Origin of the sequence: Streptomyces sp. NPDC056738, from assembly GCF_042790435.1 — a bacterium.
Lineage (GTDB): Bacteria > Actinomycetota > Actinomycetes > Streptomycetales > Streptomycetaceae > Streptomyces.
Map to the genome: position 1 here is coordinate 843,792 of NZ_JBHTZF010000001.1, position 49,822 is coordinate 893,613.

Sequence of the window (49,822 nt, forward strand, 5' to 3'; positions counted from 1 at the left end):
GCCGCGTTCAGTGGGTCGGCAGCACGCACACGGCGTCCAGTCCCAGCACATGGTTGAGCCGGCCGAACGCCAGCCAGGAGCCGACACTCATGGTCAGCTCCACGATCTCCCGCTGGCTGTACGAGGCCGTCATCCGGGTCCAGAAGTCCTCGTCGAGACCGTGGTGATCCAGGGCGTACCGCTCCGCGTACTCGGCGGCCAGCCGCGTCCGGTCGTCGAAGGCATCGGTGGTACGCCACTGGGTCACCGCGTCGGCGAACTCCTCCTCGACCTTCAGCCCGTCGCGCTCCGTGCGCCAGTCGAGGCAGAACAGACACCCGTTGATCTGCGCGATGCGCAGCCGGGCGGCCTCGAACTCGCGCAGGCCCAGGGTCGTGTGCTCGTACACCGACAGGGAGAAGTTGGCGGCGGCCATGCCGATGCCGGGCACCATCTCGCCCCAGACGTAGCCGATCGGTTCCTGTCCTTCGGGAATGTCGACGCGCAGCGTCATGGGTCACTTCCTTCCGAGCCGGCCGACTGCGGGACGCAGCGGGACGTCGAGTGCGTCGTAGAGTCCTGGTTCCGCGTCCACCAGCCAGTCGATGGCACCGACGAGGCGGCCGACCGCGGTGGCGTTCCCGCCCGCGGACCGGTTCTCGCCCTCGTCGGTGGCCGCGACGGTGACCTCGATGCGCGGGCGGCCCTCGATGATCACCCGGTGGGCGCCGTCCCCGTCGGGCGGCGAGGGCCAGTCCGGTGCGCAGGAGGCGTGGATGCGGGTGATGTGCTCGATGACGATCCGGGGCTCTCCCCCGACGATCCCCCGCACCTCGAAGCGGACCGCGCCCTGGGTGCCGGCCGCGAACTCGCCCATGGTGCGGGTGCTCACGGTGCCGGTCAGCGGGCGGCGCTCCAACGTCTCGGTGATGTCGTCGAGTTCGACGCCCAGAGCCCGCGCCATGAGCCGTATCTGGCCGCCCCACACCATCGTCGGGATCGACGGGGCGAGCATGAGCGGCTCGTAGTCCATCGGCTGCCCCATGCCGACCAGGTACCGAACGGACTCCTCCTGTTCGTACGTGGAGTAGTCGAAGATCTCCTGGCAACGGATGGCGTCGATCGTGGTGCCCAGACCGCTGATCAGCAGGGGCAGGACGTCGTTGCCCCAGCCGGGATCGACTCCGGAGACGAACAGGGAGCCGCCCCCGTCGGCGACGGCGGCGAGCACGGGGTCCCGGAACTCGGGCGGGGCGCTGCGCTGGTCGTAGAGCGGATAGAGGGCGGGCGTGACGACCACCGCACCGGCCCGGATCGCCCTGGCGATGTCGGCGAGGGCCTCGTCGGGGCGGATGTCGCCGGTGGCCGCGTAGACGACGGCTCCGGGCCCCGAGGCCAGGACCGCGTCGATGTCGTCGCTCGCCGCGACACCGAGGCCGTGGCCGAGTCCGGCGAGCTCGCCCGCGTCACGGCCGACCTTGCCGGGATCGTGGACGAGCACGGCCGCGAGTTTCAGTTTCGGGTGGGCCTCGACGGCGCGGATGGCCGCGCGGCCGACGTTGCCGGTACCCCAGACCACCGTGGAAATCATGCGGCGGAGGGTAGCGAGACGGCCGCGAGGTTCCTATAGCCGCGACCGGGGAGAATTCCGGGCGACGACGCGAACTGTGGGACAGGCCCTAGTCTCGAAACATGGCCAAGTACTTCGACGTTCACCCGGACAACCCGCAGCGGCGCGTCATCACCCAGGTGGTGGAGATCGTCCGCAGCGGCGGGCTGATCGTCTACCCGACGGACTCCTGCTTCGCTCTCGGCTGCGCGCTCGGCAACCGGGACGGCATCGACCGCATCCGCTCGATCCGCCAGCTCGACGAGCGCCACCACTTCACGCTGATGTGCGAGGACTTCGCGCAGCTCGGACACTTCGTGCGGATCGACAACGCGGTCTTCCGCACGGTCAAGGCGGCCACACCCGGCCGCTACACCTTCATCCTCCCGGCGACGAAGGAGGCCCCGCGCCGGCTGCTGCACCCGAAGAAGAAGACCGTCGGGGTGCGGATCCCCGATCACGCGGTCGCCCAGGCGATCCTGGCCGAGCTCGGCGAGCCGCTGCTGTCGAGCACCCTGCTCCTGCCGGAGGAGGACAAGCCGCTGACCCAGGGCTGGGAGATCAAGGACCGCCTCGACCACGTGGTGGACGCCGTCATCGACTCCGGCGACTGCGGCACCGAGCCGACGACGGTGGTCGACTTCTCCGGCGCGGAGCCCGAGCTCGTACGCCTCGGAGCGGGCGACCCCTCCCGGTTCGAGTAGGCCGGGGAAACGGAACGCGACGTGGGTCGTCCTCACGGAGGACCCACGTCGCGGCCGATGCGGAGATGTCAGGTGTCGCTGGTCAGCTCGTCGTCACGGCAGTGTCGTCCACGACGAAGCTCGTCTGGAGCGAGGAGTCCTCGACACCGCTGAACTTGAGGCTCACCGTGGTGCCGGCGAACGAGGACAGGTCGAACGTCTTCTGCGTGTAGCCGGTGGCCTTGTTCAGGTTGGAGTAGGTCGCCAGCGTGGTCGAACCGGCAGTGACCGTCAGCTTGTCGTACTGCGAGCTGGTGGTGGTCTCCGCGGTGTCGATGTGCAGCCAGAAGGTGAACGAGGCCTTGCAGCCGCTGGGGATGGTCACCGACTGGGAGAGCGTGTCGGTGTGGGTGGAGCCGTAGCCGTCCAGCCAGGCCTTGTACGAACCGCCGTGGGCCGCCTCACCGGAGTCGGTGGTGATGACTCCGCTGCTCGCGGTCCAGGTGGTGGCACCGGACTCGAAGCCGGGGTTGCCGAGCAACTGCGTCGAGGTGCAGGTGCCGCCGCCACCGGAGGAGCTGACGGTCCAGGTGAAGGACGCGGTGCCGGTCGCCCCGGTGCTGTCCGTGACGGTCACCGTGGTGCTGTAGGTGCCGGCGGTGGTCGGGGTCCCGGTGATCGCGCCGGTGGAGCTGTTGATCGACAGCCCGGTGGGCAGACCGCCGGCGGAGTACGTCAGGGCGCCGCTGTTGGTGCTGCTGGCCGCGATCTGCAGGCTCACCGCGGTGCCCACGGTGGAGGACTGGCTGCCCGGGTTGGTGACGGTCACACCGCTGGTCGGCGGGGTGACGTGACCGCCGACGGCGATGCCCGCGAAGGCGTTCGCCACACCCGCGTACTGGGTGGAGCTCGCGCCGTACAGCGCGGTCGCGGCGTTCAGCGCGGCGGTGCGGGCGCCCGCGTAGTTGGTGGTCGACGTCATGTACGTCGTCAGCGCCTTGTACCAGATCTGCAGCGCGGCGGCGCGGCCGATGCCCGCGACGGCGACACCGTCGGAGGTCGAGCTGTTGTACGTGACGCCGTTGATGGTCTTGGAGCCGCTGCCCTCGGAGAGCAGGTAGAACATGTGGTTCGCCGGGCCCGAGGAGTAGTGGACGTCCAGGTTGCCGACGCCGGAGTACCAGGAGTCGGCGGAGGAACCGTCCTTGGACGGCTTGTCCATGTAACGCAGCGGGGTGCCGTCGCCGTTGATGTTGATCTTCTCGCCGATGAGGTAGTCGCCCACGTCGGTCGAGTTGTTGGCATAGAACTCCACGCCGGTGCCGAAGATGTCGGAGGTGGCCTCGTTGAGGCCGCCGGACTCACCGGTGTAGTTCAGGCCCGCGGTGTTGGAGGTGACGCCGTGGCTCATCTCGTGGCCCGCGACGTCGAGCGAGGTCAGCGCGTGGGTGCTGCTGGTGCCGTCGCCGTAGGTCATGCAGAAGCAGCTGTCGTCCCAGAAGGCGTTGACGTACGCCGTGCTGTAGTGGACGCGCGAGTAGGCGGCGACACCGTTGTTCTTGATGCCGCTGCGCCCGAAGGTGTTCTTGTAGAAGTCCCAGGTCATCTGGGCGCCGTAGGCGGCGTCCGCGCCGGCGGTCTGGGTGTTGGAACCCGCGCCGGTGCCCCAGACGTCGTCGGCGTCGGTCATCAGCGTGCCGGTGCCGGACGTGCCGTTGTTCAGCGAGTACGTCTTGTGGCCACCGCGGGTGGAGTCCGTGAGCTGGTACGTCGACCCCGACAGCGTGGTGTTGAGGGTGACCGTGCCGCTGTACTGGGTGTTGCCGGTGCCGGTCTGGATGCCCTCGTACCGGGTGATCTCCTTGCCGGTGGTGGCATCCGTGATGACGTGCAGCTTGCTCGGCGTGCCGTCGTCCTGGACACCGGTGACCACGGTCTCCCAGGCGAGCCGGGGGGTGCCGGCGCCGGCCCAGATCACCTTGCGGGCGCTGTCCGTGGCGGGCTTCTCGGCCTTCAGCGCCTTGGCCGTCTTCAGGGCCTGGGCTCCGGCGGTCGCCTTGGTGACGGCCGGGGTGGTGCTCGCGACCTTGATGGTGTGCTTGTTGGCGAAGGTCGTGCTCACCGTGCCGGTGGCCTGCGAGGCCGGCGGGGTGTGGACCACGAGGTCGCCGCCGAGCACCGGGAGACCGGCGTAGGTGCGCTCGTAACGGGTGTGCAGGGTGCCGTCGTTGTCCTTGACGACGTCCTTGACGACCAGCTTCTCCTTCGAGCCGAGACCGAGCGTGCCGGCGGTCGCGGTGGTCTGCTTCGATGCCTTCGTCAGCAGCGCCAGGTGCTGGGCCGGGGTGAGCTTTGCCTCAAGTCCCCCCGTGCGGAGGGGGGTTGTGTGGGGGGCGGGCTTGGCGACTGCCGGGACCGTCTGCACACCGACGGCCAGGAACGCGGCGGTGGCCACCAGGGCCCCGGCCGCAGTCGCCTGACGGGGGAAACGTCTCACTCGTACTCCTACGCCTTCGGCCGCGGTCGGCGGCCGGTGACAGACCGGACAGACGGGATGTGCTGTCCGGGAAGCGCTGAGCAGGGCGCGCGGGAACGCGGCTGTGGGCGGGCCATGGACGACCTGTCCCACAGGTGTGGGAAGGATTGCACTTTTGACCTAGCCATGACATGGCGTTGCCGGCGATCGAGGGTTATCCCTACGCCCCCGCGCCGAAACCCCCGCCGACCACGGCTTCTGACGGATCGGCAGCTCGCGCCAGGTGGTGACAGCCTTGGCGCCTCACCCGGCCGGGCCGGGCGGAAACCGCGTCAGGGCCGGCCCGCTCCCGGCACCTCGACGCGGACGGCGAGGACCCGGCCGGAGCCGGGCTCAACGAGCGCGGACTCCGTCATGCCGCGCCAGGCGGCGGCCACGACGAACAGCGTCCTCCTGTCCTGGCCGCCCAGTACGCAGGCGAAGCCACCCCGGTCGAGGTCCACCCGGTCCAGTACGGCGCCTCCCTCGGCGACGCGCACACAGCACCGGCCCGGCACGTCGGCGTACCAGACGGCGTCGGCCGCGTCGCAACAGATGCCGTCCGGGGTGCCCTCCCCCAGGTCGGCCCACACCCGGCGGCCCGACAGCGCGCCGTCCGGGCCGATGTCGAAGGCGAGCAGGGCGTGCCGGTAGGAGTCGGCGACGATCAGGGTCGAGCCGTCGGGGGTCACGGCCATCCCGTTGGGGAACGCGATGTCGTCCGCCACCTCGCGCACCGAACCGTCCGGGGTGACCAGCGAGACCGAGCCCGGCGCGAAGGCCTCGCCCGCCATCGGGTCGAACCCCGCCCTGTTGACGTAGGTGTTCCCGCGTTCGTCGACCACGATGTCGTTCCAGCCTTGCCGGCCCAGGTCCGCGTACGTGGCCAGGGAGCCGTCGGGCTCCCGCCGGAGCAGCAGGCCCTCCGCCGAGGAGACGATCAGCAGGCCCTGGTCGGGGTGCCGGTCGGTGCACAGCGGCAGCGACGCCACCCGCGCGACCACCTCGACGCGACCGTCGGCCGGATCGAGGGCGAGGACCTCGCCCGCGGTCCAGTCGGAGAAGTACAGCCGGCCGCCGTGCCAGCGCGGCGACTCGACCAGCCCACGTCCGTCGAGCAGCGTCCGGATCCCGTCCATCATCGTCACAGCCTTCGCTCAGCACCGGCCCGGCACCGGTGTCCCACTTCCAGAACGAACGGGCACCGGCCGGATCGACAGATCGGGGCCGGCGGCGGGCGCGGGGAGGCCGCGCCGCTCGGCGGGCCGCGATGATCGTCACATCGTTTAATGACGGAGTCGGAGGAGTCGTCTGCGAGCAGGAGCTGCCCATGTCGGCGACACAAGCCCCTTCAGCCGGCGGGCCCAGCAGGCCCGGGGTGCTGCAGCGGCTGGGCGAGTGGTGCGCCCGCCATTTCGTGATCGTCATCGTGGCGTGGCTCGTCGCGCTCGGTGTGCTCCAAGGGCTCAACCACTCGTTCGGCGGACAGTACTCGGACAACTTCCAACTGCCGGGGGTGCAGTCCACCGAGGGACTGGACGTCCTCAAGGAGCACGACCCGGCGGCGGGCGGCTACAGCAGCCAGATCGTGCTGCGCGACACCCAGAAGCCGCTGACCGACCTCAGCTCCCAGATGAGCCAGACCGTCAGCTCCCTGGAGAAGCTCCCGCACGTGCTGTCGGCGCAGAACCCGCTGCCGCCGCCCGGCTCCCAGCCGCCCTCGGGCCAGTCCCAGCAGCCGAACGTCGGGCCGCTGTCCAGCGACGGGAAGACCGGCTACATCACGGTCCGTTTCGACGTGCAGCCCTCGACCCTCGGCGACGACTACCTCCACGGCGTCGACAGCGCCGTCCAGCCGCTGCGGTCCGCGGGAGTCGACGTCGAGTACGGCGGGCCCCTGGGCGAACTGGCCCGGCCCGCGGCGAACGACAAGATCAGCGAACTGATCGGGTTCGGGGTGGCGATCGTCGTCCTGCTCGTCGGGTTCGGCAGCGTCATCGGGGCGGTTCTGCCGCTGGTGACCGCCCTGGTCAGCGTCGTGGGCGGGCTGGCCATCCTCGGCCTGCTGGCCGCCGCGACCTCCTTCGCGACGGTGTCACCGACGCTCGCCACCATGATCGGCCTGGGCGTCGGTATCGACTACGCCCTGTTCCTGAGCACCCGGCACCGGCAGAACCTCATCAACGGGCTCGACCCGGTGCGGGCGGCGGGCCGCGCCACCACCACCAGCGGGCGGGCGGTCCTGGTCTCGGGCTGCACCGTCATCATCGCCCTGGCAGGCCTGTCGGTCTCCGGCGTCTCGTTCATCAGCAAACTCGGCCTCGCGGCGGCCGTCACGGTCGTCTCGGCGGTGGCCGGCGCGCTGACGCTCGTACCCGCCCTGCTCGGGCTCATCGGCAAGCGCATCGACCGCTACCACGTGCGCACGCCGATCGCGGAGACGAACGCCGAACCCGGCGCGCCCGTCACCGGCACCTGGCACCGCTACGCGCTGCGCGTCGAGCGGCGCCCCTGGCAGTTCCTGACCGGCGGCCTGCTCACGGTCCTCATCCTGGCCATCCCCGTGTTCACGATCCAGCTCGGGCACATCGGTGACGGTGCCGACCCCACGTCCTTCACCGACAGGCGGGCGTTCGACATCATGTCGGACTCCTTCGGGCCCGGCTCCAACGGCCCGCTGACGGTCGTCATCGACCAGACGGACGTGCCGTCGGACAAGCGTTCCGCGCTGGCGTCACAGGCGCAGAAAACGGTCAGCGGGGTCTCGGGGGCGGCCGTGGTCACCCCGCTGACGGCCACGCAGGACGGGGACGTGCTGGTGGGCACCGTCTACTCCAAGGTGTCCCCGCAGAACAAGGACACCACGAACCTGACGAACCGCCTGGTCGACGACACCCTGCCGAAGGCCGTGTCCGGGTACGACGCCAAGGGCTACGTCACGGGCACGACGGCGGCCCAGGTCGACTTCCGCAACATCGTCGCGAGCCGGCTGCCCCTCATCATCCTCGTGGTGGTCGCGCTGGCCTTCATCATCATCCTGATCGTCTTCCGCGGACTGCTCGTCGCGCTCAAGGCGGCGATCCTCAACGTGCTCTCCATCGCCGCCTCGTACGGTGTCGTCGTGGCCGTCTTCCAGTGGGGCTGGGGCGGCCCGGCGCTCGGGGTCTCGGGCAAGGTGCCCATCGAGAGCTATGTCCCGATGATGATGTTCGCGATCATCTTCGGGCTCAGCATGGACTACGAGATCTTCCTGCTGTCGCGGGTCCACGAGTTCTGGCTGCGCACCGGGGACGCGAAGGCGAGTGTCGCGCACGCCCTGGAGATCACCGCGCGCGTGATCACCTGTGCCGCGCTGATCATGATGAGCGTCTTCGCCGCGTTCATCCTGAGCGACAACATCGTCGTCAAGATGCTCGGCCTCGGCCTGGCCGTGAGCGTGCTGATCGACGCGACGGTCGTACGACTCCTGATGGTCCCGGCCGTGATGACGCTGCTCGGCGCCCGCGCCTGGTGGACACCGCGCTGGCTGGACCGGATGCTCCCGCACATCGACCCCGAGGGCGACGACGTCGCGGTTCCGGCTCCCGGCGGCCCTCCCGCCGGCGGCTGAGGACCGCGCCGCGCCGGCCGGCGGCCGAGAACCCGGCCGCGCCGGCGGGCGGCTCGATCCCCTACGCGCCCCGCGGACGCGGGGCGCGCGCCGGTTCCCCACCCGCCGCGGGGCGGTCCCGATCCCGCCCCGCCCCGCCCCGCCCCGCGGCCGAGGAAATCCGAGTGCCCCGGACGGCAGTCGTCCCTAGCATGACCGGATGCCCCGCATCGAACGCCTCCGCCCCGGCCACGCGGCCGCGCTGCTCGCCTTCGAGCGGGAGAACCGCGCGTACTTCGCCGCCACGATCCCCGACCGCGGCGACGCCTTCTTCGACCGGTTCGACACCCTCCTGGGCGAGCGGCTGGCCGAACAGGCCACGGGCCTCGCCCAGTTCCACCTCGTGGTGGACGATGCCGGCGCGGTGCTCGCCCGCGTCAACCTGATCGACCTGGAGCACGGTTCGGCCGACCTCGGCTACCGCGTCGCCGAGCGGGCCACGGGGCGGGGACTCGCCACGGCCGCCGTACGCGAGATGTGCGCCCTGGCCGCGAGCGCGTACGGCCTGAGCGCCCTGCGCGCCCGCACGACCGCCGACAACGGGGCGTCCCGGACGGTCCTGGCCCGCAACGGATTCCTCGTCACGGGCGAGGTCGAGCTGAACGGACGTCCGGGACTTCGCTTCTCACGGGAGCTCGCCGAAGCCGGACCCACCGGCCCCGCCGGGTTCCCGGCCGCCGGGGCCGTGCTCGGGGCCGGTCGCGCGGCCCGTCAGGACAGTGGTTCGGCGGCCGGGTTGATCGGCGACTGATAGGCGCCGCTGGCCAGCATGCGGACCTCACCGGCCGGGCTGATCTCGGCGCGGAGGATGCCGGTGTGATCGCTGTACACCGGGTTGCCGCCCGGTCCCTTGGCGGTCGTCCGCTCGACGACCACCTCGTCCGTCACCATGCGGGCGTCCGGTCCGGGATGGGTGAAGGTCAGCCGGTAGCGGTCCACAGTCTTCATCAAAGCCCTCCGCGCCGAAGCGACAAATTCAGGTAATAGGGACTATGTCTCCATCATGCGTCCCCACACGCACGCGCCGCTTCGCCGGCGCCCTGCCGCCCGCCGGCCGACGGCACGCCTCACGGGGCACTCGATCACGGTGTGTGACGCCCCTCGCCACGGGACGCCGGGCAGTGTAGACATAGCTCATGGTCGGACTATTGGGTCGAACCCGGGCTCAGTCGACCCGCCGCCCCAGTACAGCGCGCCCCGAGCGCGGGCGACACGACGGCAAGCACGGGAACGGCCCGTCCAGCGGGCTACGCTCCGCCATCGGCGGGCGCAGTGTCGCCGGACAGGTGTTCGTCCTGCAAGTGGTGATCGTGCTGCTCCTGGTCGTCGCCGCGGTGGTCGCACTGGTACTCCAGGTGCGGCATGACACGACGCAGGAGGCCCGCAACCGCTCGCTCGCCGTCGCGGAGACCTTCGCCAACGCGCCCGGCACCCGCGCCGCCCTCGCCGCCCCCGACCCCACGGCCGTGCTGCAGCCCCGCGCCGAGGCCGCCCGCAAGGCGTCGAACGTGGACTTCATCGTCGTGATGAACACGGACGCGATCCGCTACACCCACCCCAAGCCCGACCGGATCGGCAAGAAGTTCATCGGGACCACCGCACCGGTCCTGGCGGGCCACTCCGTCGTCGAGCAGGTCAACGGGACGCTCGGACCGCTGGTGCAGGCCACCGTCCCCGTCGAGGCGCCCGGCGGAGAGGTCGTCGGCATGGTGTCCGCCGGCATCACCACGAAGAACGTGGGCGGCGCCGCCGACCATCAGCTCCCGCTCCTGCTGGGCGCCGCCGCCGCCGCGCTCGCCCTGGCGACCGCGAGCACCGCGCTGGTGAGCCGACGCCTGCTGCGCCAGACGCACGGCCTCGGCCCGTACGAGATGACCCGGATGTACGAGCACCACGACGCCGTGCTGCACTCCGTCCGGGAAGGAGTGATCATCGTCGGCGCGGAGGGGCAGTTGCTCCTGGCCAACGACGAGGCGAACCGCCTGCTCGACCTGCCCCCGGACGCCGAGGGACAGCACGTCCAGCGGCTCGGCCTCGACGCGGGCACCGCCGAACTGCTGGCCTCCGGCCGCGTCGCCACCGACGAGGTCCATCTCGTCGGGGACCAGCTCCTGGCCGTCAACCAGCGGCCCACCCATCTGCGGGGCGGACCGGCCGGCAGCGTCGCCACCCTCCGCGACTCCACGGAACTGCGCGCGCTCTCCGGCCGGGCCGAGATCGCCCGCGAACGGCTCAAACTCCTCTACGACGCCGGCGTGCGCATCGGCACGAGCCTGGACGTCACCAGGACGGCCGAGGAACTGACGGCGGTCGCGGTCCCCCGGTTCGCGGACTTCGTGACCGTCGACCTGGCCGACGCGGTGCTGAACGGACAGGAGCCGGACGCGGGCACCGGGCTGCGCCGCACCGCCGCGGGCGGCATCCGCGAGGACGCCCCGCTCTATCCGGTCGGCGAGCACATCGGCTTCGTACCGTCGACCCCGCAGGCCCACAGCCTGCGCACCGGAGAGGCCGTGGTCGAGCCCGATCTCGGCGGTGCCCCGGGCTGGCTGGCCCAGGACCCGCGGCGCACCGCACGCGTCGTCGACTACGGAATCCACTCCCTCATCACCGTCCCCCTGCGCGTCGGCCCGCTGGTGATGGGCGTGGTCAACTTCTGGCGCTCCGAGAAGCCCGACCCCTTCGACGCGGACGATCTCGCCCTCGCCGAGGAACTGGTCGCCCGCGCCGCGGTCTCCATCGACAACGCGCGCCGCTACACGCGCGAGCACACGATGGCCGTGACCCTCCAGCGCAGCCTCCTGCCGCGCACCCTGCCCCACCAGAGCGCCCTCGACCTCGCCTACCGCTATCTGCCGGCCCAGGCCGGGGTCGGCGGCGACTGGTTCGACGTGCTGCCGCTGCCCGGGGCCCGGGTCGCGGTCGTCGTCGGCGACGTGGTCGGCCACGGGCTGCTGGCCGCCGCGACGATGGGCCGGCTGCGTACGGCGGTCCACAACTTCTCCGCCCTCGACCTGCCGCCCGACGAACTCCTCGGACTGCTGGACGAGCTGGTCGGCCGGATCGACCAGGACGAGCTCCCCGAGGACAGCAGAGCCGCCGTCACGGGCGCCACCTGCGTGTACGCGGTGTACGACCCGACGACGCGGCGCTGTACCGTCGCCCGCGCCGGACACCCGCCGCCCGCGGTCATCCACCCGGACGGCAGCGTCGAGTTCCCCGACGTGCCGGCCGGGCCGCCGCTCGGCCTGGGCGGTCTCCCGTTCGAGACGGCCGAGCTGGAACTGGCGGAGGGCAGCCGGCTCGTGCTGTACACCGACGGTCTGGTCGAGGACCGGAAACGGGACATCGACGTCGGGCTCGACATGCTGCGCACGGCGCTGACGGGAGCCGACCGCTCGCCGGAGGACACCTGCCAGCGAGCCCTGGACGCCCTGCTGCCGGACCGGCCGAGCGACGACATCGCCCTGATCGTGGCGCGTACCAACGCCCTCGATCCCGACCGGATCGCCTCCTGGGAGGTGCCGTCCGAACCGGCCGCCGTGGGCGGGATGCGTGCCTCGGTCAGCCGGCAACTGGCGCACTGGGGCCTCGACGAGCTGGCGTTCACCACGGAGCTGATCCTCAGCGAGCTGGTGACCAACGCGATCCGCTACGGCAACGGGCCGATCAGGGTCCGCATGCTGCTGGACCGGGCGCTGATCTGCGAGGTCTTCGACGGCAGCAACACCTCGCCCCACCTGCGGTACGCGGCGACGACGGACGAGGGCGGACGGGGCCTGTTCCTGGTCGCCCAGCTCACCGACCGCTGGGGAACGCGGTACACGCCGGAGGGCAAGGTCATCTGGGCGGAGCAGCCGCTGCCCTGAGGATTCCGCGCCCTGAGGATTCCGCCGGGTCCGGATCGGCCGGGGCGGACCTGGATCAGCCGGGGGCGGACGGTCCGCCGTCCCGGGTGTCCGACTCCCCCGCCGGGGTCGCTCCGGCCGAGGCACCCTCTCCGTCGCCGGCCCCGTCCCCGGGCGTCATCGCGGCGGCCCCTCCCTGGAGCCGCTCCAGGTCGGACGGGCGCACCTGGATGACGAGCACGGCGACCAGCGCGGCGACGACCGCGAAGGCGGCGGCGGCGACGAACGCTCCCGAGATGCCCGACGTCAGCACCTGGCTGCTCCAGGGCGCCGGAAGCTGTCCCGTCCTGCGGAACTGCAGTTGCTGCGCCGGGGTCGCGGTCTGCAGGAACTTCGCGACCTGGTCGGTGGCCTCGTTGCGGCTCGCCGTGCCGAAGACCGTGACCAGTACGGACAGACCGAGGGAACCGCCGACCTGCTGGGTGGCGTTGAGGATGCCGGAGGCGGCGCCCGTCTCCTTGGGCTCGACTCCCGACACCGCCATCAGCGTCAGCGAGACGAACTGCAGACCCATGCCGAAGCCGAACACCAGGGTGGGTCCGAGGATGCTGCCGAGGTAGGTGCTGTTGACGTCGGTCAGCGTCAGCCAGCCGAGGCCCAGCGCGGCCAGGATCGCGCCGACGGCCATGAAGGGTTTGGGACCCCATCGGGGCAGGAAGTTGGACGCCACGCCCGCGCCGATCGCGATGATCACACTCACCGGCAGGAAGGCGAAGCCGGCCTTGAGCGGGCTGAAGCCGAGGATGTTCTGCACGAAGAGGGTGAGGAAGAAGAACATCCCGAAGATGGCGGCGGACAGGCTGAGCATCATCGCGTAGACGCCCGAGCGGTTGCGGTCGCGGAACATCCACAGGGGCGTGATGGGCTGTCTCGACCGGCGTTCGACGGCGATGAAAGAGATCAGGAACACGAGCGCGGCGCCGAAGGCCCCGAGGGTGAGGGGATCGCTCCAGCCCTCCTCCGAGGCCCGGATGAAGCCGTAGACCAGCAACACCATGCCGAGGGTGGAGGTGAGGGCGCCGAGGAGGTCGAAGTGGCCCGGATGCCGCTCGGATTCCCTGATGTAGCGGGGTGTCGCGAGCACGATCAGCAGACCGATGGGGACGTTCACGAAGAACACCCAGCGCCAGTCGAGCCACTCGACCAGGATGCCTCCCGCGAGCAGCCCGATCGCGCTGCCGCCCGCGGATACGGCGGCGAACACGCCGAACGCCCGGTTGCGCTCGGGGCCTTCACGGAAGGTGGTGGTGATCAGCGACAGGGCCGTGGGCGAGGCGATGGCACCGCCGACACCCTGCAGAGCGCGGGCCGCGAGCAACTGCCAGGAGTCCTGGGAGAGTCCGCCGAGCAGCGACGCGAACACGAAGAGCAGCACGCCGAAGATGAACATCCGGCGTCTGCCGAGGATGTCGCCGGAGCGTCCGCCGAGCAGCAGCAGACCACCGAAGGTCAGCGTGTAGGCGTTGATCACCCAGGACAGGTTCTCGGTCGAGAAGCCGAGCGAGGTCTGGATGTGCGGCAGCGCGATGTTCACGATGGTGATGTCGAGGACCACCATGAGCTGACACGAGGCGATGACGAGGAGTGCGATACCGCTGCCTCGTCCCCGCTGCGGGGATTCGGCAGACTCGGAGGATGTCACGTGATCGGCCGTCATCGGGGAAGGCCCTGCATCTCGGGTCGGCGGTGAACATGGTTGCTCACTCCATCGACGTTAAGCCTGCCCGCCCGGCCTCACCAATCGATCAACGACCGGCCCCCGGATCGCCGTCCTCCCTGGCCGGCGGCCTCGGCGGCGACGACGCGAACAGGGCACCGAGGGGTGCGGCGGAGTCGATACGACGTGGTCGAGCGGCCGGTGCGCGGGGATGCCGGGCAACAGGCCGCACGGAGCGTCGACTTGGCGGCCGAGCGGTTCGACCGGGCCGACGGCTCCGCCGGATGCCGGGCTGATACGGAGCCAGACCCCTTGCGCGAGCGCCGTGCCGGACGCGACGCGGCCGCTCGCCGGGCCGCGTATCCGGGTGCGGTGCGCCGTCGCGCGTGTGAGCCTGCCGGTGTGGATGTCCAGGCGGGCGAGGCGGAACCCGGAAGCGCAGGCCGGTCGGCGCCGGCGGCTGTGCTGATCGCGACGTGCGTCTCGACCCTGGTCGTCAACGCGAACACCTCGGCGGTGAGCATCCTGCTGCCGGCGATCAGCGACGACACCGGGGCGTCGCTGGACGTCCTGCAGTGGGCGGTCACCGGGTATTCGCTGGTGGGAGCCGCGGTGATCGTCACCTCGGGGGCACTCGGCGACGTGTTCGGACGACGTCTGGTCTTTCTCGGCGGCCTGGCGCTGTTCATCGCCTCGTGCGTGCTCATCGCGCTGTCCGGCAGCGGTGGCGGGGTGATCGCGGGCCGGGCGATCCAGGGGGCGGCGGGGGCGACGATCCTGGCCTGCGGGATGAGCCTGTTGTCCGTGTCCACCTCGGGAGAGGGACAGGTGCGGGCGGTGACGCTCTGGGGTGGTGCTTCAGCGGTGGGCGCCGCGGCCGGGCCGTTGCTCGGCGGCCTGCTGGTGGACGGCACGGGATGGCAGGGCTTGTTCTGGATCGATGCCGGCATCGCGCTGGCCTGCGTGCCGGTCACCCTGAAGGGTGTCGCCGAATCCCGCGATCCGGATCGCAGCCGCTCGATCGACTTCGCGGGAACCGTCCTGATCGCCGTCGCGCTCGCCCCGGCACTGCTCGCACTCAGCGAGGGGGCCACCTGGGGCTGGACTTCGGCCGCGGTGCTCGGATGCTTCGCGCTGGCGGCGGTGTCGTGCGTGGCGTTCGTCGCGGTGGAGCGGCGGGTCGAGGCGCCGCTGGTCGACCTGCGGCTGCTGAGGAATCGCGTCCTGATCGGGGCGACGGTCGGGATCCTGCTGAGCGCGGGTGTCATCAACGGTCTGATGTACCTGGTCAGTCTCTACTTCCAGAACCCCGCCACGCTCGCGCTGAGCCCTTTCGAGGCGGGCCTGGCCACGCTGCCCGCGACGGTCGGTCTGATCGCGGTCACGCCGCTCGTGCCCCGGATGGTCCAGCGGCTGGGCGTCGGTCCCGTGATCGCCGTCGGCTTCGCGGCGGCGACGGCCGGGTGCGCACTGCTGTCCTTCGTCGAGGGCGACTGGCGGTACGCGGCCTTCGTCCTGCCGCTCGTGCTCCTGGCCGCGGGCCTGGGGCTCGTCAACGGTCCGGCGAGCTCGGCGTCGACCTCGTCGGTGTCCGCCGACGACGTCGGTGCCGCGTCGGGCATCTCGAACATGGCGCGCTACATCGGCGCCGCCGCGTTCACGGCGGCGGTGGCGACGGTCAACGCGACGGTGGGCGAGTCCCGGCGGTCGGGAGGGGACGGGGCGGCGGACGCGTTGGCGGCGGGCCTGTCCAGCGCGTGCGCGCTGCTCGCGATCGCGTCCGGGGTGGGCCTGCTCCTGTCGGTTCTGGCGATCCGTGCCCGCCGGCGCCGGGTCGGACCGGGCGCCTACGGCGCGGCCGCGGCGTCGCACGCGCTCACCGTCCCCGTCGAGGACCGGTGAGCGCGCGAACGTCCGAGGCCACCTCGCCGACATGGAGGAAGCCCGTAGGGTGCCACCCATGGTTACCGCGAAGGTCCGTGAGTGGCGTGACGAGGAAGGGTGGGGCGTGCTCGACTCCCCCGAGACTCCCGGCGGCTGTTTCGGCCATTACTCCGACATCCAGGCACCCGGCTTCCGCACGCTGTCGCCCGGCCAGGAGGTGGAGCTCGTGTGGGAGGCCCCCGGCTTCAAGCAGGACGGGTACGACTACCGCGCGGTGAGCATCGTGCCCCGGTCCGCCTGACTCCCGTGAGTCGACGTCGGCCGGGCCGGGACCGTCGCGGTCACCTGGCCAGGCACTCCAGCAGCGACGACGCCGACAGGACGCCCGAGGGCCGCAGCTACGGCCGATGTACCTCAAGACCGTTCTCTCAGGCCGAGACCGAGAGGTGACGCCGCCTCAGATCCTCAGATGGTCGGGGTGTCGTCAACAATCGGCCTGTGAATCTCGACGACCGGCTTCCACCCGTCGGAGAACTCGATGAAGTCCGCGCGGGTGGGGTAGGTGTCGATCGCGCGACGGTCACGCTTGGGGCTGTCGCTTCCCTTGCGCCCCCGGGGAATCTGCTCCTCGAAGATGTCGACCTTCACGTCGGGGACCTCCTTGAGGCCCTGGCGCCAGATCTGCACGATGTCGGCGCCGAACGCCTGCCGAGCCGCGGCGTAAAGGGCCGTGAGGGCCCCCTTGTCCCCACCGGGGACGAAAAGTGCCAGGTCCAGCACGACACCGGCGGACTGGAGAACCTCAATGGTCACCGAGCTGTTCTCGTCGGCCAAGTAGATTCCGGGTTCATTCTCGTCGTCGGGAAGGCAGGAGACCTCTTCCTGGAATACGGTTCGCGCCGTGATCGAGCCGCCCTCGAAATGCTCACCGGACTTGGTCAGAAAAGCAGGGACATAGCAGTCGGGAAGCTTGAGTTCTGCCGTATCGGCGGAAATGAAGAGCCTGTCCTTCACGCCGAGCTTCGTCACCTCTTCCAGCGAGAGGCGGCGAGCGGCAATCTTCTCCGTGTTCACGATTTCCCTTTCAGGTTGCACTGTCCCTCCGAACCAGGACGCTACCACGAAACCCCGAGGTCAACTGCCCAGCAATCTCTGGGTAAATGACCTCCGACGACCTGCACGGGAGGATACCGAAGCGAGTGCCACTCGGCCGGGAACTCGCATCCGCCAGGCAGTAACCCTCGTCATCGCGTTGGGGATCAACCGGCCGTTGCATTGGGGCGCGTCGGGTAGCGCGGAGGAACCAAAAGAGAGTTTATGGAAGATATCACCCAAATCGGCTTCGGGGAGGTGGCGGCGAGGTAAGGCGATCCATTCGTCGTGCATCTCGAAGAGCGCAGCGGAAACCGACCGGCGTAGTCGGCTGACGCCGGATTGCTGACGACTGGCCGACGCGGGCGTGGTGTTGCAAAGGGCCCGGGGACTGCAAGACAGCTTGCGATCCACCTGACCCGGCCGTTGCTGACGGCCTCGGCCGGCGCCCCCTGGGCGGGAGCCCGGATCGCCGTCTCACCTGGCCAGGCGGCCCAGCAGTGACGACGCCGACAGGACGCCGAGGGCCGCGGCCACGGCCAGGACGCCGTAGTCGAGCGGCAGGTGCGCGGGGGTGCCGAGCAACAGGCCGCGCAGGGCGTCGACTTGGTAGCTGAGCGGGTTGACCAGACTGACGGCCTGGAGCCAGCCGGGCATGACCGCCACCGGGTAGAGGGCGTTGGAGCCGAAGAACAGCGGCATGGTGATGGCCTGTCCGATGCCCATCAGCCGGTCCCGGGTGAGCACGATGCCCGCGATCGTCATCGACAGGCAGGAGAAGAACGCCGAACCGAGCACGACGGCGACGGCCACTCCGAACAGCCGCAGCGGGTTCCAGGTCATCGCCACCCCGAGCAGCGCGGCGATGACGACGACCACCACGGCCTGGATCAGCGCCTTCACCCCGGCCGCGAACGCCTTGCCGGTGATGAGCGCGGAGCGGGGTGTGGGCGTGACCAGGAGTTTGGTGAGGATCCCCGCGTCCCGCTCCCAGATGATCATGATGCCGTAGAAGATGGCGATGAACATGGCGGACTGGGCGATGATGCCGGGCGCCAGATAGTCCAGGTAGGGGATTCCGCCGGTCGGGATCGCGTGGATCCGGGTGAAGGTCTCGCCGAAGATCAGCAGCCACAGGGCCGGCTGGATCGCCCGGGTGTACAGCTCGGTGCGGTCGTGGCGGAGTTTCTGGAGCTCCACCGCGCACATCGCGGCGACCCGGGCGGGCAGCACGCGCCAGCCCGTACGCGCCCGCGGCGGGGTCACGAGCAGGTCGAGGTTCCCGGGGCGGACGCGTTCAGCCGACGCGGGAAGCGGTACGGCGGGTGCTTCGGACATCGCTGAAGTCTCCTGATCGGTCGTCGAGTCCACTGCCGGCGACGTCGCGGAAGACGTCTTCGAGCGTGGGAGGTTCGGCGTCGCCGGTGATGCCGCGGCGCTCGCCGAGGCCCGCCCTGAGCTGCCGCGGGGTGCCGAGCGCGCGGACACGTCCGCGGTGCATCAGCGCGACGCGGTCGCAGTACTGGTCGGCCTCGTCCATGTAGTGGGTCGTCACGAGGACGGTCATCCCGGTGGCGGCCCGTACGGCGTTGATGTGCTCCCACACGCTGGTACGGGCGATCGGGTCGAGGCCGATGGTCGGCTCGTCCAGGATCAGCAGGCGCGGTGCGCTGACCAGCGCCTGGGCGAGTTCGAGGCGGCGGACCATGCCCCCGGAGTACGTCTTGGCGAGCCGGTCGGCCACGTCGGCGAGGCCGACCGCTTCGAGCGCCTGGGCGACACGGGCCGCCCGTTCACGCCGGGACACGTCGAAGACGCGGGCGAACAGGGAGACGTTCTCACGCCCGGTGAGTCCGGAGTCGGCGGACAGTTGCTGCGGGACGTAGCCCAACAGGCGTCGTACGGCCATGCGTTCACGGGTGGCGTCGTGCCCGAAGACACGGACCTTCCCGGCCGGGACCGGCAGCAGGGTGGTGATGCACCGGAGCGCCGTCGTCTTGCCGGCGCCGTTCGGCCCGAGCAGTCCGAACACCTCACCGTCACGGACGGCGAGGTCGAGACCGTCGACGGCGGTCATCTCGCCGAAGGCGTAGACGAGTCCGGCACAGGACACGGCGTCCGGGGCCGGTCCCTCGCCGGCCTCGGCGTCGACCGCGGTCGCCGGGAGCGGTGTCCGGGCCGCTCCGGTCAGGTCGCCGACCGGGTCCGCCTCGTCGCGAGGGGGCTCCGGGTCCGCCGGCTGTGCGGATTCCGCGTGTCCGCTCCTGTGCCGTCTCATGTCTCCTCGGCCTCCTCGTGCAGGTTCGCCGCCAGTTTGCGCAGGGCCGGAAGGGCGGCCTCCAGCGCGGCGCGATCGGCCGCGTCGAGGCGCTCCACCTGTGTGCGGACGAGCACCGCGCGCCGCTGCCGCCAGTCGCGCAGCCGGGCGTCGGCCGCCGGTGTGGACAGCAGCCGGGCGGCGCGCCGGTCGGCCGGGTCCGTCTCGCGGATCAGATAGCCGTCCGCGACCAGCCTGTTGACCAGCGTGGAGACCGAATTGCCCGCCAGGTAGAGCTCTTTGGCCGCCTCCGACACCCCTATGCCGGGCCGGTCGACGACCAGCCGCAGCAGATCGACCTCGGCGCCGCGCAGGCTCGGTCCGGCCGTGCCGCGGCGCAGTCGCCGTCTGATCAGCCGCTGCAGCCCGGCCAGGGCGTCCGCCAAGGTCTCGGGGAAACTCTCCGACTCCGACTTCACTCTCCGAGATTACCTCTGTGTCAGAGGTAATTCGGGAAAGGGAGGGTCAAGACCCCGACCCGGGCCCCGGCCCCGGCCCCGGCCCCGGCCCCGGCCCCGGCGGCGAACTCCCGAGGGTGTGCGCCGATGCGATTCCGGCGGCGAAAACCGAAGGTGTGCACCTCGATCCGGGGGGTAACCGTTGACCTGCTCGCCGGCGTACCCCAGCGCCGGGTGGATCCGACGGGTCGAAGTTCCCATGTGGAGGTAACCGTGCCGGCCGAAGAGGCTCCTGTGTCCATCGAGGCGACCGTGTACGGCGAAGGAATCGCGCTGGTCACCGTCGCCGGGGAACTGGACGTGGAGACAGCCCCCGAACTGCACCACCGCCTGGCCGACCAGATACGCGGCGGCCGGCGGCACGTGCTGCTCGACCTGTCCGCCGTCCCGTTCATGGACTCCTCGGGCATCAACGCCCTGCTCAAGGCGCACGACGCCGCCGGACGTGCGGGAGGGGGCCTGCGCCTCGTGTCCCCGGCCCCGGCCGTCCAGCGCGTCCTGGATCTCACGGGCGTCAGCCTCGCCATACCGTCGGTGAAGGACGTGGACGCCGCGCTGGTGCAGATCGGGGAGGGGACGGCCCGGCACTAGGGCCTACCGGGCGGGACCTGGGGGGCGGGACCTGAGGCGTGTCAGGCGTCGCCGGGCCCGCGCTCCGGGCGGACGACGCGACTTCACGGACAGGCCCTAGGCCGTGCGGGCCTCCGTGGTGCCGGCCTCGTGAAGTTGCGTCGCCGCGGCCGCGCAGAAGGCCGCCAGCCCCTCCGCGAGCGCCGCCCGCCCGGCGGCCGGCATCTGCGCGAGGACCGCTTCCAGCACCTCCTCCCGCCGTGCGCGCAGCTCGGCGAGGAAGGTCCGGCCCTGGGGGCTCAGGAACAGCCGCAGCTCGCGGCGGCTGGTGGCGCTCGGTGCCCGTTCGACGAACCCCACGGCCTGAAGCCGGTCGCAGAGTCTGCTGGTCGAGGGGGCGGTGGAGCCGAGCGCGTCGGCCAGGGTCCGCAGGTTGATGCCCTCGTCGTGTTCCAGGATGAACAGCACCCGCAACTGGGAGGCGGAGACCGGGGCCGTCGAGGCCCGGCCCCAGAGGATCTCCAGCAGCTCGGACGACTCGGCGGTCACGCGAGCCACCTCACTGCGGTGCGGACGCGGGCCTGAGGAAGTCACCGTCCAACTCTCGCAGTCTTCTGGGGCACTGTCAGCTCGTCGGTCCGACATCAGGAACCAAATGGTGGATATCAACACTGAAGAGATGGGCATGCCGGAGATCATGAACAGATTCGTGGCCGCGGAGCGTGCCGTGCGCACCGCGGCACCCCACAAGCTGCTGGACGCCGTCCGCGAGGTGCTGTGCGCTCACTACGCGGCCGATTCCGTCGAGCTCTTCATGGCCGACTACGGGCTCACCGTGCTGCAGCCCGTCTCGGTGCTTCCGCACACCCTGGAACCCATCCCCGTGCACACCAGCCCCGAGGGCCGGGCCTTCGGCGCCCAGGAACCCTTCACCGAGGAACCGGACGGCGGGCTCGTACGGGCACATCTCCCGGTGACGGTGCGCGGTGACCGGCTCGGCGTCCTGTCGGTCGTCCTGCCCTCCGCCGCCTGCGACGCGCGGACGCTCGCCGAGCTCGCGGACGTCGCGGAGGTCCTCGGTCACGAGGTGCTCGTGGCCGAACGCGACACCGACCTGTATCTCCAGGCGCGCCGCAAGGACCGGCTGACCCTGGCCGCGGAGATGCAGTGGCAACTGCTGCCCGGCCGCTCCTGCTCCCGGCGCGAGTACGAACTCGGCGCCCAGCTCGAACCGGCGTACGCGATCTTCGGCGACAACTTCGACTGGTCGGCCGACGCCGAACGGCTGTCCCTCTACGTCACGAACGGGATGGGCGAGGGCATCGAGGCGTCGCTGCTCACCAATCTCGGCATCAACGCCCTGCGCAACGCGCGCCGGGCCGGCATCCCGCTCCAGGACCAGGCGGCCCTGGCCGACCAGGCGATCTACGCCCAGTACCGCGGTGAGCGCTATCTGTCCGTGCTCATGCTCGACTTCGAGCTGTCCACCGGCCGGATGCGGGTCATCGACGCGGGTTCGCCCCAGATGCTGCGGCTGCGCGGCCGGACCGTCGAACGTGTCGACTTCGAGGCCCAGTTGCCCCTCGGCATGTTCGAGGAGACCGACTACCTCGTGCAGGAGTTCCGGGTGGAGCCCGGGGACCGGCTCCTCTTCGTCAGCGACGGCGTCCACGCGGTCGCGGGGCCGGGCGGGGAGAAGTACGGGGAGAAGGCCCTGGCGATGGCGATCAACTCCACCCGGCTGCTGCCCGCGCCGGAGGTGCCCCGCGCCGTCCTGAGGGAACTGACCGGCCACCGGGGCAGGCCCGGACCGGAGGACGACGCACTCGTGGTCTGCCTCGACTGGCACGGCCCGGCGGCCGCCGAGGGCTGAGTGCCGGGGAACCCGACGGTTCGGGGGCCTGCGCCAGGGGCTGAAGAGCCCGAGGGTTCGGGGCCTGCGCCAGGGGCTGAAGAGCCCGACGGTTCGGGGGCCTGCGCCAGAGGCTGAAGAGCCCGAGGTTCGGGGGCCGGGTGCCGAGTGCCGGCGAACCCGGCTGTTCGGGCGGCCGGGCGCCGCACGGGGCCCCGGCCTCGCGGCAGTCGTCAGAAGCTCACGACCGCGAGGACCGTCTTCCCGTCGGGGCGGGACAGCACGGTCAGTTCGGAGGACAGCCGGCGCACCAGCGGCCAGCCGAAGCCGCCCTGTCCGGTCAGGTCGAGGCGCCTGGGCCGCGGCGGCTCGGGATCGTCGTCGGAGACCGAGATGCGCACCCCGTCGCCCGTGTCGCTCAGGTCCAGGCTGCACAGCCGGCCGCGCGCGTGCCGCACCACGTTGGTCACGAGCTCCGAGACCACGAGCAGGACGGCCTCGGCGGCCTCGCGCGGTACGGAGCGCGGCAGGCCGCCCAGGAACGTGCGGACCATCCCTCGGGCGTGCACGGCGGCCTGCGGATCCCTGTCCAGCCTCGCGCCGAGACCGGGACCGAGTTCGCAGGACGGTTCGACGGTGGTCATGCCTTCGCCTCCTTGCCACACTTCCCGCCCGTTCGCCGCGCGGCGGCGCCACTCCGTGCGGATCGAAGTGCCGGGCGGGCTGTCTCCCCTTCTTCCCGGACCTTCGCGGCGCATGTCACGGGTACCCCCACCTTCACACCGCACCCACAGGCGCCCCGCCGCGCCGGGATTCCACCGGCGGCCGGAATCCCGGGTCGGGGGGACTGCGGCCGCGGATCGGGGGCACTAGGCACGCGTCCCCGACGCCCACGGGCGGTTCGGTGACTCGCTCCCGTGGCGGTCGCAAGGGGCCGGGCGACCCCGAGACCGCCACGGTCGAGCGGCTGGGGTGGTGACCCTCGCCGGGAAGGGGCCGGCAGGGCCACCACCCCAGCACTGCTCCACGCCCGCCCGGGGCGACGAAGAGGGACGCGGTACGCGTCATGGACAGGCGGATGCGCCACGGACAACAGGAGACGGCGGATGTCCCAGACCATCGCGGCACGAGCAGCGGGTGACGGAACGGTGGACCCCGCGGACGTCGAGCGCCGCAAACAGCGGTTCCGCAGACGTCTGGAACGGCTGATCGGCATCGCCGCCACCGAGGGGAACGAGCTGGTCCCCCTGCGCAACGGCGACCGTATCTTCGCCGCCATGCTCGACGCGGTCCGCTCCGCCGAGCACACCATCGACATGATGACCTTCGTCTATTGGCGCGGGCAGATCGCCCGCGACTTCGCCGCCGCGCTGGCCGACCGGGCGCGGGCGGGTGTCAGGGTCCGGCTCCTGCTGGACGGCTTCGGCGCGAAGCGGATCGAGGGGGACCTGCTGCGGTCCATGTCCGCCGCCGGCGTGCAGGTCGCGTGGTTCCGCAAGCCGCTGTGGCTCTCCCCCCTGAAGCAGAACCACCGCTGTCACCGCAAGGCACTCGTCGTGGACGAGCACACGGCCTTCACCGGCGGCGTGGGCATCGCCGAGGAGTGGTGCGGGGACGCCCGCGGTCCCGCCGAGTGGCGGGACACCCACGTCAAGGTGCGGGGCCCGGCCGTGGACGGCATCGCCGCGGCCTTCGCGCAGAACTGGGCGGAGTGCCACGACGAGCTCTTCGACGACCGGGACCGCTTCACCGGGCACGGCCAGCCGGGTACCGCGACCGTGCAGGTGGTACGGGGCTCCGCCAGCTTCGGCTGGCAGGACATGCAGACCCTCATCCGGGTGATGCTCACCTCGGCCGAGGAACGCTTCCGGCTCGCGACCGCCTACTTCGCCCCGGACACCTACTTCGTGGACCTGCTGTGCGCGACGGCCCGGCGCGGTGTCCGGGTGGAGATCCTGCTGCCCGGTCCGTACACCGACCAGCGGGCCTGTCAGCTCGCCGGCCAGAACCACTACGGCGCGCTGCTGGCCGCCGGCGTCGAGATACGCCAGTACCAGCCGACCATGCTCCACACCAAGATCATGACGGTGGACGGGGTCGCCTCCCTCATCGGCAGCACCAACTTCAACCGCCGCTCGATGGAGCACGACGAGGAGGTCATGCTGGCCGTCCTCGACGAGGCGTTCACCGCGACCCTCGACCGGGACTTCGACGAGGACCGCCAGAACGCCGTGGGCATCGAACCGAAGCGCTGGGGGCACAGGTCGCCGGTGCAGCGCCTCAAGGAGCTGGCCGTCGTCCCCCTGCGCCGCTTCCTCTGAGCCCTGCCGGACCCGGCCTGGGCCTGACCGGGGCAACCGGACCCGCCCCCCGACCGGGTCCGACCGGGCCCTAAGAGGACAGCACCGAGGCCGTCAGCGGGGGCGTTCGCCCGTCTCGCAGACCTTGCGGGCGATGTCCCGCAGTTTGATGTTGTGGTCCTGGGAGGCCTTCTTCAGCACCGCGAAGGCCTCCTCCTCGCCGAGGCCGTGCCGCTCCATCAGGATGCCCATCGCCTCGCCGATCTCGTGGCGGGTCTCCAGGGCGTCACCGAGCTGCTGGTGCGTACGGGCCGAGGACAGGGCGACCGCGGCGTGCGAGGCCAGCACCCAGCCGGCCCGCTGAGCCGACTCGTCGAACATGTTCGGCCGGCGCGAGTACAGGTTGAGGGCGCCGAGCGCGTCGTCGTCCGTGAACAGCAGGAAGCCCATCATGCTGCCCATGCCGAGCTTCCTCAGCTCGGGTGCGAAGCGGGACCACTTCTCGTGCGGCCGGCGCAGGTCCTCGATGGCGTAGAGCTGCTCCCGCTCGGTCACCGCGTCGAAGCACGGGCCTTCCTGGAGGTCCTGCTGGATCCGGTCCGCCCGGCGCACGACGTCGCCGGTCGCGGCCAGCGCCTTGACCTCACCGCGGCGGACGGTCAGGATGCCGCCCTCGTCGCAGCCGTTGATCAGCACCTTGGCGTGCTCCACGATCCGGTCCAGGGTCGCCTGCACCGTGTCCTGCGCCAGCAGGTCCCGTGCCATGTCCGCCAGGGCAACGGCAAACTTCTCCCAGACCTCGCCGGACTCCTGCGCCATGGGCCATCCGTTCATCATCGAGAAGGTCGAAGCGAAACCAGCCGTCACCCGGGATCCCATTTTGCCACCCCGGTACGCGGCCGCCGCGGCGGCCGACGCGTGCCGCCGCTCCAGTATCCACGGGATCTTTGCACGACTCCCCTGTTTCATCAGGCGGATCAAGGGTGACCCGACAGGGGACCGGATTCCGGAGAAGGCGCTCGATTCGATCAGGAGGTTCCCCATGGAGAACTGGCGCGAAGGCGCGTCTTGCCGCACCGTCGACCCCGATCTGTTCTTCCCCATCGGGAGCACCGGCCCCGCGGTGCTCCAGATCCAGGAGGCGAAGGCGGTCTGCGCGGGCTGCCCGGTCCGTGAGGAGTGCCTGCGCTGGGCCCTGGACACGGGCCAGACCGTCGGTGTCTGGGGTGGTACGAGCGAGGCGGAACGGCGCGCGCTGGCACGTCGCCGCTCGCGTCGGCGCTCCCAGAACACCTCCGCGTAGACGCACACCTCCGCGTGGACAGCAGAAGGGGCAGCACCGGGCCGCACCACAGGGCCGGGTTCGGAGCAGGCGACCGGTTCGCGACGCGGCGAGAGGCATCTCCGCCGGCGCGAACCGAACGAAGGACACGATGGAGATCGATCCGAGCCGGAACAGGAAGTCGTCGTACGCGGAACTGGGACCGCTCACCAGCGCGTTCGGCGGGGAGCTGCGCAACGTGACCGACGCGCGGCTGGCCGCGGACGGCTATCTGCGCGCCCTCGCGCGGGCCACGCCGCCCTCGGAGGCCGAGCACTGGGACGACATCCTGCTGGTGGTCACCGAACTCGCGGCGAACACCATCCAGTACGCTCCCGGCCCCTTCGAGCTCCAGATGCGCCCCACCATCGGCGGTGTGCACGTGACGGTCCACGACACCAGCACCACCCCGCCCGCGCCGCGCCGCTTCCGCCCGTCCCAGGGCGGGGGCGGCATCGGCTGGCATCTGGTCCACGCGCTCTGCGACCAGGTGAGTGTGATCGTGCGGCCCGACGGCAAGGACGTCCACGCGTTCCTGCCCTGGTGAGGGACCGGCGCCCGCGGCAGCGGGTGCCGGAGCGGAGGTGTCGTCCGGCGCGAGGGGGGCACCCGGGTCCGGTGAAGGAAGCTGTTCCGTCGCACGATCGAGGTGGAGCGTTGAGCCCAGAGCCGGAACTGTCCGAGCCGGAACCGTCCGAGCGGGAGCACGCCGTGTGGGACCGGGTGCGCCGTACCGCCACCGGGATGAACCATCACCGGGCGAAGGCGGCCCTCGACGACGCGAAGGAGGCGGCCGAGGACGCCGCGTCCGGCGACGCCGCGGCATCCGACGCGCGGACGGAGGTGGAGGAGTGGGAGCGGATCACCGACGCCCTCGCCGACCACGCCGGGGAGTACGACCCCGGCACGGACCCCTTCGTCCAGGGCCAGCTGACCGCCCGTTCCCATCGCGCCCGGGCGTCCGTGCGACGCGGCTGAGCACTGTTCACCCACGATGTCAGTCCCGTACGGAACAATGCTGGTCAGCCGGAACAACACCACATCCGTGTCCGTACCGTGTGATCCCGTCCGTCCGTCGAAAGGCCGCCCGCACATGACGCCGACCCCGCACCTCCGTGCCGTGCCGCGAGCGCCGATCGGAGGCCGGTGACCATGCTGCGGCCGCTGCCCCGTACACGATCCCCGCTCAGCCCCGAAGGCGCCGAGATCCTGCGGCTGATCACCCAGCGGCGGTTCCCCGTCCGCCTCACGGTGCACGCGAACGGCCGCCGTCGGTACGGCTACTGGCTCCCCTTCGACCCCGCGACCGGGCGCGGCGGTTGCTACGTGGCGCTGCCCACGGGCGAGTGCGACGCGCTGCACGCGGCGGGCCGGATCGTGCTGGGCGACCCGCTCGCCGACCCCGCGAAGACCACGTACACGGTGCAGGCCCCGACACGTACGACCGCCACGAGGCGGAGCGACGCCACCGCGCGGAGCGAGGCACCGGAGCGGACCGAGGGAGTCAGGCGGAGCGGGGTCAAGGACGCGGGCGCCTTTCGACATGCCCTGACGGCCTGACGCGCGGTCCTGCCCCGCCACCAGGACTCACTGCCCTGCCCGGCCACTCCCACTCCGGGCTCACCGGCCTGCCTGGTCACTCACTCCCACTCCGCCTCACCGGCCTGCCATGCCCCTCCGGCTCACCGACCGCCCGGCCCCTGCGGCTCCGACCGCGCCGCAACTCCGGCCGAACACGCCGTTCAGCGCCGGTCGGCGACACCGTTCAGGCCCGTGCGCCGACGGACAGCGGCACCTCGGCCGTGATGCGCTTGCCTCCGGTCCGCAGGTTCGCGATCACGACGTCACTGGCCAGCGCGCAGACGATCATCCAGCCACGGCCGCCGACCGGCATCCGGCCGATGTCGTCGAACTGATCGCGCGCCACGGGCAGTTGATCGCTCCGGTCGCTCACGGACAGCCGCACCGCCCGCTCGGTCGATATCACCTCGAACCCGGTGACCCCGCCTCCGTGGAGCATCGCGTTGGTGACCAGTTCGGAGGCGACGAGCAGGGCGTCGCCGATGGCGTCCTCGTCGTGCGGGGTGAGGCCGCCGGGCCGGCCCGCGAGGGCGTACCTGACCGCCTGCCGCACGTCGGCGGGACTGCCGGGGGCCGTCGAGACCACCTGTCGGGCACCGGCCACCGTCGCGGTGGCGGACCTCTGATCGTGCCGGCACATCCTTCGTTTCCTCCGTTCCCGGCCGAAATCCCGCAGGGCCCGTCGTGCACACGCACGGCGGGCCCTGCGGCGGGTCACTTCTACAGCTCACCGTGAATGGCGTCCCCAAACCTGGACGTTCGCGCATCCACCGGACGTCGCGGCGCCGGCCCCTCGCTCCCCCGGCCGGGCGGCGGCCCGCGATCGCCACCCGATGCCCAGGCGGCTGTCACGTCCCGCCTGTACCGCGGGCACTTACCCTGCAGTAATATCCGCGGGCAGGCCCCCCTAGGAGGAACCGTGCCACGGCCCGAACGATCGCCCTTGCTGCTCGCAGGCCTTCTGGCCACCGCGGGCGTCGCCCACTTCGCCGCACCACGGCAGTTCGACGCCATCGTCCCGCGCGCGCTGCCGGGAGCCCCACGGACCTGGACGTACGTGAGCGGCGCCGCCGAACTCGCCCTGGCGGCCGGGGTGGCACTCCCCCGGACACGCCGGGTCGCCGCGCTCGCCACCGCCGCGTTCTTCGTCGGCGTCTTCCCCGCCAACGTCAAGATGGCCGCCGACTGGCGCGGGCGCCCCGCGCCGCTGAGGGCCGCGGCTCTCGCCCGGCTCCCGCTCCAGGTGCCGCTCGTACTGTGGGCGCGCGGAGTCGCCCGGTCCGGAAAGGGACAGTCATGACATCTCAGGTGAACGTCGGCGACCAGGTCGAGGACTTCACGCTGCCGGACGAGACCGGTGCGATGCGGAGCCTGTCCGAACTGCTCGCCGAGGGGCCGGTGGTGCTCTTCTTCTATCCCGCGGCCCTCACCGCCGGCTGCACCGCCGAGGCCTGCCACTTCCGCGATCTGGCCACCGAGTTCACGTCCGCCGGCGCGCGCCCGGTGGGGATCAGCGGTGACGCGGTCGACCGGCAGCAGGAGTTCGCCGACCGTCACACGCTCGGCTTCCCGCTGCTGTCCGACGTCGACGGAACCGTGCGGGAGCGGTTCGGGGTGAAGCGGGGCTTCTCGCTGGCCCCGACCAAGCGGGTCACCTTCGTCATCGCGGCCGACCGGACCGTCCTGGAGGTCGTCCGCAGCGAACTGCGCATGAGCGCCCACGCGGACCGCGCTCTCGCCGCGCTGCGCGAGCACAAGGGCTGAGAGGTCCGGGGCGCGACCGCGCCCGGTCCCGAACGGAGTGAACGGGGCCCGCCCCTATGCGGATGGAGGGCGGGCCCCGTTCACTGTGCCCCATTCTCGGCACGGGCCGTGTCCGCCGACAGGGAGTGCGACCCGGTGAGGTGGAGGACACCGGACACACCCCGTGCGCGCCGCGCGCCTCCCGTGTGCGCCCCCTATCGCGCGAACACCCGCCCTCCCCCGGCCGCTGGCCGCCACCGCCCGCGAGGCGGCCTGTCGGGTGCCCGGCCGAGCGGTCATGCTGGAGCCGACGAGCCGGACACCACGCATCACGGAGGCCCCATGACGGATCAGGTCACATCCCTCGAAGTGAAGCCGGCGGCGGGACACATCGGTGCCGAGATCACGGGGGTCGACCTGGCGGAGCCGCAGACGGAGGAGACCGTGGCCGCGATCAGAGCGGCCCTCCTGCGCTGGAAGGTGCTCTTCTTCCGGGGCCAGCGCCTCGATCACGCCTCGCACCTCGCCTTCGCGCGCCGGTTCGGAACCCCGGTCCGCCTCCGGTCCCGGGGCAGTGTGTCCCCCGGGGAGTTCCCGGAGGTCGAGACGACGGCCGACCGTCTCGAACTGGGCGGGCGCTACGGGATGGAGCACGAGGAGTGGCTGCGCAGGCGCCGTCACTCGCTGCTGCGCGGGTGGCACTGCGATCACGGCGCCCGGGTCGATCCCCCGGCCGCCACGATGCTGCGCGCCGAGACCGTGCCCCCGTACGGCGGCGACACGACCTGGTCGAACCTGGCCGCCGCCTACGCGGGCCTGTCGGCTCCCGTGCGCTCCTTCGTCGACACCCTGCGCGCCGAGCACCGGCTCGGGGTGGGCTACCAGAGCCGGCCCGGCGACGACGCGTACGTCCGACATCTGCTGGACCGTCAGATCGCCACCGAGCATCCGCTGGTGCGGGTGCACCCGGAGACGGGCGAGCGGGTCCTGTTCGTCAACGGCTACTACGTCGAGCAGATCCTCCAGGTGTCCCGGCCGGAGAGCCGGGCGCTGCTCGACATGCTGCTGGAGCAGGCGACCCGGCCCGAGTACACGGTCCGCTTCCGGTGGGAGCCGGGCAGTGTCGCCTTCTGGGACAACCGGGCGACCATCCATCTGGCGCCGAGCGACACCGCCCACCTCGACCACCCGCGGGTCATGCACCGGGTGATGCTGGCCGGTGATGTCCCGAGGGGGGTGGACGGTGTGCCGTCGACGCCGATCGTGGGCAGCGAACCCGGCCGCTGGTGACCCCGGGCCGGGACGGGGGTGGAGCGCGGAGGGACCGCCGCCGTCAGAAGACGCCCTGCCCGGGGACCAGGATCCCGCGCGGGTCGTACGTGTGCCGGGCGGAGGCCAGCCGCCGGTAGGCGGGGCCGAAGTGCTCGCGCCAGTCGGCCGCGTCGAAGGGGACCGAGCCGACCGGGTAGTGCGTGCCGCCGGCCGCGTGGACGGTCTCGTAGGCGGACCGGTTGGCCGCCAGCAGCCGGTCGACGGTCGCGGTGTCCTCGGGCGGGGTCGTGCGCAGGACGGCCAGGAGATAGGAGACCGGGTCGTCGGCGGTGCGCAGGAGCGGGGTGTGCAGGTTCTCGCGCAGCACCGGGTACAGCAGGACGACGCCGGGCCCGAGGTCGGCCGGGGTGAGGTCCGCCAGCAGGGACTCGGCCAGCGTCGCCGCCGAGCGGCCCGGCAGCAGCAGGTTCAGCCAGGGGTGGGCGAAGGCCCACAGTCCGGCCTCCTTGAGGGCGGCGACCGAGGCCGCGAGCCGGTCGAGGAAGTCGTAGTAGCCGAGGTCGCTCGCCTGGACGCCCGCGGGGTCGTGCCGCAGTCCGCGCAGCAGCACGGTGTCGTCGGGGGCGGGGCCGGCGGGCGGACCGTAGGCGACCGCTTCGAGGACGTATCCGTTGAAGGCCCCGTCGGCGTCGGAGGTCACCTGGCCCTCGACGTAGTCGAATCGGCCCTCCTCGACGAGCCGGCGCTGGTCGTCGAGGAACGTGCGCAGGTCGTCGTACGGCAGGAGGTAGTGCCGTACGGTCTCGGGCGCGGGGACCAGGCGCAGCGTGGCGCCGACGATGATCGCGCACTGGCCGAGTCCGGCGCGCACGGCGTCGAACAGGTCGCGGTGGCGGGTCGGGGAGCAGCGGACGAGTTCGCCCGCGCCGGTGACGACCTGGAGTTCGGTCACGTTGTCGACCTGGGCGCCCCGCTGGTGCGTCTGGCCTCCGATGCCGCCGACCGACAGGGTTCCGCCGACGGAGAGTTCGAGATAGTCGGTGAAGGTGGGCGGGGTGAGTCCGTGGGCGAGGGTGGCCTGGGCGACCTGGCTCCAGCGGGCTCCCGCGCCGACGGTGACCGTCCTGCTGCGCGGTCCCACCGGACCGATGGAGGCGAGCGGTGTGGTCTCGATGATCAGGCCGCCGTCGACCTGAGCCTGTCCCTGGGTGGCGTGGCCCTGGCCGCGGGGTGCGACGGAGATGCCGTGCTTGCCGCAGAAGCGGACCATGGCGACGATGTCACGGACCGAGCCGGGTCGCAGGACCGCGGCGGGACGCCGGTGGACGATGTGGCCGTAGTCGTCGGCGTCCGCGGTGAGCGAGGCGTCGTCGGTGTGCACGCTGCCGTCCAGCGGCGGGAGGCCCGCGAACGGCCGGCGGGTGGTGTCGGTCGTGCCGGCCGCCCAGCTCCGGGTGAAGGGATCGAACCCGACGACCGCGGCGCCGGAGGCGGCGAGGCCCTTGATTGCGGTACGTCGCGAGGGTGTCCGGGGCATGCGCTCCTCCTGGGGCGGCCGCGTCAAAAGATCAACTGGGCCAGAGTGTAAGGGACTTGAGGGACATCCGGGCCGGTTGATACAAACGCGGACCAGTGTGCGTCCGCCCCGGGGACACCGCCGCTCCCGGGGAAGCGGTCGCGCCCCCGTCCGGGGAAACGGCAGCGTCCGCCGCCCCGGACGGGACGGCGGACGCGGTGGACCGAGGACGGACGACGGTCAGCCGGCCGAGGAGGCACCCTTCGGCTCGTCACCCTCGACGTCGACCGGAGTGCGGTACCCCTGGAGTTCCAGCGGGCCGTTCGCCTTCGCGGCGCCGCTCTCGGAGTTCTGTCCGCCCAGGTTCTGGCGGACCGAGTCGAGGATGGTCAGCCCCTGGGCGACCAGGCCGGCCGCTATCTCGCCGAGACCGTCGGCGCCGTTGAGGACGTTGACGTTCGCGCCCGCGAGACCGCCGGCCGCTTCCTTGACGATCAGGGGCAGTTGGTCGATCAGCATCCGGTCGAGCGCGACCCGGTCGTGCGAGGCGGCCGCCTCGGCCTGGATCTTCATGCGCTCGGCGTCGGCGATGGCGAGCACCTTGATCCGCTCGGCCTCGGCCTCGGCCGGCTTGACGACCTCGGCGACGAGCTGCTGCTGACGCAACTGGGCGGCGCGCTGCGCGAGTTCGGTCTGCGCGGCGAGGACCTCCTGCTGGGCGTGGGCCTGGGCGAGGGGACCCGCCTGGGCGGCCATCGCCTGCGCGCGGTCCACCTCGGCCGAGTACTCCGCCTGCACGATGGCCGTCTGCCGGGCGTACTCGGCCTGGTTACGGGCCGCGACCTGCTGCGCCTCGACGGAGGCCTGCGTGGCCTGCGCCTGGGCGATCTGGGCCTGGCGCTGGATGGCCGCCTTGTGCGGCGCGGACATCGCGTCGATGTATCCGGTGTCGCCGTCGTCGATCGACTGGATCTGGAGCGAGTCGACGATGAGGCCGATCTTCGCCATCTCCAGCTTCGAGGTGTCGAGGACCTCGGCGGCGAGCTTCTGCCGCTCGGTGACGATCTCCTCGACCGTCATCGAGCCGATGATGGACCGCAGATGGCCCGCGAAGATCCGGCCCGTCAGGATCGACATCTGGTCCTGGTCGGACAGGAACCGCTGCCCCGCGTTGATGATGCTCTCGGTGTCGTTGCCGACCTTGAACGCGATCACGGCGCGGACGTGCAGCGAGATGCCCTGCTTCGTGACACAGGTCTCGGTGACCTCCGCCTCGCACATGGACAGGGTCAGAAAGCGGGTCTTGCGGAAGACGGGAAGGACGAACTTGCCGTGCCCCGTCACCACTCGGAACGGCGCGCCCCCCAGTCCCCGCCTGCCGCCCGAGATCAACATCGCCTCGTCGGGAGCGGGTACGCGATAACCGAACATGCTTCTCCTTCTCAAGCTCCGCCGACGGCATCGCCGTCGAGCGCGTCCAGTGGATCGGCCCACGTGATGACGTCGACCTCACGGCATCCTCTGGACTCGATCACCAGCACGGTCGCCCCTTTCGGCAGGGGCTCCCGAGACCAGGCATGGAAGGTCTCGGATCCGCCTCTCACGCGCACGAGGACCTCGCCGGGTCCGGCGGACCCCCGGGTGCCGATGAGCAGTTCCCCCGTGCAGCCGATCACAGCCTCGTCCTGCACCATGTACGGCCACCCCCCATCACTCTGAATCTGCCTCTGACCTTAGACCCAGCCCTTTCCGGGCGCGTACGCCCCCCGTCGGTCGACGGCACGGCCGGGTGTACGCGCCCGGGCTTCCTCTGAAGTGTGGGCTCAACTCCTGGTGAAGCGATAGGTCTTGCTGTCGGTCAGCACGCAGAATCCCGGGGACACCACGATCACGCGCAGGGTGGAGCTGCGGCGGTCGTAGTCGATGCCCTCCACCTCGAAGGTGCCCGAGCAGGAGCTGCGCAGCGGGAGCTGACGCAGCGCGGTGACGTGTCCGGAGACGTCGGCCGAGCCGGGCTCGGCGGACAGGTCGATCTGGAGCAGCGGTTTGGTCGTCCCGAAGAGCGTTCCGGCGGGGTCGTCGGACGAACAGAGCAGCCGGGTCGCCGTGACGAAGTCGCAGCCCTGTACGTCGCGTACGGCGTGGTCGAGGTTGACGGTCGATGCCTGCGGAAGGTCGGCCGAGGGTGTGGTGGCCGGGTTGACGCCGGGGGTCGGGAACACCAGGAGCCGGGTCATCGTGCCGTACTCGCCGGACACCATCCACGTGCCGCTCGGCGCGATGGCGACGAAGGAGTTGTTCAGCGCCTCTCCGGCGCTCAGCTTGTGCACGTATTCCGACCAGGCGCCGCCCGGTGCCTGCACGCGGAACATCTTCGCGCCGCCGGAGTCGGACTGGTAGGGCTCGACGTAGTGGCCGTCGTACGAGGCGTCCGGGTCGCCGACGTGGTTCCAGCCCCGGCTGCTCACGCTCACGGGGATCGTGCCGATGCCCGTGTAGTGGTTCGGGCTGCCGGCCGGGACCTCGACGGAGGTCAGGCCCTGGCTCTCGGTCAGCGGGTCGGCGCGGTCCGAGCCCACCTCGTTCCAGGTGTCGGCGGCGGAGGCGGGCGCAACGGTCGCCACGGAGAGGACGGCGGCGGTGGTGAGGGTGACGAGGCCGGCCAGGACCGCGTGACAACGTTGCCGTGCGGGCATGCGCATGAAGGGGGCTCCTCGATGGGGGGTGTCCGGTCGGCGCACAGTCTGGCCCGCCATGATGGTCATGTACAGACCAATACATGGACGACGGACGACACCCCCCGGTCCACGCGCCGCCGACCTCCCCCTCACCCGGGGGCGACTCCCCCCTCGGCGGGCACGGCTCCCCGCCCCCGGACACGGCCGAGCCCGGCGGCTCACTCGGGAGGAAGTGTGCCGCCGGGCTCGGGCCGGACAGCGGGTCAGGGCAGCGAGAGCCCGGACCCGCGGACGCCGACCGTCAGCTGTTGGAGCAGCTGTTGGCCGCCGCCGGGTTCAGCAGAGCCAGCACGTTGACCGTGTTGCCACAGAGGTTGACCGGGATGTTTACCGGGATCTGGATGACGTTGCCGGACAGGACTCCAGGACTGTTCGCCGCGGCACCGACCACCGGTCCGGGGTCGGCGGCGGCGGTCCCGGCGGTGGCCAGCAGGGCGACGCTGGCGAGTCCGGCGGCGGCCATCAGACGAATACGCATTCCAAGCTCCGTTCATTCGCAGTGGTGCGAGCTCCTCCACCATCACCTCCGCGAACAAAACCCGACATTCCAGCGCAGCCGAACGGGGGTTCGCCCCGCACGGCACCCGTGGATCAAGCCCGGCTCACGGCGTGTCGCGCGGGGCGTACGGAATGCCCGTAGCGTGAATACAGATCCGGTGGAACAGGGAGAGACCATGCCGATGAGCCAGTCCGACACGTCCACACCCTCCGAAGACAGGGCGACCCCCGACGCACTGCTGCACACCGGGACCGAGGGCCCGGTGACGGCCGAGGACCTGGTTCTCGCCGCGGGTCGCGACATCACACCGCAGAGCCTCGCCTGGGCCGAGCGAAAGCTCCAGGACGAAGGCTCCGCGGCGGTCGACAAGTTGCTGCCCTAGGGGGCCACCCTCGGACGACCCGTGGACCCGCTCGGCCGGCTCCGATGCGGCGGAGCCGGCCGAGGTCCTGCCGAGGCGAGGGCGGGTCAGGCGCCGGGGCACTCCTTCCAGGCCAGGTGGTAGACGGTGCTGATGTCACCGTCCGTCGAGTCCATGGTCATGAAGCTGGAGCTGCCGGGCGTCGAGGTGCCCGCGTTGACGCGGAGCTCGGTGTTGATGTTGAAGTTGCGCTGGACACCACAGGGCGCCCAGACCAGTTGGGCCCAGTCCGTGGTGTCCGTGGCCTGCCAGTCGTCGCCGTACGGGCCGCGGAAGGGGTGGGTGATGGAGGCCGTGTTCGGGGATCCCTGGAAGTAGTACGAGGCCTTCTCCGTGCTGCTGGCTCCCGGCTGGAGCGAGGCGAAGCCGCGGTAGTCGGCGCTCGCGATGGCATAGGTGAAGCCCTGCGGAACATGCACGATCAGGTTGAGCTGGCAGTTCTTGCGGAACGCGGTGGGGTCGGCGTTGCCCCCGACCTGGGCGAGGTAGTCGCTGTAGGTCACGGTGAACGCGGTGTTGTCCGGGGAGACGGCGACAGCCGCGGTTCCCTGCGGACAGCCGGACCCGTTGACCGTGGCGACACTGATGACGATCTTGTCCGGGGGCGGGTCCTGGATACCGGAGGACGGGCTCGACAGGGGAAGCGCTGTGGCGAACAGGGCGGCGATAGCGCCACCCATGAACAGGCCACCGGCCATGGTGCTCCAATCCGTTGCGTAGGTTTTCCGGCGGCAGCCCACGGGCGTACCGCCATGAATGGGGGGTGCGGCACCCCGTGGGAACGGGGAACCGTCGCGGACCAGTGCGTTGGATCAAGCGCGGCTCACATGTGCATGCGCATGACAAATGGGCACACGCGGCCGACTCCCGGCTGTGAAGGAGCTGTGAAGACCGGGAGCGACGAAATCGTACGTACGGGTGCTCGCCGTGGACAGGACCATCTCCGGCCATTCGATACGCGCCGTTCACACCCGCCGCCGCGGTCACGCGGCCGGTTCACGGCGGTTCACGCCACCCGGGGCCGTGGCGCGGGACGTTCCGGCTGAGGCGGCCGTCACCACGCGGGCCCGCCACGAGGGCGCGGGAAGCGGCCGGACACCCCGGCCCCGGGCCCGGCCGGACCGGAAGGCGAGGGGACCGCGCGAATCACCCGCCCCCTCAGCGCGCCCCGGGCGCCCCTGAGACACTGAGACACATGGATCCACGACACCTGAGACTCGGCCGCCGCCGGATATGGATGAGCAGTGCCGTCTGTTTCCTGGTCCTCGGGCCGCTCGGCTGGTTCTTCGGTGGCTGGATTCCCTTCGCGTTGCTGGCCGTCGCCCTCCTCGTCGCCACCGCCGTCTCGCACTGGCGGGCCCCCCGCTGGCTCGCGCCCGCCGTCACCAAGGGCCAGTCGGAGAACCGGCGCGACGTCGCCACCTTCTGCGTGGTCATAGCGGTGAGCGGCTACGCCCAGCCGCCCTCGCAGCCCGCGCCCTCCCCGTCGGCCCTCGCGGCCCTGCGCCTCGAGGCGTACCGGGCCGCCGCGGACGACGATCTGTCCGAGGACCTCCGGCTCCTGGCGGCCGACGCGCTGGCCGCGGCGGACCAGGCCAACGCCGAGGACACCCCCGCGTGCTGGCGGGCGGCACGGGCGAGCGCGGAGCGGCTCGCGCACGCCGCCCAGGAGGGCAATCCGTACGTACGGCAGCTCCTCATCCAGTGGGTGGAGGGCAACCCGGCGAGCGATCGGTAGCCGGAGCCTCAGGGCCGCTCGAAGAACTGGAGGACTCCTCCGGCCGAGAAGCACAGCGCTCCCACGAGCGTGCCCCAGTTGGCGATGTCGACGTTCACGAGACTGCCGGTGGCCGGCCGGGTGTAGGCGGCCAGCGCCGAGACGAAGAAGAGCACGGATCCGAACTGGTTGACCGCGACGATCCACCAGCCCAGGTCGCCGGCGAGCACGCGCGGGCGCCCGTGGCAGACCTCGACGACGGCGAGGTGACCGGAGACCAGGAACAGGACGCAGCCGACCATGTCGGGGGCCCAGATCAGCCGGTCCGTCTGCTGGACCGAGAGCCCCTTCAGCAGCGAGTCCACCAGGTTGACGCCGAACACGAGCGTTCCCACGAACAGCAGGAACGTGCTGAGCCAGTCGATCCGGCCCGGCTCGTAGCTCCACCACCGCCAGCGGCGCCCGGCCAGCGTGTCGGACGCGCTGTCGCGGCGGGGAGCGTTCACCGCCTGGAGCAGCGAGGCGTAGCCCCCGGTGTTGAAGAACAGGCCGCCGGCGAAGTAGATCCAGGTGCCCGTCAGGCCCGCCGAGCCGAACTGGGCGACTCCGGCCCCGAGGGCGAACAGCAGCCCGCCGACCGTGAAACGCGGCCGCGGCGATCGTGTTCAGCCGCCGCAGCCGGGCGATCGACACGGTGTCCGCCCGCCGGGAGCGGTCCCGCCCCTCCCCCGGGACGCGCACGGTGAGCACGCCGCGCTTGCGGGCCAGGCGGGATTCCCAGACCGCGACACGACCGTCCACGAGACGCCAGGTCAGCCGGGTCGTGAAGGGACCCGCCCCTTCGGAGCGCGCTTCGGTTCGACTCACCCGGCGACCTTAGCCGTGGGGCGGAATGCGGTGTTCGCCCGACTCGTCACCTTTCAGGTGGTTTGGTGGCGAACCGGGTGGTTCAGGAGTCCGCCTCGCGTCGCAGGAAGTTGCTCACCTGGCAGGCGAGGCTGTCCCGGGCCGTGTCGGGGCGCGCGGCCGCGTCGACGAGCGTGTCGTTCTCGATGCCGCCCGCCCACAGGTAGCGCTCGGTCCACTCGTCGTCGACCTTGAGCTGGACCTGGATGTCCATCCGGTCGAGGACGGCGTCGGGACCGGCCGCGAACAGGACCGCGGTGGCCCGGCGCAGCGGATAGATGTCGTATCCCTCGATGAACTGCGAGTTCCGCCAGTCGAGGAAGGCGCTCTCGCCGTCGGCGCCGACGCGGATATCGATCTGGCCGTCTTCGAGGTGGATGCCGAAATGTTCGGTCGCCCGGTTCTCGACGGTCACCCGGATCCGGAAGTAGGTGAGTTCGTCGGCGGCGTCGTCACGCCCCTTCGGGGGCTCGGCCTTTTCCACACCATGAACGCGAACACGCAGGCCGGCCTGCTCGTCGTACTCCTGCCAGTCCCCGACCACGTTGGGCTCGCGCACAGTCCACCTCTCCACTTCAGAGAGTTGTTCCTATCTGTGCCCTCAACGAAGTGTCAAATGCGCCGCACCTACCGTGGCCAGCAATTTTTCCTTTCTTGATCGGTGATCAAGCCGTGCCCAGCCACAATCATTCCGCGCCACCCGAACGGGGTATTTCCGGGCGTGCTGCACATCACGTTTCCCGGACGCCTCACAGGTCCTCGCTCAGGCGCCGCATCGGCTCGGCGGGCGGGAGGCCGTCGGCTCGGCGTCCCGGCCTCCCGGGCGCACCGCGGCGGCCGTGGACCGACGCCTCGGAGCGGCCCTCACGGCACCGTCTGAAGCGCCATCGAGAACCACACCTTCTTTCCCGTCGTGCCCGGGTCGGCCGGCGCGACGCCCCAGTCGTCGCTCAGCGCGGCGATGATCGTCAGTCCGCGCCCCGACTCCTCGGCCCCGCCCGCCGTCCGTGCCGTGGGCAGGGCGGACGAGCGGTCGGCGACGGACACCCGCAGTTCGCGGGGGTCGCACTCGATCGCGACGGTGATGGTGTCGCCGCGGCCGGGGCTGCCGTGTCTGAGGGCGTTGGTGAAGAGTTCCCCGGCCGCGAGCACCGCGTCGTCGACGCGCCGGGCCGGCAGCCGCAGACGGGTGAGGCACTCGGCGACCATGGCCCGCACCCCGGGAACCCGCGAGGGGTGCGCCGGGACGGTGGTCCGCAACCGGTGGGTCCCTCGGACCCGGTTCGCGGGGGCGGTGCCGGATGCGGCGGTCTCCGATGCGCCGGTCCCGGAGGACGGGGTCGCCGACGGCACGTGATCGGCCGGGGCCGGGGACTCGGCCCGTACGGGCTCGGTCGGAGCCGGAGACACGCCCTGTCCAGGTTCGGCCGAGCCCCGGGCCAGCGCTCGTGGAGGTTCGGTCGGGGCGGTGGGCCCGGGAGAGGAGGGCGGCGCCGGCCGTACCGGGGGCTCGGATCGTGCGAGATCGGCCGGGGCCGGGGCTGCGGACCGTACCGGCGGTGCGGTCGGGGTCCGTGGCGCCGGGGCCGCCGGTGCGGTCGGCGCCGAAGGGGCGGGGCGTTCGGTGGTGTGGGTCCGGAGGGACTGGCCGTCCGCGGGGTGGACCCCTTCCTCCGGTGCCCGCGTCTCGTGCCCGGCAGCCGGGGTGCCGTGGACCGGTGCGGGCGTCGGCTCGCGGCGCGGTGCCCTGGATGCCGGCATCGGTCCTCCTTCGGTGCGGCCTGGGGGGCGGCTGTCGCTGCGGCTGCCCGTGCAGCCAACACGCGGGACTGCCGGGGCGACCAGGGGGTATTCGGGTTGTCCGGTTGCACGGGCGTAGTGGCGTGGGATGTATGTTCGATCTTGTGAGGAACGGAAGCGGGGGCGGTGCGACGGTGTCCCTTGACGGTGACACCGGCCGTGCGGGACTGCGTGACAAGCGGGTGCTGGTCACCGGCGGTACGCGCGGGCTCGGCGAGCAGATCGTGCGGCTGCTGTCCGCCGAGGGCGTACGGGTGGCCACCTGTGCGCGCACCGCGCGGGACCTGGACACGCTGACCGCCTCGCTGGGCCCGGGCCTGTTCACCCGGCGGCTCGACGTCACCGAGCCCGGGGACCTGGAGGGGTTCGTCGCGGAAGCGGCGGAGCGCTTCGGGGGCCTGGACGGCGTGGTGGCCTGCACGGGCGGTTCGCGCGGCGGCGCCTTCGAGGAGGCGGACGCGGAGGACTGGGCGGCGACCTGGGCCGTGAACGTCGGTCACGCGACCCGGCTGGTACGGGCCGCGGTCCCGCATCTGCGGGCGGCGGGCGGCGGCTCCGTCGTGGTGATCTCCTCGATCTCCGGCTGGAAGCCGGGCCCGCCCGCGCAGTACTCGGTCGCGAAGTCCGCGCAGATCCAGCTCGCGGCCTCACTGGCCCGTGAGCTCGGGCCGGACGGGATCCGGGTGAACGCGGTCTCCCCCGGTTCCATGCTCATCCCCGGCCGGCGCTGGGACCGGATGCGCCGGGAGGAGCCCGAGGCGTTCGCCCGCTTCGTGGCGGCGGAGCTGCCGGGCGGGGCGCCGGTCGCGCCGCAGGAGGTCGCCCGGGTCGTGGCGTTCCTGCTGTCGGACTGGTCGAGCGGCATCTCCGGCGCGCACCTCCCGGTCGACCGCGCCCAGAACGCCCCCTCCCCCGCGGGGTACTGACCTCCGCGAGGTCCGGTGGCCCCGCTCCCGGCCACGGCGCCGCGCCCTGCCCCACCAACGCCGTCGCCGCGCGGAGACCACCCTGCCCCCGGTGGCCTGCCCGCCCGTCAGGCCGCCGCGCCGAGGACGCCCCGGGAGCGGCGCTCGAATTCCTGCACGACCGGTTCGGCGCGGCGGGGTTCGAGGCGTCGGCGGAAGTCACGCAGGGCCTGCACGGATCGTTCGCTGTGGACGGCGCCGAGCGCCTCCAGCGCCAGGGTCGCGGTGCCGACCGCCTCGTCGAGGCGGTCCTGCTGCAGGTGCGCGGTCGCGAGGACGGAGCGGCTGATGGCCTGGCGCCGGCGCCGGTCGGCGCCCGAGCCGAGCGACTCGCTCGCCGTGCGCTCGGCCTGGCGGGCGAGCCCCAGGTCACGGAAGCAGAGGGCGGACTCGGCCTGAAGATAGTGGTGATCCAGATAGCGCACCCACGGCGACTCCTGTTCGGCCCCCTTGCTCTCCGCGAGGTGCCGTTCCGCCAGCCGCAGCGCCTTCGAGGTGTCGTCCGAGCGGCCCCGCGCGGCGTGTCCGCGCGCCGACATGGCGTACAGCCGCATCAGCCCGAGGGGACTGCCGGCTCCCTGTGCCGTGACGATTCCGGCGCGGGCGAGTGCCACACCCTCGTCGGGGCGGCCGAGGTTGGTGGCGAGGTGGGAGAGCCCCGCGAGGATCTGGCCGCCGAGCACCCGGTCGCGGCCCTCGGCGCACAGTCGCAGGCCCTGGGTCATGTAGCGCTGGGCGAGGCCGTACTCCCCCGCGTCGTACGAGCTCCAGCCGGCCATGGCGGCCAGCCGGGCGGCGGCCGCGAACAGCCGGCGCCGCTGCCCGGACGGGGTGCCGCGCCGCTGGAGCACGGGGACGACCTCGGTGGAGAGGTAGTGCACGATGCTGGTGCGCACTCCGCCGCCGCCGTAGTGGTTGTCCATCTGGTCGAAGACGGCGATCATCGCGTGCACCTGCTCGACGGCGCCGCCGCTCACGGGCAGGGCCTGGGAGAGCGACTCCTGATGTTCCAGCAGCCAGAGCAGCCACTCGCGCTGAGGGTGCGTCAGCGAGGCCGGGACGAAGGGGACGGTGCCGAGCAGGCCGCGCCGGGAGATGTCGGTGGAACCCAGTTCCGCGAGCGTGTGCAGGGTCTCGGCGACGTCCTCGCCGTAGACGAGCGCCCTGCTCGCGACGGGGCGCTGGGAGTCGGAGTGGAAGCCGAGGTCCGCGGGGGACAGGGCGCGGCCGAGCCGCTCGGACAGCACGGCGGCGATCAGCTCCGGCGTGCCGCCGCGGGGTTGCTGGCCCTGGAGCCAGCGGGTGACCGAGGCCTTGTCGTAGTGGGAGTCCGCGCCCTGGCGCCGCCCCAGTTCGTTGACCCGCAGGGCGAGGGAGGCGTAGGAGCAGCCGGCCTCCTTGAGCACGGCCCCCAGCACCGGATTGCCCCCGGCGGACCTGCCGGCGTTCCTCGTCTGTCCCTCGGTCACGGCGGCCATCCCGTATCGCCTCACATCCGCGTGCGGCTGCGCCGTGATCCGTGTCTGGCGGTGTTTCAATTGCCTTGTGGACGAGCGCAGTTGAGCGTGAATGTCGCCGAATGTGCGACAGGTCACTCGATCACTATGGTGGGCCGCCCGCCGCCTGTGCAACCGGCGTCCTGATAATTTCGGAACGATCCGCAGCACTCTGTCCCTGTCAACGGCCGCGTGGCACACTGCCCCCTGAGACGGCCGTTCCCGGGAGGTGGGACGTGGGCGAGAACCGCTCCGGCGGCAGCGCGCCGACCGTCCTGCGCATGGTTCTCGGGAAGCGGCTGCGGCACCTGCGGGAACAGGCGGGAGTCTCCTTCGAGGAGGCCGCGCGCGCCATCGAGGTCACGGCTCTGACGGTCCGCAGGATCGAGAAGGCCGAGGTCGGGCTCCGTATCCCGTACGTGCGGGAGCTGCTCCGCGTCTACGGCGTCCCGGCGGCGGAGGTCGACGACTTCCTCACCCTGGCCAGGGAGGCCAATCAGCCCGGCTGGTGGTACACGTACCGCGACGTGCTGCCGGACTGGTTCAGCGCCTACGTGAGCCTGGAGAGCGAGGCCAGTGTCATCCGTCTCTACGAACCCCACTACGTCCCGGGCCTGTTGCAGACGCACGACTACGCCACGGCCCTGATGCGCGTCGGGTTCCCCAACGAGACACGGAAGGACATCGCGCGCCGGGTCGCCCTGCGGATGAGACGCCAGGACCTGCTCGCCAAGCCCGAGGCCCCGGCGCTGTGGGCGATCCTGGACGAGACGGTGCTGCGCCGCCCGGTGGGCGGACGCGCGGTGATGCGCGCCCAGTTCGACCGGCTCGCCGAGGCCCTGGACCTGCCGAAGGTGCGGATCCAGATCATGCGCTTCGGCGTGGGTGCCCACCCGGGCGCGTTCGGCCCGTTCCACCACTTCCGCTTCGGCTTCTCCGAACTCCCCGACATCGTCTACACGGAGAGCCTGGTGGGCGCGGTGTACGTCGACCGGCCCGACGACGTCGTCAGCCATCTCGAAGTACTGGACCGGATGTCCGTGCAGGCGGAGCCGGTCACCCGGACCAGGGCCATCCTGGGCGAACTGCGTGAGGAGTTGTGATCCATGGGACCCGTGCACAACGGCATGTCCGCGGCCTCTCTGGGATCCGAGGGCTGGCACAAGCCCTGGAGCGGCACCAACGGCGGAAGTTGCGTCGAGGCCAAGCGGCTTCCCGACGGGAGCGTCGCGCTGCGCCAGTCACGGGACCCGGAGGGACCCGCGCTGATCTGGTCCCGCGACGAGATGGCCGCGTTCATCGAGGGCGCCAAGTCGGGGCAGGCCGACTTCCTGATCGCCTGAGCGGGACCGGCGCCGCGCCTCTGCGGGACCTGTCGACGGCGGGAAGTGCCGGACGGGCCCGAGACCGCGAGCACGCCCCCACAACCGGACAACCCGCACGCACTCCCGCCGTGCGGGTTGTCCACCCCACCACCGGCCGAGCCGTTCGCCCGAGGGAGTGGAGGCGGGCATGATCCGCCACCGGGGAACCCGCCGGCGTGCCCATCTCCCCGCTCACGCGATCCGCCAACTCGGCCTGTATGTCCGGCTGTTGCCGATAACGTAGCCGGCGGACCGCGTGACGCACGGACAGGGGGATCTCCGATGGCCGACCGACCCGTTCCCGCCCAGGACGCACTGTCCAAGATCGATACGACGGTGCCGCACTCCGCCCGCATCTGGAACTACTGGATGGGCGGCAAGGACAACTACGAGGTCGACCGGGTCGCCGGGGACGCCTACCGCGAAGTCGCCCCGAACATCGAGACCATGGCACGCGCCTCGCGCGCCTTCCTGATCCGCACCGTCACCTTCGTGGCGGGCGAGCGCGGCATCCGCCAGTTCCTCGACATCGGCACCGGCCTGCCCACGTACGACAACACCCACCAGGTGGCCCAGCGCGTCGCGCCCGAGTGCCGCGTCGTGTACGTGGACAACGATCCGCTGGTGCTGCGCCACGCCCAGGCGCTGCTGACGAGCACCCCCGAGGGCGTCACCGACTACATCGACGCGGATCTGCACGAGCCCGAGAAGATCATCGAGGCGGCGTCCGGGATCCTCGACTTCTCCCGGCCCGTGGCGCTGATGCTGATGGGCATCCTCGGCCACGTCCAGGACTACGAGGAGGCCCGGTCGATCGTCCGGCGCCTCCAGGCGGCGCTGCCCTCGGGAAGCTACTTCGTGCACTACGACAGCACGGACACGGACGCGGCGCTCAAGGAGGCCCAGCAGGGCTACGACGACACGGGGGCGATCCCGTACGTGCTGCGCAGCCCCGAACAGATCGGCGCGTTCTACGAGGGCCTCGAACCGGTCGAGCCCGGCATCGTGTCCTGCCCGTTGTGGCGCCCGGAGCCCGGTACGTCGCCCGAGCCCACGGACGTCCACGGGGGCGTGGCCCGCACACCGTGACCGGGCCCGCCCAGCGGGTCAGTCGCTCGACGCCGGCTCGATGTTCTGGTTCAGCCGGAACAGGTTGGCGGGGTCGTACTCGGCCTTCACCGCGGCCAGCCGGTCGTAGTTGCCGCTGTAGCTCGCCCGGACGCTCGCCTGGTCCTCGGCCATCACCATGTTGACGTACGCGCCGCCCGCGGAGTACGGGAAGAGGGCGTCGGAGTAGTCGACGCTCCACCGCTTGATCACCTCGGCGTTGGCGGGGTCGGGATCGACGCCCGCGTAGACGGCGGCCCAGCCGGAGTTGCGGTAGCCCCACGCGGTGTCCGTCGGGCCGACGTCGCGGACGGCTCCGTCGATGGGGTAGAGGTGCATGGTCGACTTCCAGGTCGGCATCTCGGCGCCGAACTTGGCGTGCAGGTCGATCGCCTCGCCGGGGAGTTCGTCGACGAATCCCGCTCGCCAGTACCACTGGTCGCCGGGCGGGTAGACACCGTCGAACGCGGACTGGATGGCCGGGTGCGGCATCGGCGCGGGGCCGTGCAGCAGGGGTTCGGGCAGGGCGTCGAGCAGCGGGGCCATGTCCCGGGCCGCCGCGTCGGTGTCGTCGCCCACGCGGCACCACAGCACACCGCAGACCTTCTTCAGATGCAGTTCCTCCGGGAACGGCGGTCCCGGCGGGACCGAGGCGAAGAGGAAGAAGCCGCCGAGTTCACGGGGCGCGTGGGGGATGAAGTCGCGGTAGGCGGCGAGGACTTCGGCGCCGAGCTCGACGGGCCAGAAGGTGGGCCCCGCGACGACCGTGCTCACCTCGTGCAGCCGGAAGAGGAACGAGGTGACGACGCCGAAGTTGCCGCCGCCTCCGCGGATCGCCCAGTAGAGGTCGGTGTTCTCGTCGGCGTTCGCGCGGACGTGCTCGCCGTTCGCCAGGACCAGCTCGGCCTCCAGCAGGTTGTCGACGGCCAGCCCGCACTTGCGGGTGAGGTGGCCGAGGCCGCCGCCCAGGGTGATGCCGCCGACTCCCGTGGTGGAGATGATGCCGCTCGGTGTGGCCAGGCCGTGTTCGTTGGTGGCGCGGTCGACCTCGCCCAGGAGGCAGCCGCCGCCGACCCGCACCGTGCGGGCCGCCGGATCGACGTCGATGTCCTTGAGCGGGGAGAGGTCGAGGACCACTCCGTCGTCGCAGGTGCTCAGGCCCGCCCCGTGATGGCCACCGCCGCGCACCGCGAGCGGGAGGGCGTGATCACGTGCGAAGCCGATGATCTGCGCGACGTCCTCCGCCGAGGTGCAGCGCGCCACCACGGCGGGCCGCCGGTCGATCATCGCGTTGTAGACGGCACGGGCCTCGTCGTACCCGGAGTCCTCCGGGCCGATCAACTGCCCTTTGAATCCGGAGAGTTCCTGGCGTGCCGCTTGTACCGGTGTTGTGGACATGTGCATCCCCGCATCTGGAGACCGCCCCAGGTCCCGGCATCCGGGCCGAGAACCGGACCGGCTTCCCGCCATTGGGTCCGATGTGCCCGTTTCAGCCCGATCACTGATTAGCCTAACCCCGTGACATTGCGCTGGCTCGGCGACCGGGGCCGGTCCACGGCACTCCGTCCGGCCGCGGCCGGACGGAGGACACCGGACACGCCGAGGGCGTCGATCCCTGCGGATCGACGCCCTCGGCGACATGGCCGGACAGTACGGCCGGGGTCCGCCGACCGGGTCACCGGTCACCGGCGGGGCCGGTCACCCGTGGGCGGCGGCCGGCTCGGTCTCCTCACGGCTCGCGGCGAGCGCGGGTTCCGGCAGCACCGCGTACAGCGGGGTCGCACGCGCCACCCGCAGACAGGGGGCGGGAACCGGCGGGTCCAGCGGGGCGTGATCGGCGGCGCGGGCCCGCCACGAGGACCAGATGATCTTTCCACCGACGTCCGTGGCGCAGCAGCCCCAGCCGTCGCTCAGTGCGGCGATCTGGGCCAGACATCCCTGGGGCGCCCGGTGCGGGCGGATGTCCTGGCTGTTGTCCGAGACGGCCGCGAACAGGCGTCGGCCGTTCCACCACATCTCGATCGTCGTGTTCTTGTCCGCCGAGTGCTGCTCGATGGTGCGAAGCAGCGCTTCCGCACAGCGGCAGACGGACTCGACGAGATTCTCCAGGTTCCAGTACCTGAGGTGCGCGGCCAGGATGCGCCTGACCTGTCCGACCTTCTCCTCGCTGAGCTCCACATCCAGGTGGTAGTAGCAGGGGACTGCGGCTTTCATCTCGTTGGCTCCTCACCGGCGAAGCTCTCGCTCCTCCTCGCCCCCTGCGGGACCGAACCCCGATTGCGAAGCGTGAGCACCGATCGCTCCTGAGTCACCCTCAGCATGAGAGGGCTACTCCATTCGTGCAACCGGAGCGCGACCCCGCCTGGTTGAAGATCCAACAAGACGCTCGGTCGCCGTACAGGCACCATGAGTGAGGGTGTCGCTCCGTGACGGACCGGCCCCCCTTCGCGTACGGCCCTCATCCGCCGGCCAGGCGAGCCGTGCGCGGTCGAGAGATCGGGAAGGTGACCAGCGTGATGCTGCTGCCTGCCAAAGCCGAGGTCGCCAGGCATCTGGAGCGCTACCGGGCGTGGGAACGCCTGCTTCTCGCGACTCCCTCCGACCGTGTGGTGCGGGGGAATTTCGAGAACACCGGATACACCCTGTGCGTCCTGATGGGGAAGCGGTGCGCGCGGGAGGCGGCGAACGCCGCCGAGGTCTACCTGCAGGACGTTCCGGCACGGATCTGAACGACGGTCCCAGGGACCGCACCGAGAGGGCCTTTCGCGGCAACGACGATTTTGGCCCAGAACCGCGGAGGCGAGACGCATGGACGCGATCACGGACGCGCACCACGAGACCGGCCGCACACCCGTCATGGATGTGCGGCCGGTCGTCGATTGCGGCAGACGGCCCGCCAAAGCGGTTGTGGGCGAGACCTTCCAGGTCACCGCCACCCTTTTCGGCGAAGGCCATGACGTGGTCGGCGCCGATGTCGTCCTGGTCGACCCGGACGGCTGCCCGGGCCCGTGGACGCCGATGCGTGAACTGGCCCCCGGAAGCGACCGCTGGGGCGCCCGCGTCACTCCGTCGGCCACGGGCCGCTGGACCTACCTGGTGGAGGCGTGGAGCGATCCGGTGACCGGATGGCGGCGCTCCGCCGAGATCAAGGTCCCCGCCGGGATCGACGTCGGGCTGGTCCTGGAGGAGGGCGCCGCGCTCCACGAGCGGGCCGCCGCGGGTGTGCCCGAGGCCGCCGGCCGGGACACGCTGCTGGCGGCCGCGGCCACCCTGCGCGACGACTCCCTTCCCCCGGCCGAGCGGTTCGCGGCGGCCCTGGCCCCCGGGGTCGCGGCCACTCTGGCGGAGCATCCGCTGCGTGAACGGCTCACCCGCTCCCTCCCGTTGCCGTTGCTGGTGGAGCGGGAGCGGGCGCTCTACGGGGCGTGGTACGAGTTCTTCCCGCGTTCGGAGGGCGGTCGGGTCGACGCGCCGGTGCACGGCACGTTCCGTACCGCGGCCGAACGGCTGCCCGCGATCGCGGAGATGGGCTTCGACGTCGTCTACCTCCCGCCGATCCACCCCATCGGCAGCACCTTCCGCAAGGGCCCGGACAACACGCTGTCCGCGGGCCCCGAGGACGTCGGGGTGCCCTGGGCGATCGGCTCTCCCGAGGGCGGCCACGACGCGGTGCACCCCGATCTGGGCACCCTGGAGGACTTCGACGCCTTCGTCGCCCGGGCCGCTGCGCTCGGCCTGGAGATCGCGCTGGACTTCGCGCTCCAGTGCTCCCCGGACCACCCCTGGGTGGAGAAGCACCCGGAGTGGTTCCACCACCGCCCCGACAACACCATCGCCTACGCGGAGAACCCGCCCAAGAAGTACCAGGACATCTACCCCATCGCCTTCGACCAGGACATGCCCGGCCTGGTCCGCGAGACGGTGCGGGTGCTGCGGCACTGGATGGACCACGGCGTGCGGATCTTCCGCGTCGACAACCCGCACACCAAGCCGGTCGTGTTCTGGGAGCGGGTGATCGCGGACATCAACGCCACCGACCCCGACGTGATCTTCCTGGCCGAGGCCTTCACCCGGCCCGCGATGATGCGGACCCTGGCCGAGGTCGGCTTCCAGCAGTCCTACACCTACTTCACCTGGCGCAACACCAAAGAGGAACTCACCGAGTACCTCACCGAACTCTCGGGCGACTCGGCCGCCCGCATGCGCCCCAACCTGTTCGTCAACACCCCCGACATCCTCCACGAGTTCCTCCAGCACGGCGGCCGCCCCGCCTTCGAACTGCGCGCCGTCCTCGCCGCCACCCTCTCCCCCACCTGGGGCATCTACAGCGGCTACGAGCTCTGCGAGAACACCCCCCTGCGCCGGGGCAGCGAGGAATACCTCCACTCCGAGAAGTACCAGCTCCGCCCGCGCGACTGGGCGGCCGCCGCGCGCGAGGGCCGTACGATCGCCCCGCTGATCACCCGGCTGAACCGGATCAGACGCGATCACAGGGCTCTCCACGAAATCCGGAACCTCATGTTCCACCAGGTCGACGACGATGCGGTGATCGCTTACAGCAAGCGAACGGGTGACGACACGGTGGTCGTCGTGGCGAACCTGGACCCCCACCACACCCGGCAAGCCACAGTGTCCTTGGACATGCCGCGACTCGCTCCGAGCGAGGACGCGCGCGTGCCGGTGCGCGACGAGCTCACCGGCGAGACCTACAACTGGGGCAGGTCCAACTTTGTGCGCCTGGGTCCGGGCGGTGCACATGTGCTCACTGTCGGCCCGGCACCGCGGATCGGAGGGTCCCCCGCATGATGGTCAATGAGCCCGTCCCTGACACCTTCGAGGACACCCCGGCCAAGGACCGCGATCCCGAATGGTTCAAACGCGCCGTCTTCTACGAGGTCCTGGT

General features: G+C 71.4%; 48 protein-coding genes and 2 pseudogenes. 24 read left to right on the top strand and 26 right to left on the bottom strand.

Annotated elements, in window-relative coordinates; genetic code table 11:
• Nucleotides 1-7 precede the first annotated feature (7 nt).
• Both ACFRIC_RS03515 and ACFRIC_RS03520 read right to left on the bottom strand, forming a co-directional pair.
• Nucleotides 8-487, bottom strand: a complete 480-nt coding sequence (locus ACFRIC_RS03515; protein WP_382778900.1) for a carboxymuconolactone decarboxylase family protein — start codon at nt 485-487, stop codon at nt 8-10.
• 9 nt (nt 488-496) lie between these two features.
• On the bottom strand, nt 497-1,570 hold the full coding sequence (locus ACFRIC_RS03520; protein ID WP_382778809.1) for a dihydrodipicolinate reductase: 1,074 nt from the start codon (nt 1,568-1,570) through the stop codon (nt 497-499).
• 101 nt (nt 1,571-1,671) lie between these two features.
• Between ACFRIC_RS03520 and ACFRIC_RS03525 the strand changes: the two genes are divergently transcribed.
• Nucleotides 1,672-2,292 (top strand): L-threonylcarbamoyladenylate synthase, encoded by a 621-nt coding sequence (locus ACFRIC_RS03525; RefSeq protein WP_382778810.1) that lies wholly within the window; start codon nt 1,672-1,674, stop codon nt 2,290-2,292.
• An 82-nt stretch (nt 2,293-2,374) separates the two neighbouring features.
• On the opposite strand, the gene ACFRIC_RS03530 is transcribed toward ACFRIC_RS03525, so the two are convergent.
• On the bottom strand, nt 2,375-4,768 hold the full coding sequence (locus ACFRIC_RS03530) for a M4 family metallopeptidase (RefSeq protein WP_382778811.1): 2,394 nt from the start codon (nt 4,766-4,768) through the stop codon (nt 2,375-2,377).
• Between the two features lie 311 nt (nt 4,769-5,079).
• Nucleotides 5,080-5,928: an SMP-30/gluconolactonase/LRE family protein gene (locus tag ACFRIC_RS03535; protein WP_382778812.1), complete on the bottom strand. Its 849-nt coding sequence runs from the start codon at nt 5,926-5,928 to the stop codon at nt 5,080-5,082.
• Between the two features lie 188 nt (nt 5,929-6,116).
• Between ACFRIC_RS03535 and ACFRIC_RS03540 the strand changes: the two genes are divergently transcribed.
• Both ACFRIC_RS03540 and ACFRIC_RS03545 read left to right on the top strand, forming a co-directional pair.
• Nucleotides 6,117-8,396, top strand: coding sequence for an MMPL family transporter (locus ACFRIC_RS03540; protein WP_382778813.1), 2,280 nt, complete (start codon nt 6,117-6,119; stop codon nt 8,394-8,396).
• A gap of 199 nt (nt 8,397-8,595) precedes the next feature.
• On the top strand, nt 8,596-9,186 hold the full coding sequence (locus ACFRIC_RS03545) for a GNAT family N-acetyltransferase (RefSeq protein WP_382778814.1): 591 nt from the start codon (nt 8,596-8,598) through the stop codon (nt 9,184-9,186).
• Here ACFRIC_RS03545 and ACFRIC_RS03550 read toward each other — a convergent pair.
• Entirely contained in the window at nt 9,147-9,383 is a 237-nt protein-coding gene (locus ACFRIC_RS03550; protein ID WP_382778815.1) for a DUF6296 family protein, read from the bottom strand. The genes ACFRIC_RS03545 and ACFRIC_RS03550 overlap by 40 nt on opposite strands.
• Before the next feature lie 188 nt (nt 9,384-9,571).
• On the opposite strand from ACFRIC_RS03550, the gene ACFRIC_RS03555 reads away from it, so the two are divergent.
• Nucleotides 9,572-12,304 carry a SpoIIE family protein phosphatase gene (locus tag ACFRIC_RS03555; RefSeq protein WP_382778816.1) on the top strand — a complete coding sequence of 911 codons (2,733 nt, stop codon included), beginning with the start codon at nt 9,572-9,574 and terminating at the stop codon, nt 12,302-12,304.
• Nucleotides 12,305-12,359: 55 nt separating this feature from the next.
• Here ACFRIC_RS03555 and ACFRIC_RS03560 read toward each other — a convergent pair whose 3' ends face one another.
• Entirely contained in the window at nt 12,360-14,000 is a 1,641-nt protein-coding gene (locus tag ACFRIC_RS03560; protein WP_382778817.1) for an MFS transporter, read from the bottom strand.
• A gap of 402 nt (nt 14,001-14,402) precedes the next feature.
• Between ACFRIC_RS03560 and ACFRIC_RS03565 the strand changes: the two genes are divergently transcribed.
• Nucleotides 14,403-15,902: an MFS transporter gene (locus ACFRIC_RS03565; protein WP_382778818.1), complete on the top strand. Its 1,500-nt coding sequence runs from the start codon at nt 14,403-14,405 to the stop codon at nt 15,900-15,902.
• A gap of 58 nt (nt 15,903-15,960) precedes the next feature.
• Complete coding sequence (locus ACFRIC_RS03570) at nt 15,961-16,185, top strand: cold-shock protein (RefSeq protein WP_382778819.1); 225 nt, start codon at nt 15,961-15,963, stop codon at nt 16,183-16,185.
• 164 nt (nt 16,186-16,349) lie between these two features.
• Here ACFRIC_RS03570 and ACFRIC_RS03575 read toward each other — a convergent pair whose 3' ends face one another.
• The 4 genes from ACFRIC_RS03575 to ACFRIC_RS03590 all read right to left on the bottom strand — a co-directional run bounded on the left by ACFRIC_RS03575 (nt 16,350) and on the right by ACFRIC_RS03590 (nt 19,712).
• Nucleotides 16,350-16,958: a hypothetical protein gene (locus tag ACFRIC_RS03575; RefSeq protein ID WP_382778820.1), complete on the bottom strand. Its 609-nt coding sequence runs from the start codon at nt 16,956-16,958 to the stop codon at nt 16,350-16,352.
• A 495-nt stretch (nt 16,959-17,453) separates the two neighbouring features.
• On the bottom strand, nt 17,454-18,314 hold the full coding sequence (locus ACFRIC_RS03580) for an ABC transporter permease (protein ID WP_382778821.1): 861 nt from the start codon (nt 18,312-18,314) through the stop codon (nt 17,454-17,456).
• Nucleotides 18,274-19,053, bottom strand: coding sequence for an ABC transporter ATP-binding protein (locus ACFRIC_RS03585; RefSeq protein WP_382778902.1), 780 nt, complete (start codon nt 19,051-19,053; stop codon nt 18,274-18,276). The genes ACFRIC_RS03580 and ACFRIC_RS03585 overlap by 41 nt, the downstream gene beginning before the upstream one ends.
• A gap of 197 nt (nt 19,054-19,250) precedes the next feature.
• The gene (locus tag ACFRIC_RS03590; RefSeq protein ID WP_382778822.1) at nt 19,251-19,712 is read right to left on the bottom strand and encodes a MarR family winged helix-turn-helix transcriptional regulator; all 462 of its coding nucleotides are present in this window, start codon (nt 19,710-19,712) and stop codon (nt 19,251-19,253) included.
• Nucleotides 19,713-19,964: 252 nt separating this feature from the next.
• On the opposite strand from ACFRIC_RS03590, the gene ACFRIC_RS03595 reads away from it, so the two are divergent.
• Nucleotides 19,965-20,342, top strand: coding sequence for an STAS domain-containing protein (locus ACFRIC_RS03595; RefSeq protein ID WP_382778823.1), 378 nt, complete (start codon nt 19,965-19,967; stop codon nt 20,340-20,342).
• Between the two features lie 96 nt (nt 20,343-20,438).
• Here the strand turns inward: ACFRIC_RS03595 and ACFRIC_RS03600 are convergent, their stop codons facing one another.
• Nucleotides 20,439-20,870: a MarR family winged helix-turn-helix transcriptional regulator gene (locus ACFRIC_RS03600; protein WP_382778824.1), complete on the bottom strand. Its 432-nt coding sequence runs from the start codon at nt 20,868-20,870 to the stop codon at nt 20,439-20,441.
• Between the two features lie 148 nt (nt 20,871-21,018).
• Here ACFRIC_RS03600 and ACFRIC_RS03605 point away from each other — a divergent pair, with 148 nt between their 5' ends.
• Entirely contained in the window at nt 21,019-22,194 is a 1,176-nt protein-coding gene (locus ACFRIC_RS03605; protein WP_382778905.1) for a PP2C family protein-serine/threonine phosphatase, read from the top strand.
• 212 nt (nt 22,195-22,406) lie between these two features.
• Here the strand turns inward: ACFRIC_RS03605 and ACFRIC_RS03610 are convergent, their stop codons facing one another.
• Nucleotides 22,407-22,817, bottom strand: coding sequence for an ATP-binding protein (locus ACFRIC_RS03610; RefSeq protein WP_382778825.1), 411 nt, complete (start codon nt 22,815-22,817; stop codon nt 22,407-22,409).
• 462 nt (nt 22,818-23,279) lie between these two features.
• Between ACFRIC_RS03610 and ACFRIC_RS03615 the strand changes: the two genes are divergently transcribed.
• Nucleotides 23,280-24,494, top strand: coding sequence for a phosphatidylserine/phosphatidylglycerophosphate/cardiolipin synthase family protein (locus tag ACFRIC_RS03615; protein ID WP_382778826.1), 1,215 nt, complete (start codon nt 23,280-23,282; stop codon nt 24,492-24,494).
• Nucleotides 24,495-24,587: 93 nt separating this feature from the next.
• On the opposite strand, the gene ACFRIC_RS03620 is transcribed toward ACFRIC_RS03615, so the two are convergent.
• Nucleotides 24,588-25,292, bottom strand: coding sequence for a GAF and ANTAR domain-containing protein (locus ACFRIC_RS03620; RefSeq protein WP_382778827.1), 705 nt, complete (start codon nt 25,290-25,292; stop codon nt 24,588-24,590).
• A 223-nt stretch (nt 25,293-25,515) separates the two neighbouring features.
• Here ACFRIC_RS03620 and ACFRIC_RS03625 point away from each other — a divergent pair, with 223 nt between their 5' ends.
• The 4 genes from ACFRIC_RS03625 (at nt 25,516) to ACFRIC_RS03640 (ending at nt 27,354) form a co-directional block, all read left to right on the top strand.
• The gene (locus ACFRIC_RS03625) at nt 25,516-25,776 is read left to right on the top strand and encodes a WhiB family transcriptional regulator (RefSeq protein ID WP_355775907.1); all 261 of its coding nucleotides are present in this window, start codon (nt 25,516-25,518) and stop codon (nt 25,774-25,776) included.
• A gap of 130 nt (nt 25,777-25,906) precedes the next feature.
• Nucleotides 25,907-26,341: an ATP-binding protein gene (locus ACFRIC_RS03630; protein ID WP_382778828.1), complete on the top strand. Its 435-nt coding sequence runs from the start codon at nt 25,907-25,909 to the stop codon at nt 26,339-26,341.
• 110 nt (nt 26,342-26,451) lie between these two features.
• Nucleotides 26,452-26,772 (top strand): hypothetical protein, encoded by a 321-nt coding sequence (locus tag ACFRIC_RS03635; protein WP_382778829.1) that lies wholly within the window; start codon nt 26,452-26,454, stop codon nt 26,770-26,772.
• Between the two features lie 174 nt (nt 26,773-26,946).
• Nucleotides 26,947-27,354: a hypothetical protein gene (locus ACFRIC_RS03640; RefSeq protein ID WP_382778907.1), complete on the top strand. Its 408-nt coding sequence runs from the start codon at nt 26,947-26,949 to the stop codon at nt 27,352-27,354.
• A gap of 205 nt (nt 27,355-27,559) precedes the next feature.
• On the opposite strand, the gene ACFRIC_RS03645 is transcribed toward ACFRIC_RS03640, so the two are convergent.
• Nucleotides 27,560-28,015 (bottom strand): ATP-binding protein, encoded by a 456-nt coding sequence (locus tag ACFRIC_RS03645; protein ID WP_382778830.1) that lies wholly within the window; start codon nt 28,013-28,015, stop codon nt 27,560-27,562.
• Nucleotides 28,016-28,294: 279 nt separating this feature from the next.
• Between ACFRIC_RS03645 and ACFRIC_RS03650 the strand changes: the two genes are divergently transcribed.
• From ACFRIC_RS03650 to ACFRIC_RS03660, 3 genes are all read left to right on the top strand, one after another.
• Nucleotides 28,295-28,675, top strand: coding sequence for a DoxX family protein (locus ACFRIC_RS03650; protein ID WP_382778831.1), 381 nt, complete (start codon nt 28,295-28,297; stop codon nt 28,673-28,675).
• Nucleotides 28,672-29,139, top strand: a complete 468-nt coding sequence (locus ACFRIC_RS03655; protein WP_382778832.1) for a peroxiredoxin — start codon at nt 28,672-28,674, stop codon at nt 29,137-29,139. The genes ACFRIC_RS03650 and ACFRIC_RS03655 overlap by 4 nt, the downstream gene beginning before the upstream one ends.
• A 321-nt stretch (nt 29,140-29,460) precedes the next feature.
• Nucleotides 29,461-30,408, top strand: a complete 948-nt coding sequence (locus ACFRIC_RS03660) for a TauD/TfdA dioxygenase family protein (RefSeq protein WP_382778833.1) — start codon at nt 29,461-29,463, stop codon at nt 30,406-30,408.
• 43 nt (nt 30,409-30,451) lie between these two features.
• Here the strand turns inward: ACFRIC_RS03660 and ACFRIC_RS03665 are convergent, their stop codons facing one another.
• The 5 genes from ACFRIC_RS03665 to ACFRIC_RS03685 all read right to left on the bottom strand — a co-directional run bounded on the left by ACFRIC_RS03665 (nt 30,452) and on the right by ACFRIC_RS03685 (nt 35,122).
• Nucleotides 30,452-31,927, bottom strand: coding sequence for an FAD-binding protein (locus ACFRIC_RS03665; protein WP_382778834.1), 1,476 nt, complete (start codon nt 31,925-31,927; stop codon nt 30,452-30,454).
• Nucleotides 31,928-32,146: 219 nt separating this feature from the next.
• On the bottom strand, nt 32,147-33,337 hold the full coding sequence (locus ACFRIC_RS03670; RefSeq protein WP_382778835.1) for an SPFH domain-containing protein: 1,191 nt from the start codon (nt 33,335-33,337) through the stop codon (nt 32,147-32,149).
• A gap of 11 nt (nt 33,338-33,348) precedes the next feature.
• A complete protein-coding gene (locus ACFRIC_RS03675; RefSeq protein ID WP_382778836.1) occupies nt 33,349-33,600 on the bottom strand; it encodes a hypothetical protein in 252 nt (83 codons plus the stop codon).
• 129 nt (nt 33,601-33,729) lie between these two features.
• Nucleotides 33,730-34,608, bottom strand: coding sequence for a hypothetical protein (locus ACFRIC_RS03680; protein WP_382778837.1), 879 nt, complete (start codon nt 34,606-34,608; stop codon nt 33,730-33,732).
• Between the two features lie 277 nt (nt 34,609-34,885).
• Nucleotides 34,886-35,122: a chaplin gene (locus tag ACFRIC_RS03685; protein ID WP_382778838.1), complete on the bottom strand. Its 237-nt coding sequence runs from the start codon at nt 35,120-35,122 to the stop codon at nt 34,886-34,888.
• Nucleotides 35,123-35,318: 196 nt separating this feature from the next.
• Here ACFRIC_RS03685 and ACFRIC_RS03690 point away from each other — a divergent pair, with 196 nt between their 5' ends.
• Nucleotides 35,319-35,525 (top strand): hypothetical protein, encoded by a 207-nt coding sequence (locus ACFRIC_RS03690; protein WP_382778839.1) that lies wholly within the window; start codon nt 35,319-35,321, stop codon nt 35,523-35,525.
• 86 nt (nt 35,526-35,611) lie between these two features.
• Here ACFRIC_RS03690 and ACFRIC_RS03695 read toward each other — a convergent pair whose 3' ends face one another.
• Entirely contained in the window at nt 35,612-36,262 is a 651-nt protein-coding gene (locus tag ACFRIC_RS03695) for a DUF4360 domain-containing protein (protein ID WP_382778840.1), read from the bottom strand.
• A 497-nt stretch (nt 36,263-36,759) separates the two neighbouring features.
• Between ACFRIC_RS03695 and ACFRIC_RS03700 the strand changes: the two genes are divergently transcribed.
• Complete coding sequence (locus ACFRIC_RS03700) at nt 36,760-37,302, top strand: hypothetical protein (protein ID WP_382778841.1); 543 nt, start codon at nt 36,760-36,762, stop codon at nt 37,300-37,302.
• Between the two features lie 8 nt (nt 37,303-37,310).
• On the opposite strand, the pseudogene ACFRIC_RS03705 reads toward ACFRIC_RS03700, so the two are convergent.
• From ACFRIC_RS03705 to ACFRIC_RS03715, 3 genes and pseudogenes are all read right to left on the bottom strand, one after another.
• Nucleotides 37,311-38,148: pseudogene (locus ACFRIC_RS03705) on the bottom strand (hypothetical protein).
• Between the two features lie 82 nt (nt 38,149-38,230).
• Nucleotides 38,231-38,746 carry a hypothetical protein gene (locus ACFRIC_RS03710; RefSeq protein WP_382778842.1) on the bottom strand — a complete coding sequence of 172 codons (516 nt, stop codon included), beginning with the start codon at nt 38,744-38,746 and terminating at the stop codon, nt 38,231-38,233.
• A 305-nt stretch (nt 38,747-39,051) separates the two neighbouring features.
• On the bottom strand, nt 39,052-39,447 hold the full coding sequence (locus tag ACFRIC_RS03715) for an ATP-binding protein (RefSeq protein WP_382778843.1): 396 nt from the start codon (nt 39,445-39,447) through the stop codon (nt 39,052-39,054).
• A 674-nt stretch (nt 39,448-40,121) separates the two neighbouring features.
• Here ACFRIC_RS03715 and ACFRIC_RS03720 point away from each other — a divergent pair.
• Nucleotides 40,122-40,913, top strand: coding sequence for an SDR family NAD(P)-dependent oxidoreductase (locus tag ACFRIC_RS03720; RefSeq protein WP_382778844.1), 792 nt, complete (start codon nt 40,122-40,124; stop codon nt 40,911-40,913).
• Nucleotides 40,914-41,020: 107 nt separating this feature from the next.
• Here the strand turns inward: ACFRIC_RS03720 and ACFRIC_RS03725 are convergent, their stop codons facing one another.
• The gene (locus ACFRIC_RS03725; RefSeq protein ID WP_382778845.1) at nt 41,021-42,430 is read right to left on the bottom strand and encodes a hypothetical protein; all 1,410 of its coding nucleotides are present in this window, start codon (nt 42,428-42,430) and stop codon (nt 41,021-41,023) included.
• A gap of 299 nt (nt 42,431-42,729) precedes the next feature.
• Here ACFRIC_RS03725 and ACFRIC_RS03730 point away from each other — a divergent pair, with 299 nt between their 5' ends.
• The 3 genes from ACFRIC_RS03730 (at nt 42,730) to ACFRIC_RS03740 (ending at nt 44,901) form a co-directional block, all read left to right on the top strand.
• The gene (locus ACFRIC_RS03730) at nt 42,730-43,551 is read left to right on the top strand and encodes a helix-turn-helix domain-containing protein (protein WP_382778909.1); all 822 of its coding nucleotides are present in this window, start codon (nt 42,730-42,732) and stop codon (nt 43,549-43,551) included.
• 3 nt (nt 43,552-43,554) lie between these two features.
• Nucleotides 43,555-43,791: a DUF397 domain-containing protein gene (locus ACFRIC_RS03735; RefSeq protein ID WP_382778846.1), complete on the top strand. Its 237-nt coding sequence runs from the start codon at nt 43,555-43,557 to the stop codon at nt 43,789-43,791.
• 303 nt (nt 43,792-44,094) lie between these two features.
• The gene (locus tag ACFRIC_RS03740; RefSeq protein ID WP_382778847.1) at nt 44,095-44,901 is read left to right on the top strand and encodes an SAM-dependent methyltransferase; all 807 of its coding nucleotides are present in this window, start codon (nt 44,095-44,097) and stop codon (nt 44,899-44,901) included.
• An 18-nt stretch (nt 44,902-44,919) separates the two neighbouring features.
• On the opposite strand, the gene ACFRIC_RS03745 is transcribed toward ACFRIC_RS03740, so the two are convergent.
• Together ACFRIC_RS03745 and ACFRIC_RS03750 are read right to left on the bottom strand one after the other, a co-directional pair.
• Nucleotides 44,920-46,317 carry an FAD-binding oxidoreductase gene (locus tag ACFRIC_RS03745; RefSeq protein WP_382778848.1) on the bottom strand — a complete coding sequence of 466 codons (1,398 nt, stop codon included), beginning with the start codon at nt 46,315-46,317 and terminating at the stop codon, nt 44,920-44,922.
• 300 nt (nt 46,318-46,617) lie between these two features.
• Nucleotides 46,618-47,133: a pep a2 gene (locus ACFRIC_RS03750; RefSeq protein ID WP_382778849.1), complete on the bottom strand. Its 516-nt coding sequence runs from the start codon at nt 47,131-47,133 to the stop codon at nt 46,618-46,620.
• Between the two features lie 302 nt (nt 47,134-47,435).
• On the opposite strand from ACFRIC_RS03750, the pseudogene ACFRIC_RS03755 reads away from it, so the two are divergent.
• Together ACFRIC_RS03755 and ACFRIC_RS03760 are read left to right on the top strand one after the other, a co-directional pair.
• Nucleotides 47,436-47,627 (top strand): annotated as a pseudogene (locus ACFRIC_RS03755) (DUF5133 domain-containing protein); the annotation flags it as partial.
• Between the two features lie 100 nt (nt 47,628-47,727).
• Complete coding sequence (locus ACFRIC_RS03760; RefSeq protein WP_382778850.1) at nt 47,728-49,725, top strand: alpha-1,4-glucan--maltose-1-phosphate maltosyltransferase; 1,998 nt, start codon at nt 47,728-47,730, stop codon at nt 49,723-49,725.
• Nucleotides 49,726-49,822 lie beyond the last annotated feature (97 nt).

Bases quoted from the DNA above. Each gene is read 5' to 3' on its own strand.
- ACFRIC_RS03750 (WP_382778849.1), bottom strand. From the start codon at position 47,133: ATGAAAGCCGCAGTCCCCTGCTACTACCACCTGGATGTGGAGCTCAGC.
- ACFRIC_RS03625 (WP_355775907.1), top strand. From the start codon at position 25,516: ATGGAGAACTGGCGCGAAGGCGCGTCTTGCCGCACCGTCGACCCCGAT.
- ACFRIC_RS03540 (WP_382778813.1), top strand. From the start codon at position 6,117: ATGTCGGCGACACAAGCCCCTTCAGCCGGCGGGCCCAGCAGGCCCGGG.
- ACFRIC_RS03760 (WP_382778850.1), top strand. From the start codon at position 47,728: ATGGACGCGATCACGGACGCGCACCACGAGACCGGCCGCACACCCGTC.
- ACFRIC_RS03670 (WP_382778835.1), bottom strand. From the start codon at position 33,337: ATGTTCGGTTATCGCGTACCCGCTCCCGACGAGGCGATGTTGATCTCG.
- ACFRIC_RS03545 (WP_382778814.1), top strand. From the start codon at position 8,596: ATGCCCCGCATCGAACGCCTCCGCCCCGGCCACGCGGCCGCGCTGCTC.
- ACFRIC_RS03730 (WP_382778909.1), top strand. From the start codon at position 42,730: ATGGTTCTCGGGAAGCGGCTGCGGCACCTGCGGGAACAGGCGGGAGTC.
- ACFRIC_RS03630 (WP_382778828.1), top strand. From the start codon at position 25,907: ATGGAGATCGATCCGAGCCGGAACAGGAAGTCGTCGTACGCGGAACTG.
- ACFRIC_RS03525 (WP_382778810.1), top strand. From the start codon at position 1,672: ATGGCCAAGTACTTCGACGTTCACCCGGACAACCCGCAGCGGCGCGTC.
- ACFRIC_RS03640 (WP_382778907.1), top strand. From the start codon at position 26,947: ATGCTGCGGCCGCTGCCCCGTACACGATCCCCGCTCAGCCCCGAAGGC.
- ACFRIC_RS03700 (WP_382778841.1), top strand. From the start codon at position 36,760: ATGGATCCACGACACCTGAGACTCGGCCGCCGCCGGATATGGATGAGC.
- ACFRIC_RS03655 (WP_382778832.1), top strand. From the start codon at position 28,672: ATGACATCTCAGGTGAACGTCGGCGACCAGGTCGAGGACTTCACGCTG.
- ACFRIC_RS03520 (WP_382778809.1), bottom strand. From the start codon at position 1,570: ATGATTTCCACGGTGGTCTGGGGTACCGGCAACGTCGGCCGCGCGGCC.
- ACFRIC_RS03665 (WP_382778834.1), bottom strand. From the start codon at position 31,927: ATGCCCCGGACACCCTCGCGACGTACCGCAATCAAGGGCCTCGCCGCC.
- ACFRIC_RS03690 (WP_382778839.1), top strand. From the start codon at position 35,319: ATGCCGATGAGCCAGTCCGACACGTCCACACCCTCCGAAGACAGGGCG.
- ACFRIC_RS03685 (WP_382778838.1), bottom strand. From the start codon at position 35,122: ATGCGTATTCGTCTGATGGCCGCCGCCGGACTCGCCAGCGTCGCCCTG.
- ACFRIC_RS03620 (WP_382778827.1), bottom strand. From the start codon at position 25,292: ATGGCGCAGGAGTCCGGCGAGGTCTGGGAGAAGTTTGCCGTTGCCCTG.
- ACFRIC_RS03550 (WP_382778815.1), bottom strand. From the start codon at position 9,383: ATGAAGACTGTGGACCGCTACCGGCTGACCTTCACCCATCCCGGACCG.
- ACFRIC_RS03695 (WP_382778840.1), bottom strand. From the start codon at position 36,262: ATGGCCGGTGGCCTGTTCATGGGTGGCGCTATCGCCGCCCTGTTCGCC.
- ACFRIC_RS03735 (WP_382778846.1), top strand. From the start codon at position 43,555: ATGGGACCCGTGCACAACGGCATGTCCGCGGCCTCTCTGGGATCCGAG.
- ACFRIC_RS03680 (WP_382778837.1), bottom strand. From the start codon at position 34,608: ATGCGCATGCCCGCACGGCAACGTTGTCACGCGGTCCTGGCCGGCCTC.
- ACFRIC_RS03645 (WP_382778830.1), bottom strand. From the start codon at position 28,015: ATGTGCCGGCACGATCAGAGGTCCGCCACCGCGACGGTGGCCGGTGCC.
- ACFRIC_RS03660 (WP_382778833.1), top strand. From the start codon at position 29,461: ATGACGGATCAGGTCACATCCCTCGAAGTGAAGCCGGCGGCGGGACAC.
- ACFRIC_RS03580 (WP_382778821.1), bottom strand. From the start codon at position 18,314: ATGTCCGAAGCACCCGCCGTACCGCTTCCCGCGTCGGCTGAACGCGTC.
- ACFRIC_RS03610 (WP_382778825.1), bottom strand. From the start codon at position 22,817: ATGACCACCGTCGAACCGTCCTGCGAACTCGGTCCCGGTCTCGGCGCG.
- ACFRIC_RS03615 (WP_382778826.1), top strand. From the start codon at position 23,280: ATGTCCCAGACCATCGCGGCACGAGCAGCGGGTGACGGAACGGTGGAC.
- ACFRIC_RS03535 (WP_382778812.1), bottom strand. From the start codon at position 5,928: ATGATGGACGGGATCCGGACGCTGCTCGACGGACGTGGGCTGGTCGAG.
- ACFRIC_RS03675 (WP_382778836.1), bottom strand. From the start codon at position 33,600: ATGGTGCAGGACGAGGCTGTGATCGGCTGCACGGGGGAACTGCTCATC.
- ACFRIC_RS03725 (WP_382778845.1), bottom strand. From the start codon at position 42,430: ATGGCCGCCGTGACCGAGGGACAGACGAGGAACGCCGGCAGGTCCGCC.
- ACFRIC_RS03740 (WP_382778847.1), top strand. From the start codon at position 44,095: ATGGCCGACCGACCCGTTCCCGCCCAGGACGCACTGTCCAAGATCGAT.
- ACFRIC_RS03555 (WP_382778816.1), top strand. From the start codon at position 9,572: ATGGTCGGACTATTGGGTCGAACCCGGGCTCAGTCGACCCGCCGCCCC.
- ACFRIC_RS03605 (WP_382778905.1), top strand. From the start codon at position 21,019: ATGAACAGATTCGTGGCCGCGGAGCGTGCCGTGCGCACCGCGGCACCC.
- ACFRIC_RS03570 (WP_382778819.1), top strand. From the start codon at position 15,961: ATGGTTACCGCGAAGGTCCGTGAGTGGCGTGACGAGGAAGGGTGGGGC.
- ACFRIC_RS03560 (WP_382778817.1), bottom strand. From the start codon at position 14,000: ATGACGGCCGATCACGTGACATCCTCCGAGTCTGCCGAATCCCCGCAG.
- ACFRIC_RS03745 (WP_382778848.1), bottom strand. From the start codon at position 46,317: ATGTCCACAACACCGGTACAAGCGGCACGCCAGGAACTCTCCGGATTC.
- ACFRIC_RS03585 (WP_382778902.1), bottom strand. From the start codon at position 19,053: ATGACCGCCGTCGACGGTCTCGACCTCGCCGTCCGTGACGGTGAGGTG.